The organism is Pedobacter sp. MC2016-05, assembly GCF_026239735.1.
GTDB lineage: Bacteria > Bacteroidota > Bacteroidia > Sphingobacteriales > Sphingobacteriaceae > Pedobacter.
Genome location: NZ_JAPIVT010000018.1, coordinates 1 through 57,671, shown reverse-complemented (window position 1 = coordinate 57,671; position 57,671 = coordinate 1). Strand labels below are relative to the sequence as shown.

47 protein-coding genes and 2 pseudogenes (1 of these 49 running past the window's edge) are annotated in these 57,671 nt (G+C 37.3%); 23 read left to right on the top strand and 26 right to left on the bottom strand.

What is annotated here, in order from left to right:
- A protein-coding gene (gene murI / locus OQZ33_RS19115) for a glutamate racemase (protein WP_265800916.1) crosses the window boundary here: on the top strand, window positions 1-371 show its 3' end. Its footprint begins 448 nt before the window's first position; the window shows 371 of its 819 coding nt (coding positions 449-819); its start codon lies off the left edge, out of view; the stop codon is at window positions 369-371.
- 226 nt (window positions 372-597) lie between these two features.
- On the opposite strand, the gene OQZ33_RS19110 is transcribed toward murI, so the two are convergent.
- From OQZ33_RS19110 to OQZ33_RS19095, 4 genes are all read right to left on the bottom strand, one after another.
- Window positions 598-1,737, bottom strand: coding sequence for a cytochrome-c peroxidase (locus tag OQZ33_RS19110; RefSeq protein WP_265800915.1), 1,140 nt, complete (start codon window positions 1,735-1,737; stop codon window positions 598-600).
- A 4-nt stretch (window positions 1,738-1,741) separates the two neighbouring features.
- Window positions 1,742-3,307: a DUF6850 family outer membrane beta-barrel protein gene (locus tag OQZ33_RS19105; RefSeq protein WP_265800914.1), complete on the bottom strand. Its 1,566-nt coding sequence runs from the start codon at window positions 3,305-3,307 to the stop codon at window positions 1,742-1,744.
- Window positions 3,308-3,369: 62 nt separating this feature from the next.
- Window positions 3,370-4,692, bottom strand: coding sequence for a DUF4876 domain-containing protein (locus OQZ33_RS19100; RefSeq protein WP_265800913.1), 1,323 nt, complete (start codon window positions 4,690-4,692; stop codon window positions 3,370-3,372).
- Between the two features lie 21 nt (window positions 4,693-4,713).
- Entirely contained in the window at window positions 4,714-7,494 is a 2,781-nt protein-coding gene (locus OQZ33_RS19095) for a TonB-dependent receptor (RefSeq protein WP_265800912.1), read from the bottom strand.
- A gap of 233 nt (window positions 7,495-7,727) precedes the next feature.
- Here OQZ33_RS19095 and OQZ33_RS19090 point away from each other — a divergent pair, with 233 nt between their 5' ends.
- The 4 genes and pseudogenes from OQZ33_RS19090 to OQZ33_RS19080 all read left to right on the top strand — a co-directional run bounded on the left by OQZ33_RS19090 (window position 7,728) and on the right by OQZ33_RS19080 (window position 11,163).
- Complete coding sequence (locus OQZ33_RS19090; RefSeq protein ID WP_056849393.1) at window positions 7,728-9,629, top strand: class II glutamine amidotransferase; 1,902 nt, start codon at window positions 7,728-7,730, stop codon at window positions 9,627-9,629.
- 148 nt (window positions 9,630-9,777) lie between these two features.
- Window positions 9,778-10,011, top strand: a pseudogene (locus OQZ33_RS19085) (IS5/IS1182 family transposase); the annotation flags it as partial.
- Window positions 10,003-10,218, top strand: a pseudogene (locus OQZ33_RS24575) (IS5/IS1182 family transposase); the annotation flags it as partial. The pseudogenes OQZ33_RS19085 and OQZ33_RS24575, both read left to right, overlap by 9 nt.
- Before the next feature lie 381 nt (window positions 10,219-10,599).
- Window positions 10,600-11,163: a hypothetical protein gene (locus tag OQZ33_RS19080; protein ID WP_265800911.1), complete on the top strand. Its 564-nt coding sequence runs from the start codon at window positions 10,600-10,602 to the stop codon at window positions 11,161-11,163.
- Between the two features lie 9 nt (window positions 11,164-11,172).
- On the opposite strand, the gene OQZ33_RS19075 is transcribed toward OQZ33_RS19080, so the two are convergent.
- Window positions 11,173-11,799, bottom strand: coding sequence for a LysE family translocator (locus tag OQZ33_RS19075; protein WP_056849395.1), 627 nt, complete (start codon window positions 11,797-11,799; stop codon window positions 11,173-11,175).
- A 144-nt stretch (window positions 11,800-11,943) separates the two neighbouring features.
- Here OQZ33_RS19075 and OQZ33_RS19070 point away from each other — a divergent pair, with 144 nt between their 5' ends.
- The 5 genes from OQZ33_RS19070 to OQZ33_RS19050 all read left to right on the top strand — a co-directional run bounded on the left by OQZ33_RS19070 (window position 11,944) and on the right by OQZ33_RS19050 (window position 18,094).
- Window positions 11,944-13,377, top strand: coding sequence for an MFS transporter (locus OQZ33_RS19070; RefSeq protein WP_056849396.1), 1,434 nt, complete (start codon window positions 11,944-11,946; stop codon window positions 13,375-13,377).
- Between the two features lie 63 nt (window positions 13,378-13,440).
- Window positions 13,441-13,899 (top strand): deoxycytidylate deaminase, encoded by a 459-nt coding sequence (locus OQZ33_RS19065; RefSeq protein ID WP_265800908.1) that lies wholly within the window; start codon window positions 13,441-13,443, stop codon window positions 13,897-13,899.
- Window positions 13,900-14,052: 153 nt separating this feature from the next.
- Window positions 14,053-15,582 (top strand): glutamine-hydrolyzing GMP synthase, encoded by a 1,530-nt coding sequence (guaA, locus tag OQZ33_RS19060; protein WP_265800907.1) that lies wholly within the window; start codon window positions 14,053-14,055, stop codon window positions 15,580-15,582.
- Between the two features lie 109 nt (window positions 15,583-15,691).
- The gene (locus OQZ33_RS19055) at window positions 15,692-16,906 is read left to right on the top strand and encodes an ABC transporter substrate-binding protein (RefSeq protein WP_265800906.1); all 1,215 of its coding nucleotides are present in this window, start codon (window positions 15,692-15,694) and stop codon (window positions 16,904-16,906) included.
- A 21-nt stretch (window positions 16,907-16,927) separates the two neighbouring features.
- On the top strand, window positions 16,928-18,094 hold the full coding sequence (locus OQZ33_RS19050) for an RsmB/NOP family class I SAM-dependent RNA methyltransferase (RefSeq protein WP_265800905.1): 1,167 nt from the start codon (window positions 16,928-16,930) through the stop codon (window positions 18,092-18,094).
- 423 nt (window positions 18,095-18,517) lie between these two features.
- Here the strand turns inward: OQZ33_RS19050 and OQZ33_RS19045 are convergent, their stop codons facing one another.
- The 4 genes from OQZ33_RS19045 to OQZ33_RS19030 form a co-directional block, all read right to left on the bottom strand.
- Complete coding sequence (locus OQZ33_RS19045) at window positions 18,518-19,099, bottom strand: MarC family protein (RefSeq protein WP_265800903.1); 582 nt, start codon at window positions 19,097-19,099, stop codon at window positions 18,518-18,520.
- Between the two features lie 58 nt (window positions 19,100-19,157).
- Window positions 19,158-20,495, bottom strand: coding sequence for a porin (locus tag OQZ33_RS19040; RefSeq protein WP_265800902.1), 1,338 nt, complete (start codon window positions 20,493-20,495; stop codon window positions 19,158-19,160).
- Between the two features lie 95 nt (window positions 20,496-20,590).
- On the bottom strand, window positions 20,591-22,048 hold the full coding sequence (locus tag OQZ33_RS19035) for an amino acid permease (protein WP_265800901.1): 1,458 nt from the start codon (window positions 22,046-22,048) through the stop codon (window positions 20,591-20,593).
- Between the two features lie 130 nt (window positions 22,049-22,178).
- The gene (locus OQZ33_RS19030; protein ID WP_265800899.1) at window positions 22,179-24,425 is read right to left on the bottom strand and encodes a sodium-translocating pyrophosphatase; all 2,247 of its coding nucleotides are present in this window, start codon (window positions 24,423-24,425) and stop codon (window positions 22,179-22,181) included.
- A gap of 306 nt (window positions 24,426-24,731) precedes the next feature.
- On the opposite strand from OQZ33_RS19030, the gene OQZ33_RS19025 reads away from it, so the two are divergent.
- The 5 genes from OQZ33_RS19025 (at window position 24,732) to OQZ33_RS19005 (ending at window position 31,006) form a co-directional block, all read left to right on the top strand.
- Window positions 24,732-26,177, top strand: a complete 1,446-nt coding sequence (locus tag OQZ33_RS19025; RefSeq protein ID WP_265800898.1) for an APC family permease — start codon at window positions 24,732-24,734, stop codon at window positions 26,175-26,177.
- 434 nt (window positions 26,178-26,611) lie between these two features.
- Window positions 26,612-27,559, top strand: coding sequence for a TIGR01212 family radical SAM protein (locus OQZ33_RS19020; protein ID WP_265800897.1), 948 nt, complete (start codon window positions 26,612-26,614; stop codon window positions 27,557-27,559).
- A gap of 346 nt (window positions 27,560-27,905) precedes the next feature.
- Window positions 27,906-29,294 (top strand): ammonium transporter, encoded by a 1,389-nt coding sequence (locus OQZ33_RS19015; RefSeq protein WP_265800895.1) that lies wholly within the window; start codon window positions 27,906-27,908, stop codon window positions 29,292-29,294.
- 37 nt (window positions 29,295-29,331) lie between these two features.
- Window positions 29,332-30,348 carry a porin gene (locus OQZ33_RS19010; RefSeq protein ID WP_265800893.1) on the top strand — a complete coding sequence of 339 codons (1,017 nt, stop codon included), beginning with the start codon at window positions 29,332-29,334 and terminating at the stop codon, window positions 30,346-30,348.
- An 82-nt stretch (window positions 30,349-30,430) separates the two neighbouring features.
- On the top strand, window positions 30,431-31,006 hold the full coding sequence (locus OQZ33_RS19005) for a DUF4468 domain-containing protein (RefSeq protein ID WP_265800892.1): 576 nt from the start codon (window positions 30,431-30,433) through the stop codon (window positions 31,004-31,006).
- A gap of 1 nt (window position 31,007) precedes the next feature.
- Here OQZ33_RS19005 and OQZ33_RS19000 read toward each other — a convergent pair whose 3' ends face one another.
- From OQZ33_RS19000 to OQZ33_RS18990, 3 genes are read right to left on the bottom strand one after another with little or no spacing between them, the layout of a single operon-like run.
- On the bottom strand, window positions 31,008-31,475 hold the full coding sequence (locus tag OQZ33_RS19000; protein ID WP_265800891.1) for an SRPBCC family protein: 468 nt from the start codon (window positions 31,473-31,475) through the stop codon (window positions 31,008-31,010).
- A 31-nt stretch (window positions 31,476-31,506) separates the two neighbouring features.
- On the bottom strand, window positions 31,507-32,034 hold the full coding sequence (locus OQZ33_RS18995) for a TlpA family protein disulfide reductase (protein WP_265800890.1): 528 nt from the start codon (window positions 32,032-32,034) through the stop codon (window positions 31,507-31,509).
- Window positions 32,035-32,082: 48 nt separating this feature from the next.
- Window positions 32,083-32,556 (bottom strand): ribonuclease H-like YkuK family protein, encoded by a 474-nt coding sequence (locus OQZ33_RS18990; RefSeq protein WP_265800889.1) that lies wholly within the window; start codon window positions 32,554-32,556, stop codon window positions 32,083-32,085.
- A 242-nt stretch (window positions 32,557-32,798) separates the two neighbouring features.
- Here OQZ33_RS18990 and OQZ33_RS18985 point away from each other — a divergent pair, with 242 nt between their 5' ends.
- From OQZ33_RS18985 to OQZ33_RS18960, 6 genes are all read left to right on the top strand, one after another.
- Window positions 32,799-33,017 carry a hypothetical protein gene (locus OQZ33_RS18985; protein WP_265800888.1) on the top strand — a complete coding sequence of 73 codons (219 nt, stop codon included), beginning with the start codon at window positions 32,799-32,801 and terminating at the stop codon, window positions 33,015-33,017.
- 43 nt (window positions 33,018-33,060) lie between these two features.
- Window positions 33,061-34,365 carry a DEAD/DEAH box helicase gene (locus tag OQZ33_RS18980; protein WP_265800886.1) on the top strand — a complete coding sequence of 435 codons (1,305 nt, stop codon included), beginning with the start codon at window positions 33,061-33,063 and terminating at the stop codon, window positions 34,363-34,365.
- 86 nt (window positions 34,366-34,451) lie between these two features.
- On the top strand, window positions 34,452-34,682 hold the full coding sequence (locus tag OQZ33_RS18975; RefSeq protein ID WP_047798500.1) for a DUF1456 family protein: 231 nt from the start codon (window positions 34,452-34,454) through the stop codon (window positions 34,680-34,682).
- Between the two features lie 24 nt (window positions 34,683-34,706).
- Window positions 34,707-35,429, top strand: a complete 723-nt coding sequence (locus tag OQZ33_RS18970; protein WP_265800885.1) for a GDSL-type esterase/lipase family protein — start codon at window positions 34,707-34,709, stop codon at window positions 35,427-35,429.
- A gap of 175 nt (window positions 35,430-35,604) precedes the next feature.
- Window positions 35,605-35,952, top strand: a complete 348-nt coding sequence (locus OQZ33_RS18965) for a hypothetical protein (RefSeq protein ID WP_265800884.1) — start codon at window positions 35,605-35,607, stop codon at window positions 35,950-35,952.
- An 18-nt stretch (window positions 35,953-35,970) separates the two neighbouring features.
- The gene (locus OQZ33_RS18960; RefSeq protein ID WP_265800883.1) at window positions 35,971-36,363 is read left to right on the top strand and encodes a hypothetical protein; all 393 of its coding nucleotides are present in this window, start codon (window positions 35,971-35,973) and stop codon (window positions 36,361-36,363) included.
- 43 nt (window positions 36,364-36,406) lie between these two features.
- On the opposite strand, the gene ettA is transcribed toward OQZ33_RS18960, so the two are convergent.
- From ettA to OQZ33_RS18945, 3 genes are all read right to left on the bottom strand, one after another.
- Window positions 36,407-38,086, bottom strand: coding sequence for an energy-dependent translational throttle protein EttA (ettA, locus tag OQZ33_RS18955; protein ID WP_265800881.1), 1,680 nt, complete (start codon window positions 38,084-38,086; stop codon window positions 36,407-36,409).
- 127 nt (window positions 38,087-38,213) lie between these two features.
- Window positions 38,214-39,737: a DUF4394 domain-containing protein gene (locus OQZ33_RS18950; RefSeq protein ID WP_265800879.1), complete on the bottom strand. Its 1,524-nt coding sequence runs from the start codon at window positions 39,735-39,737 to the stop codon at window positions 38,214-38,216.
- A 53-nt stretch (window positions 39,738-39,790) separates the two neighbouring features.
- Window positions 39,791-40,108: a hypothetical protein gene (locus OQZ33_RS18945; protein WP_265800878.1), complete on the bottom strand. Its 318-nt coding sequence runs from the start codon at window positions 40,106-40,108 to the stop codon at window positions 39,791-39,793.
- Window positions 40,109-40,825: 717 nt separating this feature from the next.
- Between OQZ33_RS18945 and OQZ33_RS18940 the strand changes: the two genes are divergently transcribed.
- Together OQZ33_RS18940 and OQZ33_RS18935 are read left to right on the top strand one after the other, a co-directional pair.
- Window positions 40,826-43,378 carry an ATP-dependent Clp protease ATP-binding subunit gene (locus OQZ33_RS18940; protein WP_265800877.1) on the top strand — a complete coding sequence of 851 codons (2,553 nt, stop codon included), beginning with the start codon at window positions 40,826-40,828 and terminating at the stop codon, window positions 43,376-43,378.
- Window positions 43,379-43,711: 333 nt separating this feature from the next.
- Window positions 43,712-43,900 carry a hypothetical protein gene (locus tag OQZ33_RS18935; protein WP_265800876.1) on the top strand — a complete coding sequence of 63 codons (189 nt, stop codon included), beginning with the start codon at window positions 43,712-43,714 and terminating at the stop codon, window positions 43,898-43,900.
- Window positions 43,901-44,143: 243 nt separating this feature from the next.
- Here OQZ33_RS18935 and OQZ33_RS18930 read toward each other — a convergent pair whose 3' ends face one another.
- From OQZ33_RS18930 to OQZ33_RS18880, 11 genes are all read right to left on the bottom strand, one after another.
- Window positions 44,144-45,025 carry an ATP-grasp domain-containing protein gene (locus tag OQZ33_RS18930; RefSeq protein ID WP_265800875.1) on the bottom strand — a complete coding sequence of 294 codons (882 nt, stop codon included), beginning with the start codon at window positions 45,023-45,025 and terminating at the stop codon, window positions 44,144-44,146.
- 36 nt (window positions 45,026-45,061) lie between these two features.
- The gene (locus tag OQZ33_RS18925) at window positions 45,062-46,123 is read right to left on the bottom strand and encodes a PA0069 family radical SAM protein (RefSeq protein ID WP_265800874.1); all 1,062 of its coding nucleotides are present in this window, start codon (window positions 46,121-46,123) and stop codon (window positions 45,062-45,064) included.
- Between the two features lie 52 nt (window positions 46,124-46,175).
- Window positions 46,176-47,426 carry a carboxypeptidase-like regulatory domain-containing protein gene (locus OQZ33_RS18920; protein ID WP_265800873.1) on the bottom strand — a complete coding sequence of 417 codons (1,251 nt, stop codon included), beginning with the start codon at window positions 47,424-47,426 and terminating at the stop codon, window positions 46,176-46,178.
- A 70-nt stretch (window positions 47,427-47,496) separates the two neighbouring features.
- Complete coding sequence (locus OQZ33_RS18915; protein ID WP_265800871.1) at window positions 47,497-48,732, bottom strand: carboxypeptidase-like regulatory domain-containing protein; 1,236 nt, start codon at window positions 48,730-48,732, stop codon at window positions 47,497-47,499.
- 127 nt (window positions 48,733-48,859) lie between these two features.
- Window positions 48,860-50,509, bottom strand: coding sequence for a DNA repair protein RecN (recN, locus tag OQZ33_RS18910; RefSeq protein WP_265800869.1), 1,650 nt, complete (start codon window positions 50,507-50,509; stop codon window positions 48,860-48,862).
- Between the two features lie 94 nt (window positions 50,510-50,603).
- Window positions 50,604-52,385: a M56 family metallopeptidase gene (locus OQZ33_RS18905; protein ID WP_265800868.1), complete on the bottom strand. Its 1,782-nt coding sequence runs from the start codon at window positions 52,383-52,385 to the stop codon at window positions 50,604-50,606.
- Window positions 52,386-52,468: 83 nt separating this feature from the next.
- Window positions 52,469-52,804, bottom strand: a complete 336-nt coding sequence (locus OQZ33_RS18900; RefSeq protein ID WP_265800866.1) for a BlaI/MecI/CopY family transcriptional regulator — start codon at window positions 52,802-52,804, stop codon at window positions 52,469-52,471.
- Window positions 52,805-53,089: 285 nt separating this feature from the next.
- Window positions 53,090-53,983, bottom strand: coding sequence for a DUF4835 family protein (locus tag OQZ33_RS18895; RefSeq protein WP_265800865.1), 894 nt, complete (start codon window positions 53,981-53,983; stop codon window positions 53,090-53,092).
- Window positions 53,980-55,176: a bifunctional phosphopantothenoylcysteine decarboxylase/phosphopantothenate--cysteine ligase CoaBC gene (gene coaBC, locus OQZ33_RS18890; RefSeq protein ID WP_265800864.1), complete on the bottom strand. Its 1,197-nt coding sequence runs from the start codon at window positions 55,174-55,176 to the stop codon at window positions 53,980-53,982. The genes OQZ33_RS18895 and coaBC overlap by 4 nt, the downstream gene beginning before the upstream one ends.
- 77 nt (window positions 55,177-55,253) lie before the next feature.
- On the bottom strand, window positions 55,254-55,580 hold the full coding sequence (locus OQZ33_RS18885; RefSeq protein ID WP_025145617.1) for a DNA-directed RNA polymerase subunit omega: 327 nt from the start codon (window positions 55,578-55,580) through the stop codon (window positions 55,254-55,256).
- A gap of 7 nt (window positions 55,581-55,587) precedes the next feature.
- Entirely contained in the window at window positions 55,588-56,532 is a 945-nt protein-coding gene (locus OQZ33_RS18880; RefSeq protein WP_265800860.1) for an outer membrane protein assembly factor BamD, read from the bottom strand.
- Window positions 56,533-57,671 lie beyond the last annotated feature (1,139 nt).

Genomic DNA, 57,671 nt, shown 5'->3' with positions numbered 1-57,671 from the left:
CTTGCCCGATGTGGGTGCCCTTAATAGAAAACAATGAGCATTTGCAATCTGGTGCTGACTTTTTTATCAACGAATATTGCAATCGGTTAATAGAGCAGTCTGCAGAAATAGATTGCGTTCTATTAGCCTGCACACATTATCCGTTACTTATGCCAAAGTTAAAAATGATTTTGCCTGACTATATTAATATTTTAACCCAGGGAGAAATTGTAGCTAAAAGTATGGTTGATTATTTAGGAAGACATCCTGAGATAGAAACGAAGTTGAGTAAAGACGGACTTAAGTCTTTTTACACCAGTGGCGATCCGCTGGCTTTTGATGCCCAGGCTTCGATTTTTTTTGGTGAGGAATTGAATTCAGGAAAGATGTAATGTTATCCTAAACTAGTGCATCATAATTAAATGATTTGATCATGCTATTGCGATAATAGATGTGCTTTCGGAAATCGATCCTCCTAATGTGTAGCCAAGGCGTCATTCCTACGCAGGTGGGAATCTTAACGGGCTCGCTGATTGTTGGTAAACTTTTTATATGACTAGATTTGTAACCAGTAACGGGTAACCGGCAACTGACTGACAACCGGTAACTGGCAACCGATTACTGCGGCAATTTCTCTACCCTAACCAAAATTGTAGGCGAGGAGAGGGCCTCTAGAAAGGAAACCACCGCATCCTTTTCTGCTTTACTCAACATTAAACCTTTTAACAACTTGTCGTTCTTAGGCAGTAGAGGGTTATTTATTTGTTCAGCCCTAACCCTCTGAACGGGCATGCCCACATTGTACATGTTCATCACACCATCCATATCAGGGAATAAACCATTATGGAACCAAGGCGCCGTTTTCATTACATTTCTTAATCCAGGCGTTTTAAATTTACCTACATCTTCAGGTTTCTTCGTTACGTTATATAAACCTAAGTCTTCATATTTACGTTTGAAATAAGTTAACCCATCGTTGTGGAACTCATTATCGGTAAATAACGGACCATTGTGGCAATTAATACAACGGGCTTTGGTGCGGAATAAATGTAAACCCACTAGCTGTTGATCGGTCAATGCATTCTTATCTCTAGCCAGGAAACGATCGAATGGGGTTCTCCTGCTTACAATGCTGCGTTGAAAAGTGGCCAGACTTTCGAATATTCTTTTATTGGTGATGGCCTTCGATCCAAATGCATCAACGAAGAATGGTTGATATCCTTTTATTTTGCTCAGCTTTTTGGGTAAAGCTTTCATATCCTGGTGCATCTCGTTATGTGCCGCCACAGGGCTTTCTGCTTGTTCTTCCAAACTCGCCGCTCGTCCATCCCAAAACAAACGTTTGTAAAACCAAACGTTTTCTAAAGAGGGTGCATTACGGATGTTCGTTAAGTGATCATGTCCAACAGAAACCTGACGACCATCAGACCAGTGTAAATCTGGTGCATGGCAGCTCGAGCAGGAAATTTGGTTTGATCCCGATAACCGAGGGTCAAAAAATAAAATTTTACCCAATTCAACTACCTTTTTAACGGAATCATTTTTTAAATCGACGGGAGAGGGTAGAAGTTCTCCTAATTCCTGAAAAATGGCTCCTTTATCTACGGTTGGCTTTGGCCATTGATCTGTAGGTTTCGAATAAACTTTGCGCAAGCTATCTATGCTCAGTTCCTCATCATCGTTGAAATTTGTTGATTGAAAAGATAACAGGGTTAATCCGGTAAAGATTAGGGCAAGCGTGAGGAAAACTTTATTCATAAGGCTAAAAATAGAGATTTAAGCTGATATTGGAAGAAAAGCGGTGTTTGCCGGGCTCAGAAATGATGGTTCTAGTTAGGTTTTGCTGCTCTAATTTCTTCATGTATGTAGCATTTATCTGAAGAGAAGCGATCATGTCTTTAAAAACAGAAAAGCCATACTCACCTGAAACTGCTCCGCCAATGTAAGAGGAAGTGTTGTAGAGGTAATCATGATAAATTACATACCTTGTGAAATATCCTTCATTCGCTTGTGCTACAGTAAAACGGTTACCCATTGGCATTTTGTAACTAGTAGAGATATTTGCTCCAAAAAAATTTTTATTTGATTGGTTTCTTTTTACCGATGATCCAATTTCCAAAAGCAAATTATTGTAAGAAACATCGTTTCCTCTTATGCCGTCAATCCGTTCCTGAGAAAACTGTAAAGCGTTAATATAATAATTGAATGAGTTTTTGTTAGCGGTTGTATTAAATAATATTTTGGCGTTAATTCGTTGACCAGCATAGATATAATTGTTAGCGCTAAATTCGAGATTTTGATCCCGGCCATCCAACTTTTCGTATACTAAATTTGCACCTACCCTAGTATTTTTGTTAAGTGATTTCAACCAACGCAAAGCTACATTCATTTTCTCGAGGTCGTAGTTTGAGAAATATTTGAAGCCTGTTCCGCTAGTTTGAAAATAACGCTGATTTTCTTTGATGTAACTTCCATATAAATTTATTTCGCCAAGGACATGGTTGCTGAAGTCAAGATATAAGTCAGCCCCTTGCCTTTTAAAATTATTAAAATATTTTCTGTCTGGACCAGCTAGCACTGGTCTACCTTCGCCATAACCGTTTATTAAGTGATTATAGTACATTGGGAATGACGAACTTTCATAATATCGTGGGTTTTTGTAAGCTACATTAATGTCCTCTCTTCCATAACCCGGACGATATCCCAATCCTATTTTAATTTCTCGAGATAACTGATATCCAACTGAGGCATTGATATCTAACTGATACTCATTCACTGCACCCCGTGGATCATTAGTAGAAAAGTGATTCGCTACATTATAATTACTTCCTAGCGCAAAAGTCAATCTGTTTTGTAGTATAGATTGACTTGCCATTGCGGTTATGTTATAAATACTTCGCTCATAGTGAACATAACCTGGTGATCCAAAATAATAAGGCGTTGTAAAATTATTTCTGGTTTGATGGGCAAAGCGGGTACTGTCCTCAAAGATTTTTCGGTATTGAAAGCTTCCAAATACTTTTACCGATTTCAGTTTTGTTGTTCCTTCAGTATATAATTGTCCTGATCTTATTTTTGTTGCACCCTGTGAAGGAATAAAGTTTCCTCTCTCAAAACTAAAGGCACCTCGAGCCATACTCATTTGATCAGGAAGTAAACTGAGATAATAAGCACTTTTCCTTGCAAATATTCTCCGCTGATTCTGAAGAGAATCCGTGTAAAAGTTAGCCGATAGAGAAGTCTGGCTTTCTCCAATCTTTTCTTGTCCACTCAATCCAAATGGGATAGAAGTTATTGCGAAAAGAATATAGCGTGTAATTTTTTTCATTAAGATTTAATGATTTAAGCAAGAAATCGGGCTTGATCAGTTCAAGCCCGATAAAAAGGATTTTATTTAAAACCTCTAGGGTTTGCAACCTCTAAAAAAGTAAAATCCTCAGTGCTATTGTTTGTGTCTTTTAAGATTATTCTGCCATTGATCGTTTTATCAGTTTTGCGAATAACAGATTGAGAAGTGTATTGTCCGGCTGGGTTGAATGCAAATCCAGCATCCAGATTAGCAGAGTATTTTTTAGGAACTCTTTTGTTTGCTTCTGTTGGCTGGACTTCTACAGCATCTAAAATATATTTTGCGGGGATTTGAAACACTTTTGAAGCAGTAGAACTTACAGTCAGTGTGGGTATCGCATATTGAGGAAAGTTTGCAGGGTTAACACCATCTGTAAATTTTAAAAGAGCGTAAGAGTATCTTCCATCTCCATCAAAAATCATATCATTTCCAAAATAATCAAAAACCTCAAGATTAGGAACCAAAGGATTGTCAACATCAGAAGCAAGTGGTCTAGTTACAAGAGAGCCATAGTGTGCCTCAAAATCCGCACCGCTTAAATCAACGGTAAGGGCGGGATTAAGTACCGAAATTGTCTTGCCGTCAAGGCCTGTGAAAGGACTTTTATGATTAATGGCGGACTGGGCGACAATAATGCTTTTGCCTGGTTGTACAGCGTACTGGCTTCCTGTACCAGGAATTTTTAAAAATGCTCTTACGTAGATGTAATCATTGTTAGCGTCTATTCCAGCAGGAATACCTTCTGCTTTATTCCAATCATATTGACCATTGGATAGCAGGTGGTGTCTTGGTGGAGTCGATACAGTGATAATCCCTGTAGTCTCAGTGAAACATAATCCATCTGCATACAATGTTTTATCACTATTGTTATAAAACTCAATAAAATTGTCGCGATAAGTTGCTCCATTCACCCTGTCAGAACCAGCATAGTAAATTTGTTTGATTACCCAATCGCTTATCGTTCCAGTAACTAGAGTTAGGTCTATGGTTTCAGTAAAACCAACACCAATAACTTTATTTTTTACTGAAGCATTGAAGGTTACATCATTAGGACTTTGAATCCCTGTAAGTGTGCTGTATCTCGCTGCTGTAATTGTGATGGTTGCATCAAGATCATAAGTTCCAGGGCTAAGCTGGGGTGCTACTAATTTTCCTTTGTCATTAGTAGTAAACTGCAAGGTGTTTTTGGTATCAACATTTGTCACTTTAACTTTTACCTCATTAAGAGGTAATTGGTAGCCACTGGTTTCAGTTCTATAAGAGACGTTCAAATTTAAGTCAACAGGTACAATCTCTGTTGTTTTTTCCTTCTTGCAAGAAGTGAGTGCAAAAACGCTGATTAATAAAAGTAGGTATTTTTTCATTATAAAATTAAGTTTAAAATATTAAAGTTTTATTGAGATTTCTGCCCCAAAATTTGGCGCAGTTCCAGTGAATACATAATTATTTGAGGCATTTATGTAGTAGGGCTGATAATTGAAAACATTAAAAACATTGAACGAGAATCGAAAACGTTTTTTAATGTCTTTGGCCACGCTTAAATGAAAATTAGGAATGATGCGTGGAATATCTTGGTCATTCAGTTCATTGGATGGAATAAAAAGGTGGCCATATTTTGGGTTGTTTGGATCAGGGTTTGTAAGCATAACTTCATTTCCATTTTGGCTAAAGTATCCTAATGGAATTCCCTGTGAAGCTTCGATATTTGTTTTTTGTAATAAAGAAAAATCAGCGGTAAAATTGATCATTAAGCCAATTTTAGGAATGTGTGTTGCTGAACTTATCCTTGCATTACTTAGATAGGAGATTCTCTTGGTTGCCTCATAAATACCAAGAATAGCATATTCCGGATCATTTGGGCGATCCTCAATCTCGGTGCCTAAACGGGGTTGATTGTTTTGGTAGTAAGTGCGGAAAAACCCCCCACTAATATTAAATGTAGTAGCCATTGGTTTAATTTGAGGGCTACTTAATATGAGTTCAATTCCCTGATTATCGGATTTTAAATCATTGCTGAAATTGTGATATACAAAATTTACTTCTCTTGTGCCTGTCTGGGTTATAAGCGGCTTCTGGCCCGGTATAGCTGTAGCAACGTAATTTGGAACAGTTAAAAATTTTCTGTTTGAAATCGTTGAAATTCCATCTTTTGAATTTTTGTGAAACAGCGACAGCGATAAATTGAAATCTTTGATTTTAGTGCTTGTGCTTAGCTCGAACGTTTGACCATATGAAGGTTTTATGTTTGCACTTTCAGGATCATATCGCTCTACGTAAACCAAGTAAGTGCTTTCTGCTGCATTTCCATTGAATGCATTTACAAGTGGTACCTCGAAATAAGTTGGCCCCGGATATAGCTGTGAAAGTGATGGCGATTTATATGATAGTCCATAAGCGAAACCTATTCTAAAGTCTTTATTAATCTCGTAATTCATATTCAAACGCGGAGAAAAAGAAGGTAAAGAATTTTGCATATCATACCTGATCCCAGCCCTAACATTAAGATTTTTTTCAAAAAGATTCACTTTAAACTGATCTTCCAAGTATAAACCCAGGTTTTGCTGGGCATTAACTAGGTTAAAGTCATAGTATCGCTCTGAGCGGTTGGACTGAAGTGATGTCGACGAAACGGCTGTAAATGCCCTCGGACGATTAGGATCAAAAACCTGGCCCAGCCCTTTATTTTTTCCGTAATCGTAATTTACTCCGAATCCTAAAAAGTGGGTTACATCACCAGTTTTGAAATCAGCATTAAAATCCAGCCTTGCTGTAGCGTTTACAGGTCTTCCATCAATTAGCGATGCGGCTGTATAAATCCCTGGAGCGTAAGTTCCTTCATGTATTCCTGAAGTTGTAGCTTCAGAAATGATTACATAAGGTTCGTTGCGATTGGTTTCGCGATAACTTTCTTGGTGCCCTTCAGAATACCTTAAATTTAAAGAGATATTTTTTAAAAAATTTGTGTTAAGCGCATAAGATGTTCTGTTCGAGATTGCTGCATTCCAACTGTCAAATCGTACAATTGTTTGAGTAATATCATCAGGATCACTTCGTAGTCCATCCAAATTTCGGCCATAATCAGCACTGAAAGTGTTTTTAATTCTTTTTTCAGCTCCGAAAGTGTTGGTGTACATTAAAGAGGTGTTGATTCGTTTGTATGCTTTTAGTTTATCTCGGTTATCTGCCAGTGAATTAACGTAATTTACACCTACATTCATTGCACCGCCTTTTGGAGAAAGTTTAAATCCTTGAGAATAGCCGTAAGATGTAGCGTCATTCCTAATCTGCATCCGTAAATATGCAGGGGCTTTGCCGGCCTGTCGATCTACAATAACAGCGCCGTCACTCAAATCACCATATTTTGCAGGTGCAACCCCGGCGATAACCTCAATGTTTTCAATGTTATCTGCCGGTATCTGTCTTAAATCTGTTCCTCCAAATGCAAAATCGCCTGAATAACCTGAATTTGTAGCACCGCTTAAGCCATACGTGCCCGTTGATATCTGGTATGAGTTGCTACCTCCAATACCTGTAATACCCGGATTGAAACTTTGCATATTCATATTATTGCTGATTGCATTTCCATCTAAAATAATTGCAATTCCAAAAGAATTATTCAAGTCATAAGTTCCCCTCGTGTTTGCTGTAGTTGTAGCAAATGTCGATCGCAAGTTGATGTTTTGAACACTTTGTAAAGACGGCGAAACTATTTTTCTGTTGGGTATTTGATTCAATAAATCACTTAAACTTAAAGCTGGTGTTTGCTCTATAATATCCCTGGAAATTATTAGTGAGGAATTTGATTGTCCTTCATAGTTACGTTTAGCATTTATAGCAATAGTTTCCAAGCTTAGGTTAAGTTCCTTTAAAACAACATTGCCTAAGTTTACTCCATCCCCAAAAATCAGTACTTTTTTAGTTAACTTTTGATAGCTTATAAATGTGAACTCAAGCGTTAGTGTACTATTTGATAAATTTTTTACCGGTAGTTTAAACAAACCGTCCGAAGCAGTTATTCCATATTGATTGGTTTCAATAATTTTGATGTTGGTTGATGGGATCGGCTTTTTTTGCTGATCAACTACCCTACCTTCGATAAACATTCCTTGCTGCGCTTGGGCTGATATCGCAATAAACAGTAAAACAACTAGGTATAATCTTTTCAAGCAATTGGTAATTATGGGTGCAGGAACTTAAACGTGAATCATTTTTTGCAAAGGTGTAAAAATTACACTTACCTTCCAATTTATTTAGACTAATTCTAGATAATTTAATATTTGCTATCTTAAATGTATCTAATTATGGCTTTTTCAAATTAACCTCATTGTGACAAAAGAAAATACTTTTGTTTAGGTTGTGATTATTTAAAAGGATAACTTTGCGGCTTCAAACCCACACAATGAGTGATCAGATAAAACACGAATGCGGAATCGCTTTTATTCGCCTGTTAAAACCACTTTCCTACTACCAGCAAAAGTACGGTACAGCACTTTACGGCCTTAACAAGTTATATCTTTTAATGGAAAAACAGCATAACCGGGGCCAGGATGGCGCAGGTATTGCCACCATTAAACTGGATATGAAACCTGGCAGTAGGTACATTAGCCGATACCGGAGCATGGCTTCGAATGCAGTAGCAGATATCTTCGAGTATGTTCAAAACAAATTCGTAGATATACAAGAAAACACACCTGAATTAATGCAGGATACAGAGTGGCTCAAAAACAATGTTAGCTTTATCGGCGAGGTGTTATTGGGCCATTTGCGTTATGGTACACATGGTAAAAATAGTATCGAAAACTGCCACCCTTTCTTAAGGCAAAACAACTGGATGACCCGTAACCTGGTTATTGCTGGTAACTTCAATATGACGAATGTTGATGAGTTATTGGAGCAACTATACGAGTTAGGTCAACATCCAAAAGAAAAAGCCGATACTGTTACTGTTTTAGAAAAAATTGGTCACTTTTTGGATGATGAAAATCAAGAACTTTTTGATCAATATAAAAAAGAAGGACACGATAACGTAGCCATCACGCACAAAATTTCTGATCATTTAGATATCGCAAATATTCTTCGCCGCTCGGCTAAAACCTGGGATGGTGGTTACTCTATCTGCGGTATGGTGGGTAATGGCGATTCATTCATCATGCGTGACCCAGCTGGTATTCGTCCGGCATATTACTATTATGATGATGAGATTGTGGTAGCCGCGTCTGAACGACCAGCACTACAAACTGCTTTCAACATCCAGTTTAAAGATGTTAAGGAGATCGATCCTGGTCATGCTTTAATTATCAAGAAAAATGGCGAGGTAAGCATGGAGCAATTCCGTGAGCCTACTGAAAGATTATCTTGTTCGTTCGAACGCATCTATTTCTCAAAAGGAAGTGATGTAGAAATTTACCGTGAACGCAAGCAATTAGGTCGTTTATTGAGCGATAAAATTCTTCAGGCCGTTAACTACGATTTAAAAAATACCGTTTTCTCTTTCATTCCGAACACTGCTGAAGTGGCTTTCTTCGGTATGGTTGACGGTGTGCAACAATATGTGCGCAGGCACCAAAAAGATATTCTTCTACATAAAAAAGAGGAGTTATCCGATGAGCAGCTGGAGGAATTGTTGTCTCTTGCACCCCGCGTTGAAAAGCTGGCTGTAAAAGATGTGAAACTGCGAACTTTTATTACGCAGGATGCGGATAGAAGTGAAATGGTGGCCCACGTTTATGATACCACTTATGGTATTATCAATAACCATCAGGATACTTTGGTAGCCTTGGACGATTCTATTGTTCGGGGTACTACCTTAAAGCAAAGTATTATCAAAATCGTGGATCGTTTACATCCTAAGAAAATTATCATTGTTTCATCGGCACCTCAAATCCGTTACCCGGATTGTTATGGTATTGATATGAGCAGAATGGGGCAGTTTGTTGCTTTCGATGCTGCAATTCAGTTATTAACTGAGCGTGGCATGTGGCAGGTGATCGAAGATGTTTATGCAAAATGTAAAGCTTCATTATTACTTCCGAAAGAAGAAATCGTGAATCATGTAAAAGAGATTTACAAACCCTTCACCCCGGAAGAAATTTCAGCTAAAATTGCACAAATTATTACTCCTAAAGGCACTGTGGCTGAGGTAGAAGTAATTTATCAAAGTTTGGAGAACTTGCATGAAGCTTGTCCGAAAAACAAAGGTGACTGGTATTTCTCTGGTAATTATCCAACTCCAGGTGGCAATAAAGTGGTGAACAAAGCTTTCATTAACTGGAAAGAAGGGAATAATCAAAGAGCTTATTAATCCTTTGATATTTTGAATAAAAATAGCCCAAAATTATGCGAGGGCACTGGAAAAGTCCCTTCAAGATTGGGTCAGAAAAAAGGAGTATAAATTAATAATTTCTGCTCCTTTTTTTGTATTTTAAAGGTGTACCAGAACGGCTTTTAAAATGCTTCTTCAACAACAAAAAATCCAGTTTAGCGAATTTTCCAGGCTCTACGATGTGATTGTCACCAAGGAGAATCTGCTTCGCAAAATCAACGAGCTTATAGATTTTGGTTTTATATATAACGAGCTTTTGGACAAATATTGTCAGGACAATGGGCGTGCGGCAGAGAGTCCTGTCCGCATGTTCAAATATCTGCTTTTGAAAACGATATTTACCGTTTCGGAGGTATCCATAAAATCAGGCCTGCACAAGGAGCAGATGATCTTTCAGGAGACTGAATATTACAGGGACAAAGCCCGGCACCGATACAAGATTGAAGCCAAAAACAGCGAGTTAAAAAACGTCCACGGATATGGACGGGGAATAGACGGCATGGAAATGCAGGGTGCACTTGCTATTTTCACTGTAAACCTGAAAGGAATCATCAAACTGGCTATCTAGAAGCCAAAATAGTGTCAAATAAAGACCCAAAACTTCATATTCCAATGTCAGCACACAAAAGCAAACTTACAGACTAGAAAATAAAACCCATTAAATAAAAAATCGATCAAGTGAAAACATGTTCACATGATCGATTCTCAAAGTTAACCCACTAAAGGAGGTAACTTTTTCAGTGCCCTCATTTATGCGGGCTATTTTTTTTGCCCTAAAAATGTAAATTCATTTGTGTTTGATATTATATAGAAAGTGACACTATTACCCCGTTATTAGAGATTTTAAGTCCCGTTTGGTAAACGTTTTATCATCCTTTTTTCTTGTAGATTGCATATCTTCTTTGACAGCGAAAAACATTTAGAAGGGTGTAAATGTTAATTTTCCATTATGAAAAACCTAATAAAATTTTTCCTGATATCTACCGTTTGTTTAGGCTTAAGCTGTTCTGAAAGTAATCAACAACAGGTTACAAACGCTATCGATAATACAAGCGATAGTATTTCAACTAAGCTTTCTGAATTGAATGATACCTTAAAAAATGTAAAAGAAGATATCAAGAGCCATATTCCTAAAGTAGAAATAAATGTGAGCAAACGCGTTCCGATAAGTTTACAATGGATCAGTTTCGAAAGTGAAAAGGGTTCGGCCGAAATCCTTAAAAAGGACAGTAAATGGTTTTCAATAAAGGGGGAGCAAACGAATACCGACAATGAATATCTTAAAATTGATGGTCGTTTGAAAAGATTGGATTCCAACAGAATTTCCTTCGAAGGAACGATAATCACGTATATTAAAGATAATAATGGCGGTGTTCCTTGTGAAAAAACTGATGCTCAGGTATTTTTTAAAAAAGGCAGCCGTTCCTATTATCGTTTGCAAAAAATGGAAAACTGCGCTGGTGGGAGGCTTTTGGATTATGTTGATATTTATAATCTCGATGACGTACTTTAGTGAGTGTTCTTATGCATAAAACTGAACATATGTTTTGTAAATAAGCCAGAAAGCAAATAGAATAATAATTACCCCTGCAATTTTATTAAGTGTTTTTAGGGCATCTTCCTTTATTTTGTATCTGAGTTTACTTGAATAGAAACTCTTTGCTCCATCTATGCTCAGTTGAGTAACCATCGCGATAAAAAAGCAAACCAATTTTTCGTTCAGCATGTTATTTAGCTTAACAGAAATAATTCCGCTTACAATAATCCAGAACATTAAGGTAGAAGGAGTGAGGATACACATCAAAAATCCTTTTAAAACATAACCTCTCTTACTGATCTTCTGGAGGGTTGCGGAATCGTAATTAACCTTCATTTTCGAAACCAGATAATATATTCCTACCGCGAGTAAGAAAATCCCGCCGATAGTACCGACATATTTGTCGAAGCTAGCTTTATAATCAAAAAACTGACTTCCAAAAAGGACTAATGCGATTAATATAACATCACTAATTATAACCCCAATAGCTAAAGAAAACCCTGCCATAAAGCCTCTTTCTATACTGGTTTTAATCATTGCAAAAAATACCGGACCTGTTAAAAACGACGAAATAATCCCTGCCCCAATACCTAATAATATGGCTTCAAACATGTATTGTATTGTTTATAATATGCGAATATGCAATTTTATACCTAAAGATGGTACATTTATTTTTGTTGCATAAGTTGCATAAAAGTTACTATTTTTTAATTTTTTTTTATCTAAGTTTAGCCCCACTAAAACTATATTTTAAACATGAGTTCAGAACAAACACAAACCAAGTGGGCCCAATTTATTCCCTTGGTAACCGTATTCTTTTTTTGGGGCTTCGTTGCCGCAAGTAATGATATTTTAATTCCGGTTTTCAAGAAGGCTTTTGATTTATCACAAGCTGAAAGTCAGTTGGTTTCACTGGCATTTTATATTGCATACACCGTGGGTGCGCTTATCTATAACGGAATTTCAGTGCTAATCGGGCAAGACATTGTAAATAAACTAGGCTATAAAAACTCGCTTGCGTTAGGTCTCGTGATTTCGGCATTAGGTACACTATTATTTTATCCGGCGGCAAATTTGGCATCGTTCCCGCTAATGTTATCCGGTTTATTTATTGTTGCATTAGGTTTTTCGCTACAGCAAACCGTTGCCAATCCCTTAGCAATTGCATTGGGTCCAATTAAAACGGGCTCACAGCGACTCACCCTTGCAGGCGGTATCAATAACTTCGGAACTACTATTGGACCGCTTATTGTAAGTTTTGCCATTTTCGGTTCGGCAGCAAATGCAAGTTCAGATATTAGTATAGAAAGTGTTAAGATTCCTTATCTAATTCTGGGGGTTGCCTTCATTGCTGTCGCGATATTCTTAAAATTATCTTCTTTACCAGATAGACCAGCGTTGGTTGAAGCGAAAATAGAAGAAAAAGGGGCAAAGGGATCTGCCTTGAAGTTCCCACAATTGGTTTTGGGGATGATTGCAATTTTTGTTTATGTTGGTGTTGAAGTATCAACGGCGAGTAATTTGCCAGCTTATATGGAGAAAGATTTAGGTTTCGCACTGCATGATATTGCACCTTATATTTCGCTATACTGGGCAAGTATGATGATTGGTAGATGGACCGGAGCTGTAGAAGCTTTCACCGATAACATCCAGACTCAAAAAATATTAAGATTTGTTGCGCCATATTTAGCTTTTGGAATTTTCTTAGCGGTTAATGCAATTGCCGATCACGATCTGGCTCCATTCTACGTTTACGGATTAATCATTTTAGTATTGATTATTGCTGATATGGCGAGTAAAGGAAATCCGGCAAGAATGCTATTAATATTTTCTGCAATTGGCATACTTGCTTTACTTATCGGAATGTTTACCACTGGAATGGTTAGTGTTTATGCCATCACAAGCGTAGGTTTATTTTGTAGCACATTGTGGCCATGTATTTTCACTTTAGCAGTAAGTGGTTTAGGAAAACACACCAGTCAGGGAAGTAGTTTCCTAATTATGATGATTATGGGCGGCGGAATTATCAGCTGGTTACAAGGTGCAGTATCGGAGTATACTGGTATTCAATATAGTTACATTGTTGGTATTCTGTGTTTCGCATATCTTGCTTTTTACGCCTGGAGAGTAAGTGGAATTTTAAGATCACAAGGAATTAATTTTGATCAGAAAATTTCTGGCGGACATTAATTTTTAATAAAGTATTTTTACAGCCACGAAGTTAAACTGCTTCGTGGCTTTTTTATTTTAAGCATGACTAATAAACCAAGTTTCGATACCATATTTATGAATCTCGCTACTGATTTAGCGGAACGTTCGCATTGCGTACGTGCCCATGTTGGTGCGGTTTTAACAAAAGATACCAGAATCATCTCTATTGGGTATAATGGGCCGCCGGCAGGAACACATAATTGTGACGAAGAATGGCCAGAACACGGTTGTGCAAGAGACAGCAAGGGAAGCTGTTCTTTGGCGCTTCATGCAGAAGAAAATGCTATTTTATACGCTTCCAAAAATGGCTCCAAGATTGAAGGATGCACACTCTATACCACCTTATCACCATGCATCGCCTGTGCCAGATTAATTTTATCATCAGGAATTAAACTGGTTTATTATTCAAAATCTTACGCAGCATACAAAGGTTTGCCGAGTGATGAAGGTGTTGATTTCTTGATGAAGTTTGGGGTAGAGGTAATGTTAATGGAAAGCTAAACTGTAAATTGATAATTGTTAGAATTAATGAAGTATGGAAGTGTCGAGCTGCTGATAACAACCGGTAACTGAAAACCAGTAACGAACAATAGATTTGATTATAAATAACGATAAAACAATTTAACAATTCCCTTTCTTTATCTATCTTTGCGGATGCAAGAAAAAATCATTATCGTCGATTTTGGTTCGCAATTTACACAACTCATCGCTCGTAGAGTTCGCGAACTAAATATTTACTGTGAAATATATCCATTCAACAATCTTCCTGAAATTACCGAGGATGTAAAAGGTGTTATCTTTTCAGGTAGCCCATATTCAGTTCGTCAGGATGATGCTCCACAAATTGATCTATCAAACTATCATACCAAATATCCATTATTGGCTGTATGTTATGGTGCCCAATATATTGCGCAACAAACTGGTGGTCAGGTTCGTGCTTCTTCAACACGCGAATATGGTCGTGCAAACTTAAGCTTTGTTAACCAGGAAAATAAACTTTTCAAGGGTATAAACATTGATTCTCAGGTTTGGATGAGCCATGGCGATACCATTACAGATTTGCCAGAAAATGCAGAATTAATTGCCAGCACAGAGAGCGTTAAGGTTGCCGCTTATCACATTAAAGATTCTAATACTTATGCGATACAATTTCACCCTGAAGTAACACACAGTATTGATGGAAAAGTTCTATTGGAGAACTTTCTGGTAGATATTTGTGGCTGTAGCCAGGATTGGACTTCAACAGCATTTATTGAAACCACCATTGCTGAACTGCAAGCTATACTAGGCAATGATAAAGTTGTTTTGGGCTTATCTGGCGGTGTTGATAGTAGTGTTGCTGCGGTTTTATTGCATAAAGCAATTGGTGCAAATTTACATTGCATCTTTGTTGATAATGGTTTGCTTCGTAAAGATGAATATGCTCAGGTATTAGAGCAATACAAACACATGGGTTTAAACATCAAAGGCATTGATGCTAAAGACCGATTTTTAAGTCAGCTAGCTGGTGTTACCGATCCTGAATTGAAACGTAAAGCCATTGGTCGTGTTTTCATTGAGGTTTTTGATGATGCTGCACACGAGGTAACTGGTGTAAACTGGTTAGGTCAGGGTACTATCTATCCTGATGTAATCGAGTCAATCTCTGTTAACGGTCCATCTGCTACTATAAAATCACATCATAATGTGGGTGGTTTGCCCGATTTTATGAAGTTAAAAGTTGTGGAGCCATTAAAAACATTGTTTAAAGATGAGGTAAGAAGAGTTGGTAAAGCTTTAGGTATTGATGATGTGATATTAGGTCGCCATCCTTTCCCTGGGCCAGGTTTAGGAATCCGTATTTTGGGAGAAGTTACAGCAGAGAAGGTTGCTATTTTACAAGATGCAGACGCGATTTATATCAACGAGCTTAAAGCTGCTGGCTTATACGATAAAGTTTGGCAGGCAGGTTCTATCTTTTTGCCGGTTCAATCGGTAGGGGTAATGGGCGATGAGCGTACTTACGAAAACGTAATTGCGCTTAGAGCTGTTGAATCAGTGGATGGCATGACAGCCGACTGGTGCCATTTGCCGTATCCATTATTGGCGAAGATTTCCAATGAAATTATCAATAAGGTTAAAGGAATTAATAGGGTGGTATACGATATCAGCTCGAAACCACCTGCAACTATTGAGTGGGAATAAGATTGGAGGATCCTGATTTTTAAATCTTAAAAATCATTTAAAACAAGTATTGGAGTATGCTAGCAAAGTGAATAAACTTTTGCTGGCATATTTTGTTAAAAAGATAGGTATGAATTTAAAAAACAGTTACTGGATATTACTTCTATTCACTTTGGTTTTGGGTGCTTGCTCACCGAAAATAAGAACACCCAAACCACCAACCAGCAAACCTGTTGAAAAGGAAAAACCTGAAGAAAAAAAGAAACCTGTAAACAAGTTTACTCAAGCTAGCATCTCATTATTAGCACCATTTAGACTTGATGAAATCAATTTAAAAACCGCTACCAAGGCAGATGTAGAAAAGTATGCAATGCCGATTGATTTTTATCAGGGATTTAAGCTTGGGATTGATTCAGCGGCTGCATCGGGACTAAACTTTAAATTGAATGTTTTTGACACACAGGATGATAATGCCCATATTTCGATGCTTTATAAAAATGAGCGTTTTAAACAAAGCAACTTAATTGTGGGGCCTGTTTTTCCTGATGGACAAAAATTTATTGCATCCTATTCCAAAGAAAATAATATCCCGGTAGTTTCGCCTTTAGCGGCTTCAAGTCCATTGGAATTCAATAATCCAAATCTGATTTCGATTGTTAATAATATCGATTTGCATGGCAAGAAAATAGCAAGCTACATCACCAGAAATTTCAACCCTGCTAATACGATTGTGGTTCTAATCAACCCTAGAAAAAGTGAGGATGAGCAGTTTGCTGCTCCTTTGAGAACATATTTGCAAAGTAATCCTAAATTTATTGTGCAGGAGTATGCATCGGCATATACCTTCGAAACCAAAATGATAAAAGGCAAACAATATGCAGTTATTGTTACTTCAGCGGATAGAGCCTTCGTTTTACCTACCGTAGAGAAACTGTATAAATTAAAAAATCTTCCTACAGGAGGTTATAATATAAACCTATTTGGTCATCCAAACTGGGTGAAACAAAATTATCCAACAGAAAAGGTACAGGCATTAAATACGATAGTGAGTTCATCCTATAAAATTGATTATAAAAGCACTGCTGTAACCTCATTTATAAAAAAATATCGGCGCCAATATGGCTTTGAGCCTGGAGAATATGCTTTTAAAGGTTTCGATATTGGGGTTTATTTCGGTAAACTGCTAGATCAGTACGGTGAAAATTATTTGGAGTACATGACCAAAGAAAAGTACAAAGGTTTACATAACAATTTTTCTTTTATTCATGATGAAAAATTAGGCTATATTAATACCAGTTTAATGCTTTTAAAGTATAAAAACTTTGCCCTAAATATTATCGAATAATATTATTACTTCCTGTTTTTTATGAGAGCTGATCATCAGTTACGTGCCTTCGAACAAATTTTAACCCATTACGATGGCAGTTTGCCACTGCATCGATTTTTACCTGGTTATTTTAAGCAAAATAAACAAATGGGTTCTTCCGATAGGCGATGGGCAACACGGCATGTTTACAGCTTTTTTAGATTGGGTAAAGCGCTTTTGCAATTGAATCAAGAGCAAAGGTTAAGCATTGCAGATTTTCTTTGCCATAACACGCTAAGTCCTATTGTAGAGAAGAACTTTCCAGAATTTATAGATCAAATACAACTTTCATTGCTGGAAAAGTTAGAAAAAGTCAAAGAGAAATTTCCAGCATTTGCATTAACAGATGTTTATCCTCACCACGAAAAGTTATCTGAAAGTTTAAATAAAGAAGATTTTTTCATATCATTCTTTACACAACCTGATTTATTCATCAGGGTTGCGGAAGGTCAGGCAGGACAGATTATTGATCAATTAAAAGGTAAAAATATTGATGTAAGACAGGTATCAAAAACCGCATTGGCTTTAGCCAACGGCACAAAGTTAGAAACCATTTTGAAAGAAGGATCTTATCAGGTTCAGGATTTATCTTCACAATATACTGGAGAATATTTTCTGCCTAACAAATGGGATAAATGGTGGGACTGTTGCGCGGCATCTGGTGGGAAAACCTTGCTTTTACACAGTCTGGAGCCCGTAATAGAGTTGTTAGTAAGTGATTTGCGAGAGTCTGTTCTATTGAATCTAGATGAGCGATTCCGTTTGGCAGGGATAAGGAAATACCATAAAAAAGAACTCGATCTTTTGAGAAATAATGATCAAATACTGCATCATTATCAATTCGACGGGATTATTTTAGACGCTCCATGCACAGGTTCGGGTACTTGGGGAAGAACGCCAGAAATGCTTACTTTTTTTGAAGAACGGAAGATAGATCAATTCGCCACGATACAAAAGGCTATTGCCACTAATGTGATTAAATATCTTAAGCCTGGAAAGCCTTTGGTTTACATTACCTGCTCCGCTTTTGCTGCCGAAAATGAAGATGTTGTTAATCACCTCCTGGAAACTTTACCCTTGACTTTAGAAAAAATGGAGCTTATTAAAGGTTATCAGAACAATGCTGATACGATGTTTGTGGCAAGATTGATTAAGCGCCAGGATTAATTAAGACTACTGGATTATTTTCAGATAATTTTTTGAACTTGTTTTAATGCACAGGTTATACATGCTCAAACCATGAATTGAAATTCTTTTTGACGTACTTCACTGCTTCGATTAAAACAGCAATCGCCCCAATTATTAATGTATATTCCTCAAAGCTGTTCATTTTCGTTAGCTTTATGTTTAGATCAATATACGAAATTATTGTTACAGATTCATTTTAGGATTGTCATTTAATACAATGATCGTCATTGCGAGGCACGAAGCAATCCTACAACTATAGCAGGTAGCGGTCACATTAAGATTGCTTCGTCGTTTCTTTTGGCAACGACGACTTGGCGTGTAATGAAAAAACCAAGCTTCCTCATCTGTTTTGCGGTATTGAACCTTGAGATAAATGGAGGTGACGAATCTTAAAAATAATCCCTAAAGCCCCGTATTATTCCTGAACAACTTAATTGCAATGGCTAACAAGATTACCCCAAACGCTTTGCGAAGGATATTTAATCCTGTTTTTCCAAATAATTTTTCCAATCTCTCCGTATTTTTCAAAACGAAGTAAACAAAAAGCATATTCAAAATAATGCCCACTAAAATGTTTTGCGTTTGATATTCAGTCTTTAGGGAGAGTAATGTTGTCATCGTTCCTGCACCTGCAATTAACGGGAAAGCCAGTGGTACGATCGAAACCGTTTCAGGAGCTTCTTCTTTAAAAATGGTCAAACCTAAAACCATTTCCATTGCAATAAAGAAAATTACAAATGAGCCCGCAATAGCAAATGATTCTACATCAAGCCCTATTACCCTAAGAAGCGATTCTCCTAAGAAAAGAAATAAAATCATCAGGGCTGTAGCTACGATAGAAGCTTTTTCTGATTCGATATGACCTGCTTTTTTGCGTAGTTCTATCACTACCGGAATTGAACCTAAAATATCGATAATGGCAAAAATAACCATTGTGGTGGTTAAAATTTGGTTGAAGTCGAATTTTAAAAAATCGAATTTCATAGGGTGCAATTTTAATAAAGGTAAGTCAATTTGTATTAAATCATTATCAACAAATTCTTTAGAAATAGAACTGGGTTCTTAAAGTAAACACATTGTCTTTTCTATCGTCTGTATAATCTGGTATTTGGGTCGATTCATTTTTAATGATATCGTAGTATAAAACCGCTTTAAAGTGTGGATTAAAATGGTGCAAAAAGCCGAAGCCAAAGGTATCAAAGCGAACGTCAGCAGCAGTTAAGCCTCTTTTTGCCGAGATATCCATCCCTTTAACTTTCGAATTGGGATCGTACCAGTCATATTTAAAAATAAGTTGATTATCGGTGCTATTTAAGGTTTGCACAAAAGTGAAATAAGCGCCATTAAAGTTTCTGGTATAATAAGGCAATGGGACTGATTTATTATCGACAGGGTAAGAGCCCGGCGTAGTAGAAGTTGTGGCCGTTGCAGATTGAAGCCCGGAAATCACCTCTGCTCTTAATTCCGATTTCCAGCTTTTAATTGATGTTGCAAGCTGGATGTCCACTCCATAATACTTCCTCGGAGCAACCTTGTTCATAGTTGAAGCAGAAGAATCTTTAACCATACTCAAAATGCCATTTTGATTATCTATCTTATAACTCACAGGCAAGCGATGGTTTAGCCCGCCTTGTAAGGTACTTATTCCGCCAGCAATGGATAAACCCACGCTTTTTATTTTATATGGCTTATGGCTTAGTCTTGCAATTACGTCTTTACTGTTATCAAATTCTCCGGGACCAGCCAAGCCTTGACCATTGTAAACGCCTAAATCGAGTACGAAATTTTTGAGCGTAGCGTCTTTCCATCTTGGATTAAAGGTAAAAGTAACGCCTAAATCACGTTCGGTCTTCATTAAAATCTGCGACATCCGCCCACGTTCTGGGGCTTCCCTTACTGAAGAGGAGAGTTGTAGTTCATTACCAAAAGGACGGCCGGAAAGACCCAATGTGATATAGAGCAATTTCCACTTGTTTTCGTAATAACGTCCCCAAAAATCCCTGATATTAACGCCCTGCTCAGTTCCATCGAATTGCAAAACAAAATAGGTAGATGGACTTTGGTCATCATTCAATATCATATAATCGGCCCTTAGCCTGCCTCTTCTTAAACGAAAACGATTATTGGTGAACTCGCCAAAATTGCCACCCTGATATTCTGCCTGTGTACCGTTCGTTTGAGCCACCTGAAACTGAGGTTGCATGTAACCGCTAAATGATAATGAACCATATTTCTTGGAGATGATTAACAGGTGATTCACCGTTGTAGAATCCATGATATCATTTATAGTGCGTTGTGCTAAAGCACTTGAAGAAATAACGAACAAAAATAAAATACCAATAATGTATTTACCAAATGCCGATAAAAATGGTTGGTTCATGTAGCTGATTTTCTGCAAAGGTATATCAATAAAATCTTTACCAAAATAAATGGCACAAAAAAGCCCCGATTTCTCGAGGCTTTAAATATTTATTTCTATAATTCAGGTTTTGGAGGATCAACTGGAGTAACCACTTTTCCTTTATTTCTGAGTACTGAATTTCCTTTTCCGTAGAAGAAGTAAATCGCTACACCTAAAGCCATCCAGATTGCTAAACGAATCCATGCTTCTAATGGTAATGACGACATTAAATAAACACAAACAATTACGCCCATAATTGGAACAAATGGCACCAACGGCGTTCTAAATGGTCTTGCTCTATCTGGATCAGTTTTACGTAACAACATTACACCGATACAAACCAATGAGAAAGCGAACAAAGTTCCTATTGATACCATGTGGCCTAAATCGGTTACCGGAACAAAACCAGCGAATATGCTCACAAAGAACATAAAGAAGATGTTGGTTTTAAATGGCGTTCTGAACTTAGAGTGAATGCTACTGAAGAATTTAGGCAATAAACCATCTTTAGACATGGTATAAAATACCCTTGATTGTCCCATTAACATTACCAGAATTACCGAAGTGTAACCTGCTAAAATGGCAATGATTAATCCCATCTGCAGCCAACTATATCCTGTTACTTTAAATGCAGTAGCTGCAGGCGATGCATCACCTTTAAAGATAGAATAAGGAACTAATCCCGTCATTACGTGTGCAAACAATACATAAAGTATAGTACAAACTACTAGTGAACCTAAAATACCTATTGGCATTCCTTTTTGAGGGTTTTTAGCTTCCTGAGCCGCTGTTGAAACAGCATCGAAACCAATAAAGGCGAAGAATACTAGAGCGGCACCAGCTGCGATGCCAGAGATACCAAATTCACCTTTAACACCTGTATTTTCGGGAATATATGGCGTGTGGTTAGCAGGATTGATAAATTTCCATCCAAGCGCAATAAATACAATTACAACAGTAACTTTTACAATTACCAAAATATTGTTAAGACTAGCTGATTCTTTAGTACCACGGATTAACATGAGTGATAATAATGAAACTATAACAACAGCAGGAAGGTTAATTCCGCCGCCATCAACTTCAGCAAAAGATTTTGTTAAATAGAGCGGCATTTCCATTCCGAACTCGTGGAGGAGTTTATTGAAATAGCCAGACCAGGATACACCAACTGTGGCCGCTCCAAGTGCATATTCCAATACCAAATCCCATCCAATTACCCAGGCCATAAATTCGCCCATGGTGGCGTAAGAGTAAGTATAAGCACTACCCGCAACCGGAATCATAGATGCAAATTCTGCATAACATAATCCAGCGAAAGCGCAGCCTACCGCAGCCAATACAAATGATAAGGTCACAGCCGGACCAGCGTGGTCTGCAGCAGCGATACCAGTTAAAGAGAATAAACCTGCCCCAATAATAGCTCCAATACCCAATGCAACAAGGCTCGTACTGCTTAGCGTACGTTTGAGTGTGCCCTCTCCACTTTCAGCAGATTCTGCTATAAGCACATCAATAGGCTTTTTTAGATTCATAATTCGTTTAGTCTTTTATGTTTGTTGATTTTATGATAATAAGCGGTAAACCTAAATAAAAATTGCGAAAAACAAAAAGGGATTTTGCTAAAAACCCCTTTTAAGTCCTAATCTCTCTATGATTTTACAGTTAGTGTGTTAAAGTATCGGTACTATTGATCAAAGTATCGTTAATTATATTGCCAGATGCATCGATTTTCTGCTGAATCTTAATTTCTTTCCTAACTTCCTGCTGATGATTGCTAGGGATTGCCTTAACTGCGATGTATGGAGCAATAACTAATGAAACAATCGACATCAATTTGATTAAAATGTTCATTGATGGTCCAGAAGTATCTTTGAAAGGATCGCCAACGGTATCGCCGGTCACCGAAGCTTTATGTGGTTCTGACTTTTTATAAAACATTTCGCCATTGATCATTACACCTTGCTCAAAAGATTTTTTGGCATTGTCCCAGGCACCACCAGCGTTACTCTGAAAAATTCCCATCAATACGCCCGTTACTGTAACCCCAGCCAACAAACCACCCAAAACTTCCGGCCCGAAAGCAAATCCAATAATAATAGGTGTAATCAGTGCGATTGCACCCGGAAGCATCATTTCTCTGATTGAAGCCTTTGTTGAAATGGCTACGCACTTTTCATATTCAGGCTTTGCTTTATACTCCATAATTCCTGGAATTTCACGAAACTGCCTGCGAACTTCTTGAACCATATCCATCGCAGCCTTTCCAACCGCCTGAATACACAATGCTGAGAAAATAAAAGGGATCATCCCGCCCACAAATAAGCCTGCCAGAACTGGTGCTTTGTAAATATCGATAGCGCTAATACCAGCAATTCCAACAAATGCAGCAAACAAAGCCAATGAAGTTAAAGCTGCAGAGGCGATAGCAAATCCTTTTCCAGTCGCTGCAGTAGTATTTCCAACTGCATCTAAATTATCTGTTCTTTCTCTAACTTCGGGAGGAAGCTGGCTCATTTCTGCAATACCACCTGCATTATCTGCAATCGGACCAAAAGCATCAATGGCCAGTTGCATGGCGGTAGTTGCCATCATTCCAGCAGCAGCAATAGCTACTCCGTATAGCCCGGCAAAGTAATAAGACGACATGATCCCACCAGCTAATACCAAAATAGGAATAACCGTCGATTTCATTCCGACAGATAAACCAGCAATGATATTTGTAGCATGACCAGTAGAAGACTGTTGGATAATTGAGTTTACGGGACCTTTACCCATAGCGGTGTAGTACTCGGTAACAATACTCATTATGGTGCCCACTACAAGGCCGACCATGATCGCATAGAAAACGTTTATACTAGAAAACTCGTATCCACGTAAATTCAAGGTTTCAGGCAACATCCATTTTACGATGAAGAATGAAGCAACTGCAGTGATGATAATCGAAGACCAGTTTCCCAGATTCAGCGCATTTTGAACATTTGATTTTTCATCTTTAATGGTAACAAACCAGGTTCCTATAATAGAAAAGATAATGCCTAACCCACAAATCACCATCGGCAAAAGGATAGGGGACATTCCGCCAAAATTATCTTTCACATCTATTTCCTGCCCTAAAACCATTGTTGCTAAAATGGTTGCTACATATGAGCCAAATAAATCGGCGCCCATTCCGGCAACGTCACCCACATTATCACCCACATTATCGGCAATTGTTGCCGGGTTACGTACATCATCCTCAGGAATGCCCGCTTCCACTTTACCCACTAAATCGGCACCTACATCGGCAGCTTTTGTGTAAATGCCACCACCTACACGGGCAAATAAAGCAATTGATTCAGCTCCTAACGAAAATCCCGTCAATACTTCGATAGCGGTTTTCATCTCTACGCTGTTAACCGAGACTACATTAAAATATTTTAAAAAGACGATGAATAGTCCACCTAGTCCCAACACTGCTAAGCCAGCCACACCTAATCCCATCACTGTTCCGCCGGTAAACGAAACTTTTAGCGCCTGTTTTAAGCTAGTCCTTGCAGCTTGCGTAGTTCTTACGTTAGCTTTAGTGGCCGATTTCATTCCGATATAACCAGCACTTGCAGAAAAGAATGCACCAATTAAAAATGAAATCGAGATAATCCAGCTAGAATGCATAGGAACACCATTGATTTCGGTAATGGTTCCTGAATAAGCAAGCAAAGCCGCTGTAAATACAGCAAAAATGCTCAAAACTTTCCATTCAGCTTTTAAGAAGGCCATTGCACCATCAGCGATATAGCCAGCAAGTTCCTGCATGTTTTTATCCCCTGCATCTTGCTTGTTTACCCAGGCGCTTTTAATCATCATCACAATTATTCCAACTAGGCCCAACGCCGGAATAGTGTAAATTAAGTTGTCTTGTAAAAAATTCATAGTTAATATTTGGTTATTGGTTTGTTGATATCAAGTTCATAAAATCACCCTCATCAGTAAAGAACATTGATTTTAGCATTTTGGTTATTAGTTAGCAATATAATAATTTTATTTCCTTGTGGTTAAATAAAATAATAGAGAATGAAGGAATGACTGAAGTGCGGAATTTTCAACACATTCTTAATGCTAAATGTCATTCAGGCATTTCATCTTCATCAAAATAATACAAAGCAAGAAGTTGCTTTATGTATTTTTATAAATAAATTAGCCGCTAACTACAACTAAAAACCAAACTAAAAATTTAAAATGGAAAATCTTCAGGAAAAGGGATCTACGAAAAGGAAATTAGGTCTTTTTGATGCTGCGATGTTGGTAATGGGATCAATGATTGGTAGCGGAATCTTCATTGTCAGTGCCGATATCATGAGAAACCTCGGCTCTGGCTATTGGTTAATTGTGGTTTGGGTAATTACCGGGGTAATGACGGTTGCTGCTGCAATTAGTTATGGGGAGTTATCGGCAATGTTTCCAAAAGCAGGAGGTCAATACACTTATCTCAAAGAAATTTTTGGTAAAATGATGGGCTTCCTTTACGGCTGGGGACTTTTTACAGTAATCCAAACGGGTACCATTGCAGCTGTTGCGGTAGCCTTCGGAAAATTTACCGCCTATTTAATACCCGCTTTAAATGATGCCGCTCCGATTTTTCAAAGTGGTGGATATAAAATTACCTGGATACAGATTTTAGCCATTGGTGTGATTTTATTGCTTACTTATATCAATACAAAAGGTGTAGAAAGCGGCAAAATATTGCAAAACATCTTTACAGGATCTAAAATAGTGGCTTTAATCGGCTTAATTATCTTAGGCTTTCTGTTGGTGAAGAGCAACTTCTGGTCTGAAAACATGAGCTTCGGTTGGGATGCTTTTAATAATCTTAAAACAGATTCGGCTGGCAATTTGACCAAATCGGGCTGGGAATCTATTTCCGGAATGACTATTATGGGTGGCATCGCCGCTGCAATGGTGGGCTCTGTATTTTCAAGTGTAGCATGGGAAAACGTAACCTTCGTTTCGGGAGAAATTGAAAATCCAAAGAAAAATGTAGTCCGATCAATGGTTTTGGGCACTTCGGCAGTAATGATTCTTTATCTATTGGTTAACTTTATTTATCTGAATACCTTAGGTAGAGATAGTATTGCATTTGCTGCTAATGATCGGGTTGCTGTTGCTGCATCCGAACAAATTTTCGGAAGTGGGATCGGAACAATTGTAATGGCTGTTCTGGTAATGGTTTCTACATTCGGCTGTGTAAATGGTATCGTGCTGGCAGGAGCAAGGGTTTTTCAAACCATGGCACAAGACGGAATGTTTTTTAAAGCTGCTCTTGAAAACAATAAAAACGGAGTGCCTGAAAAATCACTTTGGATGCAAGGAATATGGGCCTCGGTTTTATGTTTGAGCGGCCAATACGGCAACTTATTAGATATGATTTCTTTTGTTATCGTGCTATTTTATATGATCACCGTTTTTGGCGTTATATATTTAAGATTGAAGCAACCCCATTTAGAAAGGCCATATAAAACTTGGTTATATCCAATAACGCCAATTGTTTACTTATTAATTGGTGCTGCATTTTGCATCTTGCTTTTGATATATAAACAACAATATACCTGGCCTGGGCTTATCATTGTTTTACTTGGTGTTCCGGTATATTTCTTTATCAATAGAACAAAAGAAGGTTCAGTTTAAAGTTGATATTAAAAAGTTAACATTGTAAGGGAGCAGATTTATTTGCTCCTTTTTGTAGAATAATGTCTGTAAGCTATTTTTTTATTCGAAAGCAGGTTTCTGTGTCCATCGGTTTCCGAGGTCCCGCCTTCACTCCAATCTTTTTATTTAAACCTTATAGGTTTTCAAACGGCTACGCCGAAACCTATAAGGTTTATAAAAAGGATTTCCGCAACAGTCGGGTTTAATCAATTTCAACAATTGCATGAAACTAAATCCGTGAACCAGACGGCATAAAAATCCATTTTACTTTTAATGATTGCTTGCCACGGTAGCCAGACGGGAAATCCCCCATTCAAATGGAATACTGTTTTGATTTTTAATATTTATGATCGATATGTAAACTTAAAAGCTAAAAACTTATACTATAAATCTATTTGTGTATTTTTGCGACGATGGGAACACAGGTTGATTTAGGTATAAAAGGATATAAAAATTATGGCACACATCTACGTGAAAAATATAACGGCCAGCGTGTATTTAAAGTAATCGTAGATGGTGGTTTTACCTGCCCTAACAGAGATGGTAGTAAAGGTTTTGGTGGCTGTACTTATTGCAATGTAGATTCTTTTACGCCCGAGCCGTCACGCAAGATGCCTACCATTAGGGAGCAATTGGAGGAGGGAATTAAGCGTGCTAGAACCAGTTACAAAGCCGATAAGTTTATCGTTTACTTCCAGCCGAACACCAATACCTATGCGCCAACACATTATTTAAAGATGATGTATGATGAAGCACTTTCAGTAAATACAGAAGATATTGTTGGTTTTTCGGTAGGCACTCGTCCCGATTGTATTGACGCAGAAAAAGTGGCTTTGCTGGAAAGTTACGCCGATCGTTTCGACGTTGATTTGGAAATGGGAATGGAATCCATTTATGATGAAACTTTAGAACAGATTAACAGAGGCTGCAGTCATGGAGAATTTGTAGCCGCAGTTAAGCTCCTGGAAAATAGTAAACTTGAGCTTTGTGTGCACACCATCTTTGGTTTCCCCTGGGAAACTAAGGAAATGATGCATGGCTATATTCATGAAATCAATCGTTTCCCTCAAATTAAGTTTGTTAAATTTCACCACCTTCATATTGTGGAGGGTTCTATAATGGGTGCGAAATATAAAAAAGAACCCTTTAAGCTTTTTACCCTAGAAGAATATACAGATTTGCTCTGCGAACTTATTCCGATGCTACGGCCAGATATTGTAATTCAGCGTTTATTTGGAATTTCCGATTGGGATTTGCTAATTGCGCCAAATTGGGGGTTAAATAAATCGGCAATTCAAACATATATAGATAAAGCGCTAGAAAAAAGAGAGGTTGTTCAGGGTTCTCTTTATTTAGGTTAATTATTTACCTTTTATTAGCTTTTTTATTAAATCCTGCGAATTATCGTAGGATTTTTTTTGTTTTTACGGCTTTAATGTGATAATATTCTTCAAAAAATTGATAAAAACTTGTTATTCTTTCAAAATATCCGATTTTGTTTTTGTTAAAATGCGCCTATAAAAGGTATCGTTTTTTGTTATCGTTTCATTTTTAGCGTTGTTTTTTGCTGTGTTTTATAAAAATTTGTTGTTTTTGTTATAATTATTTAATTAAATGATGTAAAAATTACAATATGTCGTATTTTTATAGAAATAATTATTGAATTATTAAGAGATTTATTAAAACAAACAAATTAAACTAAAAAACATGAGTAAATTTTCCCTCAAACAGTATGCGCCCTTCGCAGTCTTAATGATTGTGGCAATTGCGGCACTATTTATTCCTTTACTTCCAAATTTTGACGATGGAAAATACAGTGCACCTGATATTGCCTTCGTTTTAATTTCGGCAGCTTTGGTGTTTTTAATGACTCCTGGTCTTGCATTTTTCTATGGTGGTATGGTTCACCGTAAAAATGTACTATCAACTATGATTAAAAGTGTAGTTGCTGCGGGGGTTATTACTGTTCTTTGGACAGTTGTAGGTTTCAGTCTAGCGTTTGGAGAATCAATAGGTGGATTTATTGGAAATCCTTCAACTTATTTGTTCTTTCAAGGTGTAAACTCTGGACCAGCTTGGGGTACTATTCCTTTATCGCTTTTCGCTGTGTTCCAACTTATGTTCGCCATCATCACTCCAGGTTTGGTTGTTGGTGCTGTAGCTGAACGTATCAAATTTACCTCTTACATTTTGTTTATTGTATTGTTTGCCATTTTCGTTTACTCGCCATTGGCACACTGGACATGGTCGCCAGAAGGATTCTTATTAAAAATGGGTGTTCTCGATTTTGCCGGTGGTACAGTTGTTCACATTTCAGCTGGTATGGCAGCTTTAGCGGGGGCATTGGTATTAAAACGTAGAAAATCTCACTTAGAGCATAAAGAAGTTCCGCCTGCAAATATTCCTTACGTATTAATTGGTACAGGTTTACTTTGGTTCGGTTGGTTCGGCTTTAACGCAGGTTCGGCTTTAGGAGCAAACTCTTTAGCAGTTTCAGCTTTCTTAACCACAAATACTGCGGCAGGTGCGGCAGGTTTATCATGGATGTTCTTTGATGTAGCGAGAGGCAAAAAACCATCCGTTCTAGGTTTCTGTATTGGCGCAGTAGTTGGTTTAGTAGCCATTACTCCAGGTGCTGGTTTTGTAAGTATTCCTTCAAGTATCTTTATTGGTGTTATCGCGTCAGTAATCTCTAACCTGGTTGTTTCATGGAAACAAAAAACAAGCTTAGATGATACTTTGGATGTATTTCCTTGCCACGGTGTTGGTGGTATTGTTGGGATGATTTTAACAGGTGTTTTCGCAACAAAAACGGTAAACAGCATTGGTGCTGATGGTTTATTGTATGGCGGTACTGAGTTTTTCTTTACTCAGATTAAAGGTGCTGTAATCGTAATCATCTTCAGTTTTGTGGTGTCTTTCATCATCTTTAAATTTATCAACTTAATCCAACCAATTCGTGTATCAGAAGAGGAAGAAGAAATGGGACTTGATGAATCGCAACATAATGAAAAGTATTCTCAAGGTACATTGTTAGTGGAAGAGAGAGCTATCTACATTGAAAAAAATAGCCCTTTAACAGAACCAATAGCCTAACCTTCTATTAATATCTAAACCCAAATAAAGCTCAAACATGAAGAAATTTTTAACTGCTATTTTCGCAATGGCCAGCGCTAGCTGCGCCCTCGCTCAAGAAACGCCAACATCTCCACTCGAAATTTCGGGCTCGGTTGATACCTATTTTAAGTACGATTTTGCTAAACAAACCAATATCGGAACTTCATTTGCATCAGATCATAATTCAGTATCATTAGGGATGATTGATTTGGTTTTGAAGAAAAAAACCGGAAAAGCATCATTCGTAGGTGAACTTTCATTCGGACCAAGAGGCCAAACCCAATCAATTTTAGATGCTTCTGATGATGGATCATCTTTCCATATCCAAAACTTATACGTAAACTACGATTTTACAGATCAGTTTTCTATGACGGCAGGTTACATGGGAACATTTATTGGTTATGAAGTAATATCTCCGGTAGGAAATTTTAACTATTCTACTTCGTACTTATTCACCAATGGCCCTTTCCAAAATGCGGGAATTAAAGCAACCTATAAATTCTCTGATAAAGTAAGTTTAATGGCTGGTTTATTCAACGATTGGAATGTTTATACGGCAACTCGTGGCGTATCAAGTATTGGTGGTCAGTTAATGGTTTCGCCTGTTGAGGGCTGGACTGCATATTTGAACGTATTATCTGGTGCTGGTGGTGGTGGTTATGGAACAATTGCTGATTTAACTACTGCTTATCAAATTACAGATAAGTTCAAGTTGGGTTTAAACGCAGCCAACTATGATATCAATGATGATGCTGGCGGCTATGCTGGTGCAGCACTATATCCTCAATATGCATTTACAGATGCAGTTGCATTGGGTTTAAGAGGTGAGTATTTTAAATACAAAAATGTAAGTGGTATTGAGGGTGACAAGTATACTTCAGTTACGCTAACAGCCAACATAAAATCTGGAGGCTTAACTTTCATTCCCGAGGTTAGATTAGATCATAGCGGAACTAAACCATTTGCAAAGGAAAATGGAATGGCTGCTCCAAATGCCGGGCAGTTTTCATTAGCAGCAGTTTACGCTTTCTAAAGGCAATCAATATTTACCAAGCCGCCAGTCCATCTAAACTGGCGGCTTTTTTTTACCTTAAGTTCCGATTAACACCATTAATATGAAATATACACTCGCAATTTTTCTCTTACTTTTAACAATTGAGCTCTCGGCTCAGGAAAAGCAATTTCCTAAAGATGAAAATGGTAAGTTTAATTATTATAAAGTTGTTGATTCTCAAAACCTTGATAAGGCAGTGTTGATAGATCGGGCAACAGATTTTTTTTCTGCTAACAAAAATTCATTAAAAATAACAGAGCGCACAGATACTTCTATTTTAGCTACAGGAAAATTAATAATCGATAAAACTGTTTTAGTTGTTGGTCATCCTAGCGGCGAACTAAATTATAATTTTTCTTTCCAGGTTAAGGAAGGGAAGTATCGCTATTGGTTAACTGATTTTACCTACATTCCTTATCAAAGAGATCGCTATGGTAATTTCGTAGCCAAAACAAACGTTGCTACGCCACTCGAAAAGCAAGCGGATAAATTAAACGCAGGGTCTTGGAGAGATGTTCAAGCCGGAGCCTATGCAAAAGTTGCAAAATTAAGTGAGGCGTTTAAAAAGTATTTGGCTACAGATAAAAAAGCACCAGTACCTGCAAAAGAAAAAACCATCTCTACCAAGAAGTGGTAGGTTATGGTTTACCAAAAAGTGCTTCTGCCTTTTGGTAACGAAAATCAAATATACCCTTGATTTTGTTCTTCACCACAAGTGCATTTGCTACATTACCGATTGGCCCCCAACCTACGCTGTAATGCAAAATATCATGCATTAAAACACCGCTATCTATTGGTTTAAAATGGTGCTGATGATGCCAGAAGGCAAATGGCCCAAAGCGCTGCTCGTCTATAAAATATTCCTGGTCTTTTACGTGGGTAATCTCCGTAACCCAGTCGAGCTTTATTCCCAAAAGCGGCGATACCTTGTAAGTGATAATCAAACCTGGATACATCTTTGTGTTCTCCATATTAGGCGAAGTAACATCGAAAGTCATATCAGCTGGAGTAATTTCTGCCAGATTTAACGGCGAAGAGAAAAAATCCCAGGCTTTTTCTATGGTAATGGGAAGTTTTTGAGTGAATTCTGTCCTATGTAATTTCAAATCAGATTTTTATACATAAACACATTCAGCGTTATTTTGTGTTAGCTGCAGCATTCAATTTATCGTCGATCAATTTTACCAGGCTCTGAAATTCTTTTTCTTCGTAGCCAATAGATTGATAAATGATCTTCCCATTTTGATCAATCAAAATGTTTCGAGGGATAGATTGTTTTGCGAATTTGCTGAAAATACTTCTGTCTACATCAGGAAGAATAGGAAATGTGAAACCTCGTTTCGTTTTATAGGGTATCAATTTGTCCCATCCTTCCTCTCTTCCAAATACAAAAAATTGAAAGTTTTTGTCGTTTTTATGCTTATCCCAAATTTGTTTTTGCACCAGTGGCAACTCGGTATTGCAGGGTGGGCACCAGGTGGCAAAAAGGTTAATTAAAATTAATTTACCCTTAAAATCGGCTAAATCTACAATTTTGCCTTTTTCGATTTCGAATGTAAAAGTAGGCGCTGTATCGCCAACTTTTGTGTACGAGCCTTCATCGCTTGTCTGCGCAAATGTGTTAATCGAAAAAGCCAGAGATAATAAAAGGAATATCTTCTTCATACAAAATGATTTATGTTAAAGATACTCTTATAAATTTTCTTTGCAAAACTAGTGTACCATTTTATCTGCGCAGGTGGAGCTGGCAAATGCTTCAGGTTTGGCTTTGAAAATAAAGCCCATACTTAAAATATATCCCATGGCATCGTTTAGTGCCTTGTTCGATTTGAAAGAAGGATTGGTGTTAATATCTGCATGAACTTCCAGAGCAACATCATAAATATCCAGCAAATCGCAAATAGAATAAGCGGTTTCGATTGATTTTTGAACCTCCATCAACATTCTTTCTTTTATACCCACTTGTTGAGTGCTGTTTTCCTGATGGATGTACATGAAGCCTCCATGATGCTCTCTTAGCAGTACGATAACCGTTGCAAAATCGGTTGTTAGTCCCTTAACTTGCGAATCGGTTCCGATACAGACTTTCAGTTTGTAGCCATTTTCTGTTTCTCGGATAATGGCTTGCTCTACTTCTTCAAGGATAGAAGATTGGATGATTTCTCCACTAAATTTTTTCCAGGTCATACACTAAGTTGTTTTTTAAGGTTAATTCCAAAGGAATCCCTTTGGCACAAATGGTACTTTGGTTTATATAAAAATAGGAGCTAGAAATTAAATTGATGTTAAGCTAGGTTGTTTATTTGTTAACAAAAACTTAGTTTTCAACAAGTTAAGTGTTTTAATTGTGATTAATATCAATTGATTCATATTAATTACAACTTAACGAACGTTTTATTTGTTACATGTCATATTAAAAACCAATGATTATGAGAGCAGAATTAATTCAAGAACCTCAGCTTTTGCAAAACAGCAGAGCCAATAAATTTGCGGATGATTTAACTGATAGATTAAAATCATCTGTTGATCTTGTAACAGAAAAAGTTAATTCATCAATGGCCAAACGTGGTAGGATGTTAATGTTATTGGAAAAACGCTTCAGCTTTTCTGCTATTAGAAAACTTAAATCAAGGCTGTTTAAGTTCTAATTGAATTTTATCAGGGCCAATCGAAATGCTTATCTTTGGCGAAATGATAGAGGACGCCTTAAAAAGATTAAATATTACCAAGCTTAATGAGATGCAGGAGGCTGCTTTAAAGGCAGTAAAATCCGGCAACGATGTATTGCTGATTGCGCCAACCGGATCTGGCAAGACCTTGGCATTTCTATTGCCCTTGCTGCAAAAATTAAAACCCGAAGTTAAAGGCGTTCAAGCCATGATTTTGGTGCCTTCAAGAGAACTTGCTTTGCAAATTGAGCAGGTTTTTAAACAAATGGGAAGTCCATTTAAGGTTAATTGTTGCTATGGAGGACATGCCGTTCGAGTAGAAAAGAATAACCTGACTCATCCACCGGCTGTATTAATCGGTACGCCAGGTCGGATTGCTTATCATTTAGAACACCAGAATTTTGATGAATCTTTCGTCGAAAATTTAATTCTGGATGAGTTTGATAAATCTTTGGAGTTTGGTTTCGAATCGGATATGTCTTACATCATCGGTAAGCTTTTATCTTTGAAGCAACGAATTCTTACTTCGGCTACAAAAATGGAAGAGATTCCTGCTTTTGTTAAATTGAAGAATCCTGTGGATATTGATTTTTCTACAAACTTAAAAGCCAAGCCAGATTTAATATTGAAAAAGGTAACGGCACCAGCAGCAGATAAATTGGAAATCGTATTTAGGTTATTAAGTAAGATAGGGAACAAAAATACGCTGGTGTTCTGTAATCACCGTGAAACGGTAGATCGAATTAGTGATATTTTGTTTGAGCATGGTTTAGGACATGATGTTTTTCATGGCGGAATGGAGCAGATTGATAGGGAGAAAGCACTATTGAAATTCAGAAACGGCAGTCACAAAATTTTAATTACAACTGATTTGGCCGCCCGTGGGCTCGATATCCCTGAAATTGAACACATCGTTCACTATCAGCTGCCCTATACTGAAGATGCCTATATTCATCGAAATGGACGTACAGCCAGGATGCATGCAAAGGGAACTGCCTATGCTGTAATTACCCCTGAAGAAAATTATAAGTATCTTCCAGAAAATATAGAAGAGGAAGAGCTTAAAGACAATTATGCTATTCCGGAAGCCAGTGATTGGGTAACATTGTATTTGGCACACGGAAAAAAAGATAAAATTAATAAAATAGATATAGTAGGTTTATTCTTGCAAAAAGGTGGACTTGCCAAAGAGGAATTGGGATTAATAGAAGTGAAAGATACCACAAGCTATGTAGCTGTAAAGCGAGCGAAAGCTGATCTATTGCTGCGCACATTGGCTGGCGAGAAAATTAAAGGAAAGAAATTAAAACTGGAGATAGCGAGTTAGCTGAAGGTTGAAGGTTAAATAGAATTGGGCAGTAAAGTTAGGTGTATAATTCAATCATTCACTCATTCAATAATTAAAAACAAAACATGAGCAATAACGATATTTTAAAAAAATTGAGAGTCGCACTGTCATTAAAAACGGAAGATATTATTACCATTTGCGATTTAGTTGGATTTAAAGTTACAAAAGCTGAATTGGGCGATATTTTTAGAAATGAAGACCATGAAAATTTCAAGCCCTGTGGAGATCAGATTTTGCGTAATTTCTTAAATGGTTTGGTAATCTATAAAAGAGGCCCTAGAGAAGAGAAAAAGTAAATCGATTAACAACATTCCATGTTAATGAAAATTAAGATATTAATATTCCTATTTGCCTTAAGCTCTGTAACCTTATTTGCCCAACAATCCGATCCAAATAAAAAGGAGGATTTTTCCGACGATTGGGCGGCGCTTTCCAAATATAAGCGAGAAAACGAATTGTTGGCCCCGACAGCAAAAGGCGAGAAAAGAGTGGTGTTTTTAGGTAGTTCAATATTCGAATTCTGGAAACAGAAAGATCCCGAATATTTTAAGCGCAACCCCTATATAGATAGAGGAATAAGCGGACAAATCTCTCCCCAATTATTGATTAGGTTTAGGCAGGATGTTATTAACCTGAAACCGAAGGCAGTTATTATTTTAGCAGGTAGCAATGATTTGGCTGGAAACAAGGGACACGTAAGCAATGAAACGGTTTTAAACAACATCAAATCAATGGCCGAATTGGCGAAGAAAAATCATATTAAGGTTATTCTCTGCAAATATTTGCCCATTTACGAGTACCCTTGGAATAAAAATTTAAAAGGTGTGGCAGATCAGATTATTTCGCTTAATGATGAAATTGTTGCCTATGCAAAAGCCAATCATTTTACTATTTTGGATTATTGGACACCATTGGTAGACGAAAGAAATGGACAAAAAGCCGAATATACTGAAGATGGAGTACATCCGAATTTCGCTGGTTACAAGGTGATGGAAACCGTAACAGAACAAGCAATAGATAAAATCTTAAGAAGAAGAAAATAAAATAAACCCATGGCTAACCGTCATGGGTTTATTTTTTTATTTAAACTTTCAATAATATTTGAAAATACAGGAAATAGTATTTATATTTACTTCATCAAAATGAAAGTATGTGGATTTATTGCTACTGAATTTTGATTGGATAGCATGGGGTTGATAATCATTAAAAGCTGGTAAAATGAATTACAATTTATTAGGTTACGGCATCTTCATTTCAGTAATTGTTTTTATCATCGTTATAGTGGGAAAAATTTGCTATCGATACGGTAATATTTTTGTCGCTGCACTGATTCCTGATCATTTGGAATTGTGCCAACAAATTAACAAATCACTTTTGGTTTCTTACTATTTGGTTAATATCGGCTATTGCGCTATGACGCTCATAAGCTGGGAAACCATTAACAACCCTCTGCAACTCGCAGAAGTTTTGGCTAGCAAAGTGGCCACAATCATCTGCATACTTTCAATATTACATTATTCGAATATTTTTTTGCTTACCAATACCATTCATAAATTAATTAAATAACAATCTAAAAATTTAGTCATGGAAACTACCAAAATTTTAATCGGTTATGCTGTCTATTTACCAGTAGCACTTTTCTTAACTTTTTATGTTTCAAAAACATTATTTAAAAATAGTAAGATTTACATGCTCGATATTTTTAAAGGAAGAGAGGAGATTGCAAATGCAACAAATAAACTTTTCGAAACAGGATTTTATTTATTGAATGTTGGTTTTGCGCTTTTAATCATGAAAATAACCATCTACTCCAATAGCTATCAGGACTTAGTTGAAGCTTTAAGCTCTAAAATCGGTGGATTTTCTATTTACCTAGGAATTATGCTGTTTCTTAATCTTTATTTCTTTTTTAGAGGAAAGAGAAAAGCTAAGGAAAGTCAGCAACCGAATGTTCCGTTTATTACAAGTTCACATTAAATTGATAAAAAAAAAGTCCCGATTTTACTCGGGACTTTTTGTACTAGTTTAACTTTTTATATCTAATTCGTTTCGGAGCTACATCTCCCAGGCGTTTCTTTCTATTTTCCTCGTAATCAGAATAATTTCCTTCGAAGAAATAAACTTCAGAATTGCCTTCAAAAGCTAAAATGTGTGTACAAATCCTGTCTAAAAACCACCTATCGTGACTGATGACTACAGCACAACCACCAAAGTTTTCTAAAGCTTCTTCTAATGCGCGTAAAGTGTTTACATCAATATCATTCGTCGGCTCATCGAGCAAAAGTACGTTTGCACCCTTCTTTAAAGTAATGGCCAGGTGAACTCGATTACGTTCTCCACCCGATAAAATACCTACTTTTTTCTGTTGATCGCCCCCGTTGAAATTGAATTTTGAAACATAAGCTCGGCCGTTAACGGCTTTGGTTCCCAATTGAATGTTATCCAAACCATCGGTAATGTTTTCGTAAACGGTTTTATCTGCATCCAAATCATTGTGCATTTGATCTACATAACCCAGCTCAACAGTTTCACCCACACGGAAGGTTCCATTATCAGGTTCTTCCTGTCCGGTAATTAAGCGGAATAAAGTAGTTTTACCTGCACCATTTGGACCGATAATGCCGACAATACCAGCCGGTGGCAACGAAAAGTTTAAGTTATCAAACAAAACTTTATCGCCATAAGCTTTAGTTACATTCGTTGCTTCGATTACCACGTTCCCCAAGCGAGGACCCGCAGGGATGAAAAGCTCCAGTTTATCTTCTCTTTCTTTTCCATCCTCAGATGCCAGCTTGTCATAATTTGCTAAACGAGCCTTAGATTTTGCATGACGTGCTTTTGGTGCCATACGTACCCATTCCAACTCACGCTCTAAAGCTTTTTGACGTTTACTTTCTGTTTTATCTTCTTGTGCCAAACGTTTGGCCTTCTGATCTAGCCATGATGAATAATTGCCTTTCCAAGGAATACCTTCACCGCGATCCAACTCCAAAATCCATCCGGCTACGTTGTCTAGGAAATACCTATCGTGGGTTACGGCGATAACGGTTCCTTCGTAGTTTTGTAAGAATTGCTCTAACCAATAGATACTTTCTGCATCCAAGTGGTTGGTTGGCTCATCCAATAATAAAACATCAGGCTTTTGAAGCAATAAGCGACACATGGCCACACGGCGACGTTCACCACCTGAAAGTACGCCGATTTTCGTTTCCGGATCAGGGCAGCGCAAAGCATCCATTGCTCTTTCTAATCTCGAATCGATTTCCCAGGCACCTAAAGCATCGATTTTATCTTGTAGTTCGCCTTGACGAGCCATTAATTTATCCATCTTATCGGCGTCAGAATAATTTTCTTCCAAGCCGAAAGCTTCATTTACTTCTTCGTATTCTTTTAAAATAGCAGTCACTTCTGCAACACCTTCTTCAACCACTTCCCGTACTGTTTTCTCAGGATCAAGAATTGGTTCCTGCGCAAGATAACCTACAGAGTAACCTGGCGAAAAAACAACTTCGCCCTGTATCGATTTATCTAAGCCAGCAATAATTTTAAGTAAAGATGATTTACCAGAACCGTTTAAACCGACAACGCCAATTTTAGCACCGTAGAAAAATGATAAGTAAATATTTTTTAAAACCTGTTTTTGTGGTGGATAGATTTTACTCACTCCAGCCATTGAAAAGATTATTTTTTCGTCAGACATAATGGAATTTTATTTCTGCAAAGATGCTTATTTTGAAACAAAAATCTAAGCGATAGCTAGAATTAGTATACCAAAAAAAATGGCCGCAGTAATTATACTGCAGCCATTCATCAATAAAATATAGTGATTAAAAACCTAATCCTAAAGCAAAACCTCTAGACGCATTTGTTATAGTTGCACCAGCAGTAGCTGCTCCAGTAGTTAAGTTTACGCTATAAACTCTTTGGGTTGTACCCACGGTAAATAAGCCGTAAGCTAAGCCACTAGTACCTCCTATATCAAAGCCGTTGCTTGCCTCAACATTAACACCTAAAGCACCCACGTCAACCAACAATCCACCGTTTGGATTATCTTGTTTTACCAACTTATCGCTAATTGAATCGATATCAAATAAAACTGTTGTAGTTGCGCCAAAAAAGTTGTTGGTGTAAGCAGCACCAGTAATTCCTGTAGTTGCAGGATTTAATGTTCCATCTGCAATTACACTCCCATCCAATGGATTGAACCTTAAATTCTGACCAGCATTACTTACAATCCTGATGCGATCGACAGTTGGATTGAAATCGAAGCCGAATTGTGTGCCACTCAACAAAGTGCTAAATGGAGCAATACCTACAGCCGTAGCTGCCCCAGAAGATGTATTAATGGTATAGATTCTGCTGCTGCTGCCTAAAGCATACAGTTGGCCGTTTAGTGGACGGAAATCTATCCCTAAAATTTGTTCGCCAGTTTGAATACCAGCAATCATTTTAACCGCAATTGTTGGTGTTGCAGCCATTGGATTGAAAATTAATAACTCATTATTATTCGAAACTGCATAAGCAACTGGCTCAGTTGGGATAGCTAACCCTGTAATATTTGCAGGAAGGTTTCCAATTTTTGATGCTTTACCAGTATTGGTATCAATAGTGAAAAGAGATGAAGTTCCTGCAACCGATAATGCTGCAATAGCCGCAGTTCCATCAGAATTGATATCGAAACCGCCAGCTTCTTCAACATCGAAGCCTAAGCTTCCAACTTCAACCAGTTTCCCATCATTCGGTGGATCTTGTTTATAAAGTTTATCCGTAGCAGCATCAATATCAAAAAGAACGGTTGCTGTAGCACCGGCTTTGTTTTGTGTATAAGCTACCGAAGTAACTTTTGCATTTGAAACACCGTTGATGGCGCCATCTACAATCATTACTGTGCCCGTTTCTGGGTTTAAACGTAGGTTTTGACCATTATTAGTCACCACGCGAATACGATCTACCGTTGGATTGAAATCGAAACCTACAGCTGTACCAGATAATAATGTAGTAAAAGGAGCGGCAGAAATGGATCTTGCTGCACCTGTTTTTTGATCGATCACATATAAACGGCTAGTGCTGCCTAGGCCATAAAGCTGTCCTGTAGCAGGGCGGAAATCTATTCCTAAAAGCATTTCGCCTTGTTGTAAGCCAGAAATGTTTACTGTCGACGTTGCAGAAGAAGGGTTTTTAGCATTGATCATCAACAATTTGCTGTCGGATGTTAATGCGTAAAAATTTAAATCCGGGCCCGGAACAAGTGTTTCCATCAGGTTTTTTCTGTCCTTTTTGCAGGCAGAAAATAAAATTGGGGTCATAAGGGCAAAAAGTGCCATTATGAAGAAATGTCTAGATTTCATCATGATTGTAGTTTTAGTAATTATTTTAATTGAAAAAATAGGAGCTAGGTAGGCTACTATTTCGGGGGTTGTTCAGGTACCTGAAGATGGCAATAAGCTAAAATGAAATTGCGGGAGAATGAAAGCTGATTGGCGGTGTTTAAATCGGAAAATACAAAATTTAAAACCTGGTTCAAATCAAGATCTGTTAGTTTCACTTTTTCTTCCAGTTGGTTTTGTTTGTCTGAAGCTGACTTATCAGTTTCGTCAGTCGAATTTTTCTTGATGACTTCTTTGGCTGTTTCTGTAACGGGATTTGCATATACCACTATTCTGCCGGCAAAAGCAAGCAGCAAAAAAAGTATAATAAAAAACCGTTGGTAGAGAGTTTCCATATTGTTTGTCAAAATCAGTTACATATACGTTAGTTATTTGGGGTTAGATTTTCTTGGAATAAATTATTCTTGACTACTGATGCGATGTCTTTTCAAACCGTAAAAGATTAGTTCCGCAGCTTGAGCAATCTGCGTTAATAGATGTAATATACTTGTTAATTAAACCCGATATTAACGAAAAGCCCGGGTTGTGTTTTTCTACACAAACGGACTTGTCGTGTTAGCGGGGCTTGCCTAAATAGTTGTCGGTGGACAGCCTTTTTCAGAAAACAAAAGCATTTATAAAAAGGTTAATTCATTAGTAATTAAGCAGATTTTTTATTTGGCCACGATTAAGTTTGTAGTTTATTCGAGAAACGATGTCAATATCTTTTTATTTACTGTCAAAATTTGTAAATTGCTGATGTAAAAGGTTACAATTTGTCAGTATGAGTTGGTGTAAATTTCCTTACAAAAAACCGACAATATTTAAAGCGGCATTAAGGTGAGCACTAAAAATCTGCCTCAAAACTTATAAAACACTTATTACGTAGATATATATAAAGTGATTTAATATTATCTTAACGAATTTCTTACGTTGATTTCTGGAAGATTAGGGTTACGAAAGCCTGTTTCTCCACCTTGATGGCGCAATTGTTGATAAAATAAAGAAAACAGCAGGTACTCTTTTTATAATATATTTTATAGTTTAGGGACGTAGCTGTTAAGAAAGGTATTATGGAAGCAAAATTTTCACCACAGGTTAAAGATGTAATCTCTTTTAGTAGGGAGGAAGCGCTCCGTTTAGGGCATGATTACATTGGAACCGAGCATTTATTATTAGGCCTGATTCGCGAAGGCGATGGCATGGCCATAAAAATTTTACGATCGTTAGGAGTTGATACCGGTAAATTGCGCCGCTCAATTGAAGATGCTGTTCGCGGTACTTCGAGTGTTACAGTTAACTTGGGTAACATTCCGTTAACTAAACAGGCAGAAAAAGTTTTAAAAATTACTTACTTAGAAGCTAAAATATTTAAAAGCGATTTAATTGGCACTGAACATTTATTGTTGTCGGTTTTAAGGGATGATGATAACATCGCCTCGCAAATTCTACTACAATATGGTGTAACTTATGATGTTTTTAAACAGGAGGTTGAAGTGAATAAAAATGGTTTTAGAGACGATATTTCAAATAGCGCATCAACAGGTGGCGATGATGATTATCGGGAAGAAGAGAGCTTTAGTACACCTAAAAAGGTTTCGGATATTAAATCAAAAACTCCGGTTTTAGATAACTTCGGTCGTGATTTAACAAAGGCTGCGGAAGAAGGTCGTTTAGATCCGATTGTTGGCCGTGAGAAAGAAATCGAGCGTGTGTCGCAGATTTTATCTCGTAGAAAAAAGAACAATCCAATTTTGATTGGAGAGCCTGGAGTAGGTAAATCGGCAATTGCAGAAGGTTTAGCCTTACGCATTGTTCAACGCAAAGTTTCGCGTGTCCTGTTTGGCAAGCGTGTAGTTACATTGGATTTAGCATCATTGGTGGCCGGTACAAAATACCGCGGTCAGTTTGAGGAGCGTATGAAAGCCGTAATGAACGAGCTTGAAAAATCTACTGATGTAATTTTATTTATTGATGAAATTCACACCATTGTTGGGGCAGGTGGCGCATCGGGTTCTCTTGATGCTTCGAACATGTTTAAACCAGCTTTAGCAAGGGGAGAAATTCAATGTATTGGTGCAACCACTTTAGACGAATACCGTCAGTACATTGAAAAAGACGGTGCTTTGGATCGTCGTTTCCAAAAAGTGATGGTTGAGCCTGCTACGCCAGATGAAACTGTTGAAATTTTAACCCGAATTAAAGATAAGTACGAAGAGCACCATGGTGTAACTTACACTGATGAAGCGATTCAGGCTTGTGTAACTTTAACTTCTCGTTATATTTCTGATCGTTTCTTGCCAGATAAGGCGATTGATGCTTTAGATGAAGCAGGTTCGAGAGTTCACTTAACTAACATTCATGTTCCTCAAAACATTATTGATATCGAGGCTAAAATCGAAGATATCAAGTTAGAGAAAAACAAAGTTGTTCGCAGTCAGAAATATGAAGAAGCTGCTAAACTTCGCGATACAGAGAAAAATTTAATTGAAGAATTAGATAAAGCCAAAGCGGAGTGGGAAGCTGAGACCAAAACTAAACGTTACGAAGTATCGGAAGATAACGTAGCGGAAGTGGTTGCAATGATGACTGGTATTCCGGTACAACGTGTAGGGCAAACTGATAGCCAGAAGCTATTGAACATGTACGATAAAGTGGCCGAAAAAATTATTGGTCAGGATGATGCGATTAAGAAATTAACAAAAGCCATCCAACGTACAAGAGCTGGATTGAAAGATCCTAAAAAGCCAATCGGTTCATTTATTTTTTTAGGCCCTACAGGCGTTGGTAAAACAGAATTAGCAAAAGAGTTAGCTCGTTTCATGTTTGATAGTGATGATTCACTAATTCAAATTGATATGAGTGAATACATGGAGAAATTTGCCGTATCACGTTTAGTGGGAGCGCCTCCAGGATACGTAGGTTACGAAGAAGGTGGCCAGTTAACTGAAAAAGTTAGAAGAAAACCTTATGCTGTAATTTTATTGGATGAGATTGAAAAAGCGCATCCAGATGTATTCAATATCTTATTACAAGTTTTAGATGAAGGACAATTAACAGATAGTTTAGGTAGAAAAGTTGATTTTAGAAATACAATCATCATTATGACCTCAAACATTGGTGCCCGTCAGTTAAAAGATTTTGGTCAGGGTGTTGGTTTTTCTACCTCTGCAAAAACCAATCAGGCCGATTCTCACAGCCGCGGTGTAATTGAAAGTGCATTGAAACGTGCTTTCGCTCCTGAGTTTTTAAATCGTGTTGATGATGTAGTGGTATTCAATAGCCTAGGTAAAGACGAAATTTTCAGAATTATCGATATTGAATTAAAAGCTTTGTTCGGTCGTGTACATACTTTAGGTTACGAAATTGCGCTAACTGAAAACGCGAAGGATTATATTGCAGATAAAGGTTTCGACAGTAACTTTGGTGCCCGTCCGTTAAAACGTGCCATTCAGAAGTATTTGGAAGATCCAATTGCAGAAGAGATTCTTAAAGGTGAATTAACTGAAGGCGATGTTTTAGAAATCGATTACGATAAGGAAACAGAATTGATTTCAGTCAATCACAGAAAAGGTGAAGCGAAAAAAGAAGAGCCTAAAAAAGAAGAAGATTCTTCAAGTAAATAAAACAAAAAACTCCCAATTTTCATTGGGAGTTTTTTGTTTTACAAAGTTTTTTCCGTACTGTATCTGTAGGATTACAAATTGCATAAATAATGCTTTAAATAGGTTGAATGGCAATAAAACATTGAAAATTTAAATTTTTTGTTGTTTGATTTCGCTGTATTTTTCCCTCAGAAATCAATCCTATCTAACGAAATCATTTGTCCCGATGATGTGTTTAGCAATGATCTGCCTGGCCACATCCTGTAAGAAAACATCAATACTGCTAATGATGAAAGTCTGCCGCCTCAAGCGAAAACGGAGAGTACTGCCCAGACTAACTTAAACAACGATTTAATGTTAAAATTAGTAAATGATACGCGATTAACAGGATGTAACTGTGGAAATACTGTTATGCCTCCTGTAGCGCCTGTGGGCCGGAATGCTAATTTGACGCTGACTGCGATTGCGCAAAGCAAATACATGCTGTCTATCAATAAATGCGGCATGAATCTGAAGATGGAACTAGCGCTGGCAATCGGATAACGGCCACAGGTTATACTGGAAAGCCGTTGGAGAAAATATCGCCTCAGGACAAACTACCGAGCTACAGGGTTTAACGACTGGCTCAAAAGTGAGGGGCATTGCAAGAACATGATGAATGCAAATTTCAAATAGATGGGAGCGGCCAAGTCGGGAACTTTCTGGACGCAGGTTTTTAGGGGCAAAAATGTAACTAGCTAAAAACGTATCTATTTCTTGAATATTGATTCGAAGATATTTATTCCATTATAAATCTTCTATTAGTTCAGTTAACGCTTTATAATAACGCTCATAATTTTGTTGATCGGTATTTAAAAAAAGAAACGGCTCAATTAGTTCCAGTTCCATAAGTAAAAAATCACCATTTACGAAAACACCATCCACTCTTGCGTAAAGACAATTCTTTGCAAATTGGCGAACATATCTGGCTGCAGTTTCAATCAATTTTTGATCGGGCTTTTGCGGATGGACTGAACCGCCATGTGCAGGCTGAACCCTAAAATCTCCAGTTTTGGCTTGTTTAATTAGAGCGTGACTGTAGAAGCCGTTAAAAAAAACGAAAGACCATTCTCCGCTTTCTAAAATTTCTGGCAGAAATGGCTGAATAATAAAGTCTTCCATTTTGATCAATTCTGCTAACTTCTCCTTGATTTCTTTTGCATTTGTTGGAGTAACTTTAAAGGTATTTTTGGCGCCGCCGCTTACACAGGGTTTTACAATTAGCTTTTTTGTTTCGAAATTTTCGAAAAACACATTGAAGTCAACATTTTCATCTTTTTCAAGAAAAATGCTTGGTGTAATCTTTAAGCCAGCTTGCTGAATTTCCTTTAGGTAGTGTTTATGGGTATTCCATCTTACCACATCAATTGGATTGAGCAGTTTTACCTTTTTATCTTCGAGCAAGCTGAGCCACTGATGAAACTGCTCGATTAAATCAAAATAATCCCACGGCGATTTTAAAATGGCAAGCTGATAATTTTCCCAGTTGGTATTTGGATCATTCCATATTACTTTTTGAATGTTTAATCCTTTTGCCTGCAGAAAGTCTAAGAGTCTATCATCTTCGCTTTCAACGGTATCTGAATCATATTTCCCTTGATCTAAATAAGTCACTAATGCAATATTCATGGTTTAAAAGTATGTTTTGTCATTTAAACAGACAAATTAAAAGAGTGAAGTTTGATTGTTAGGCACTTTAAAAAGTGAATGGTTTACGATGATTTCCTTTTTATTCAAGCCGTTCAGTCTGGCATGCAATTTAAAGTTATCGCTGATCATCTTTGCTATATTTCCCTCTCCACGCATTCTATCCTCAAAACGACTATCGTTTACCGCTCCGCCATGGCAACTTTGAATCATGTGCCAAACTTTGTCAAACCGGTCTGGGAAATTTTTCCTTAACCAATCTTCAAAAATTTGGCCAATAGCCCCATTTAGCCGTACTATGGTATATCCTGATTTTATGGCCCCAGCATTTGCAACTGCTTTTAATATTGTAGGGATTTCGTGGTCGCTCAAACCCGGCACAAGCGGAGCCACCATTACGCCCATTGGTATTCCAGCTTTGCTCAAGTCTTCTACAATTTTTAGTCGTTGTTTTGCAGTGGTTGTTCTAGGCTCCATCACTTGGCGCAAATCTTCGTTCAGGCTGTTGATGGATACATAGACCATGCATAAATTAAGTTTTGCCATTTCTTGCAAAATGTCACGATCACGAAGAATTAGCGAATTTTTGGTAATCATCCCGATAGGTTGTTTATATTCTAAAGCAATTTCTAGCAATTGCCTGGTTAGTTTAAACTTCCTTTCTGCGGGCTGATAGCAATCGGTATTTCCTGATAAGGAAATGGTAGCAGCATCCCATCCTTTTTTCTCCAGAAACTTTTTGAAAAGTAAGGGAGCATCCTTTTTTACAATAATCTTCCGTTCGAACTCCAGCCCAGCGCTGTAGCCCCAATATTGATGTGAATTGCGGGCATAACAATAGGTGCAACCATGTTCACATCCCTGATATGGATTTAAGGAATAAGCCATTCCAACATCCGGACTATCTACTTTGTTGACAATAGACTTTGAATTTTCAAAAATAAAGGATGTTTTTCGATCGGATTCTTCCCAATCATCAATGCCTTCATCGTGTTCCTTAACATAAACATCTTTTAAAAATTTATTATGAGGATTGACCTGTGCACCTCGTCCTTTAAAATATTTATTTTCATCCTTCATAATCTGAAGATGAAATTACTAAAAAAATTAGTAATAGTAGTATTGATTAAAATTATTTTGAAGTAGCTTCTTTCTTTTGAAGTGGTATATAGTCCATCGGAACCATATCTGCGACCTTTTCGTAAGCCCAAAATCCCTCATATAAAAGTGCTCTGGAATCATGAATACCACCATTCTCATAAAATCGTACACCGGGGCCTGTTAAATTGGCAACCGATATTTCATTTTCTGGAACATCTAATGGTCTGAAAATCCAAAAACCGGTATTGGAATAAGCCAGCGATTCTTTTTCTTTCGTATACTGAATGATTAGTGCATCGGTATAACTAAGGTATTTCATGTTTTCATTAAAATCATGCACCAAAGTATCGGGCAAAACATCGCCTCTCGAAAACTTATCAATGGTTCGGGGCGTTGCCTGTTGCTTTGTCCAGAAGTTAAGCAAGGCAGTATCAATTTTGCCAGCAGTTTTTCTTATGCCTGTTTTCTCGGGAAGGGTTTTTATCTTCTCAAGTGTACTATTAATGACGTAGTCTGGATACCGATTTGGGTTGGGGATTTTTACCATTTTGTTAATAATGAAACCTTCTTCCTTACTTTTTCCTGTATACAGCGATCTGAAAAAATGTTGAGAGGAGCCATAATATGCAGTTTCACGAGCTGCGATGTATTTGTTCTTTTTTGCTGCCGAAGCTTTTAGTTCTTCGAAAAATGGATGGCCAGAATAATAAATAATGTGCGTTCTGGAGTTATACTCAAAATGATCAAGCATATACTTCAGTCGATAGCCGAGCGCCTTGTTTTCAACTATAAGAAACTCAGTTGTCGTTACTGTTAAAGTACTTTTAGTAATGTCAAAATCCACATTAAGTACCTGGGGGTTTAGTATTTTGCACTGAAGCGCATTTGGCGATTTGCCAATAAAAAACTCTTTAAACTGATTGATATATTTTTGACGATTTGGATCTGCCCGAACAACCACTTCGTCTAACTGTGCTACATTCTCTTTTAAAACCAGATCAACAACCACTGATTTATCAGAAATAATGACGCTTTTGGAGTAGGGGAGATAACCCACAATCTGAACAAGCAGATCATAACTGCCGGGCTTCAAGCTTGGGAGTTTAAATTTCCCGTCATTATCGGCTACAGTTGCAATTCTATAACCACTTAAATAAATACTTGCGCCAGGCAATCCATCTTTATTATCTCTAACAATTCCGCTAATGGTAAATGTATTTTGAGCAATGGCACATGTACCAATAAAAATGAAAAATAACGATGCCAACAGGCTTTTAATCATGAGAGCGAATGTAACCAAAAGCCGTAATATTACGAATTCAGAAAATTATTTTAACAATTTTAACATTAGTTTATCGCTTATTCGTTGGGATATAATCCATCGGAACACTATCAGCAATTTTTTCCCAGGCCCAATAACCAGAGTACAACATCGATCGAGGGTTGTAAACTCCTCCATTCTCATAAAAATAAACAGGCGCAACCTGTAAATCAATGGTCGAAATCTGATAGTTTGGCATATCTAAGGGCCTGGAAATAGATTGCCCAAGGCGATTTGTAAAAAGCGGGCTCTCGGTATCTTTTGTATAAATGACATAAAGCTTATCGGTGAAATTGATGGACTTGATATTCGCATTAAAGGTTTTAACAAGTGTGTCTTGTAAAATCGGGATCCGATTTAAAATTGAAATTCCTTTATTCAAGTTTTTTTTCTTTATCCAATAGCTCAAGGAATCATCTTTAACAACACCAATAACAATTTTGCCTGTAAGGCTCATTTGCATTTTGGTTAAACGTTTCAAATTGGCGTTGATTAAACTATCCGAAGGTCGGTCTGCATTCGTTTTAGTAATTATTTTGTTGATAATGAATCCTTCCTCCGTTGCTTTATTTTGGTAAAGAGATCTGAAGAAATGCTGCGGTGAACCCAAATAAGCAGCCAAACGTTTCTTTGCCCAAATTTTTTGTTTTCTTTCTGAACCTTTCAAATCTTCGTAATATGGAAAGCCTTCGTAGTAGATCACCCTTGTATTACTATCCCATTCAAATTGTTTAATTAAATACTTAATGTTATAGCCTAGAGCCTGGTTCTCTATAATCAAAAATTCATTTGTTTTTACGCTAAGCCTATTGAACTCCTTATCGAAATCAATAAGCAACACATTCGGATTCATTAGTTTACAATCAGCCGCGTTTTCTGTTGTGCCGATAAAAAAATCACGAAACATGCCTATATAGTAGGTTCGGTTTGGATCTGGTTTAATCGTTACCTCTGATAATTGGGTGATGCTTTCTTCTAGAAGGACATCCAACTTAATAGGCTTATCTGATATGATAACATTTTTACTTACGGCTTTATAACCAATTAACTGAAATAAAATATCATAGTTTCCCGGTTGAAGTGGTAACTGATATGCCCCATCATTATCAGCAACCGTAGCGATCTTGTAGCCGCTCACAAAAATTCCGGTACCAGGTAAAGCTTCTCCACGCTGATCTTTTATGGAGCCAGACAGGGTAAAGCTTTGCTGAGCGAAAGAGAACTGAAATGCAAAAAATAAAATGAACAGGAATATAAAAGATCTCATTATGCCAAAAATATCAACTAAGTTAATAGTTAATTTGGATTAATGCGAATTTTGCGATGCAACCACTAAAATTTTATCTGCTAGTTTTGGAAGTAATCTTTATATGGCAATTTAAGGAGAGATGAATCTATCCCAAAAGTTCCTTGGCATTCTCAATTGCCGATGCCCCTGGGTTTTTACCACTCAACATTTCTGCTATAACTGCTACTCTTTCTTCTTGTTTTAGTTTACGAATGCCAGTGGTGGTTTTTCCTCCCGCTTCATTTTTATGCACAAAATAGTGAGATTTACCTTTGGCCGCAATTTGCGGTAGGTGAGTAATGGAAATTACCTGCATGTTTCCTCCAAGTGCGGATATTACTTCGCCCACCTTTAGTGCCGTTTCCCCGGAAATTCCCGTATCAATTTCGTCAAAAATTATTGTCGGTAGGGAAGTGTGTTGAGCAAGCAAAGCTTTAATGGCCAACATCAACCGTGATAATTCTCCTCCAGAGGCTACCTTATTTACCGGAGCAGGGGCTTGACCAGCATTTGCAGAAAATAGTAAGTTGATCTCGTCGCGCCCATCTTTGCCTAATTCTGCTTGTTGTTGTGTTAAAGCCAATTTGGCACTTGGCATACCCACTTTTTTTAAAGTATCGCTGGTTTGATTTTCAACTGTTTTGATGGCTTTTTTTCTGTTTAAACTCAGTTGAGTTGCCTGCTTCGTAAGATCAATTTTAAGTTGTTCAATTTCCTTTTGAAGTTTTTCAATGTTTTCATCAGAACTTAACAACTGATTTAAATTATTTTCCAATTGGCTTTGAATAGCCAATAGCTCATTATTGTTACTTACGCGATGTTTTTGTTGTAAGGAATAAAATAGGTCCAGTCGGTGATTGATTATGTCTAAACGATCAGCGCTGTGTACAGTATTTTCTTCCAAGCTCGAAACTTCATCTGCAATGTCTTTAATTTCGATTATCGATGATTTTAAACGCTCAAAAAGTATATTGATAGCGGGATCGAACTTCTCTATTCCTTGTAATTGCAGCTGAGCTTCCTTTAATATTTGCATTGCCGAAGGTTCACTTTCATTTAGCAAGGCACCGGAATTAAGTAAAGCCCTTTTTATCGTTTCGGCATGAGTAAGTTTCTCCAGCTCAAGTTCTAAATCTTCTTGCTCGCCTTCTTTTAAGTTAGCTTGTTCTAACTCGTTAAACAAAAACTGTTCATAATCTTGTTTGCTTCGGGCCTCGTCAGCATCACTAATTAATTTTTTTAAACGGCTGCTGTCTTGCTTTAATTTTTTAAAACCGTTTCGGTATTCAAATAATAGAGCTTTATGATTAGCCAAAGAATCTACAATAAGCAATTGAAAATCGGTATCATTAATCTCTTGCGTGGCATGTTGTGAATGGATATCGATTAACTTTTCGCCAATTTGCTTCAGAATGGATAGGTTAACCGGCGTATCGTTTATAAACGATCTTGTTTTTCCATCAATCGAAATCTCTCTTCTTAAAATGCTCTCGTTTGAAAAGTCTAAGTCGTTTTCTTCAAAAATTTCTCTTAAATGTTCATCAGCCAATGCAAAAACACCTTCAATAACGCATTTTTTATCTTGGTTAAAAAAGTATTTGCTCTCTGCCCGCTGACCCAGTATCAATGACAGCGCACCTAGAATGATCGATTTACCAGCACCTGTTTCACCAGTGATAATATTTAAACCTTTATCAAATTCGATATCCAAACTATCGATTAATGCGTAATTACGAATAGAAAGTTTTTGTAGCATACAGAGTACGAAATTAAAAAAAGTTATTTAACAAATGCCTAAAAACAAAAACGGCGAAGAATAATCTTCGCCGTTTAATATTTCCATGTTTGGTTTAGTTCTCTTTTCTTTCCTTACGCTCCGCTTTTTCCATTTTTTCTTTAAGCTCTTTCACTTCATTGTCGAATTTTTGCTTCAACCTTTTATACTCTTTTGTTTGTCTGACCTTATTAGTATTATTATTTGAGTTTTGATTCATATAAATGGATGTTCCATCCATTCCAAATGCAATATTGTCATTCATATTGGTAAACAATGAGTCAGAATTAATTCTTGCTAGCTCAGCTAATTTAGTATGATCAATCCCTTTTAAGCTTCTAATCCGAGCATGATCAAGTTGTGCCCTGAACTCAGGATTGTCCATTTTATCAATCATATCTTCACTTAGCTTTCTCCATTTAGCTTGTGCTTCTGGAGAATTATATTCTTTCGCGATATCTTCGCCGAATTTCTTCCATTTTGCCTGAGCCTCTGGCGAGTTGTACTGTTTTGCTACATCTTCACCAAATTTTTTCCATTTCGCTTGTGCCTCTGGCGAATTGAATTTTTTATAAATTTTAGCTTGGAACAATGAATCTTTAAACCCAAGTCCAGAATCAATGTTCATTCTAAAAACCGTATTTCTTGAGAAAACTTCATCCTTATAAAAATCTCTCCTTAAACTGTCCGGCATTTCTTTTACGGAGTTATATTCCGTTTTTTTACCATTGGCATCTATTATAACTATTTTAATCTTGCGCTTTTTAGTCGTATCAAGGCAAACAATAGTTTTTAAATTTTCTTGATTATGAGTGATAGCAACCATTTGTTTTCTAATCATGGTTTTATTTACCTTTTTCGTTGTTGCAGGATTAATCCATGCGATAGAAAATAAGCATGCAATTCCCAAAGTTAGCGCTGCCATCTGCTGTTTAACATCTAAATAATTCGTTTTCATATTCGTGATTCGTTTTATACGTTGATATAAATTTTGCGTCTTTCCCGTTGCTGCTAAAGCATATGCCGGACTGCTTTTATCCTTTAAAAGCTCTAACTTAAGTAGCGCGTGAGCATAATTTAGAGGCTTGCCAGTTAATTTCAGAACAAGGTCATCGCAGGCATGTTCGCGTTCAATGTGGATAAATCTCCCCGCCATCCACACAAAGGGATTGTAAAACAGCAACGTTTCAATTCCAGTTTTAATTAGGTTAAGTAAGTAGTCATTTCTTCTGATATGGGATAATTCATGGATAAGAATAGCCTCAACCTGATCATTATCCAACTGATTCACCAATGCCACCGGAAATAAAACTACCGGCTTTAAATAGCCGATTACTAACGGAACATTCACAATTGACGACAACTGGAATCTGACAGCTTTATTAATTTGAAGTTTCAGGATAACTTCGTCAAATATTATTTTCCAACTTACAGGGATAGCACTTAAGCTATCTTTCTTAAATTTAGCAAGCTGATGATAACCTTTGCTAATTACAAAAAGTTGTAAAAAGATTCCGATAATGTAGAAAGCTGCAACCATAGGGAAGTATTGCTCTGCCTTGCTACTAACGCTGGGAGGGAGATTATTGAAATATTGGTAAAGCTGAACTGTTTCAACATTACTACTGATTGCTTCTTTTGGAGTATTAAATGTGATTTTGCTCAAGAAATTGTACACAAAGCCGATGAACATTAATACGATAGAACCGAAAGCCAAATTGTGTTTATATCTTGCAGCCATTTTTGGCATACTTACTAGGATGATAAATAACACTCCGTAAATAAGAGCGCTTTGCCAGAGTGAATTTAAAATGCTCCAACCAAATGCTTTGATAAATTGTTGTAATAAAGTTTCCATAATGGTGGTTTTATTTCTTGTTGATCTTTTCGCTGATAAATTTTAGGGATCTAAACCCTACATCGTCCCCCTTCAACTTTGCCTTACTTAAGGCCATCTAAATATTTTTTAATTTCATCAATCTCATCGGAACTAGCACTGTGTTTACCTAAGGCCTGCATGACTAACCGAGCTGCCGAACCATTAAATACATTATCAATCATCTTGCTCACCATTTGTTTCTCAGTTTTATCTTTACTGACAATAGCTTTGTAGATGTGTGTCTTTTGATTAGTATCCCTTTCTACCAGGCCTTTCTCATGCATAATTTGCATTAATTTCAAAGTGGTGGTATAACCAGAATCTTTTTTATTCAAAGCTTCATGCACCTCTCTTACTGTAGCCAATCCTTTTTGCCAAAGTACTTGTAAAATTTCCATTTCGCCTTCTGTGGGTTTGATGTTGCTATGCGCCATATGTTACCGTTCTACGAATTATTTCGTAATCAAATGTACGAAGATATTCGTATATTCAAAATATTTTACGAATTTTATTTTTCAAATCGGGGAATAACCGGAAAGCTAGAAGCCTCACTTGGACCTAAGACGCAGGAAAGTTTAAAGTGTTGCATCTTTAGTTAGAATTCAATCAAAAACACAACACTGATATGCACCAAAGCGTGGGCAAGTATTACTCAACTAAAGATTTGGGAAGATGAAACAGTATTAATTTTTTTTCAAGCCTTCGTATTTACCAATATTTGCTGGATCTATTTCAGCAAGCATGTTATAAGCCTTCATACGTTCTTGAGTATTCAGCTTTGATAATACATTGGTTACTTCTTCAGCCTTGGAAGCAAAATAAACGTTTGGAAAGATAGATCCCAACTTCTGTTTGTCCATTTGTTGTAAAGCAGGTAGTGCAGAGACAATTTGTGTTAGGCCTTTATCGTTGTCTGTAAGTTGATCTAAACCATTTAAGTGATAGGCATAAATAAAAGCTCTCAATTCGCTGAAAACTGGATTAAGTACGTTTTCATTAAACCAAAAACGGTTACGCAAACCATCTGCCGCCTTCCATCCTGTATTACCAGAGGCTTGAGCAAGGTTGATAATATTTTGTGCTTTTTTGAAGTAATTATTACCGCCCAATTTTGAAAAGCTGTCTTTATCTAATCCGATAATGGTATAGGCATAATAGGATAGAAGTGCACTAATGTTGGAAATATAATTCTGATCCGAAAAATCAATCGTAGAACCATCATTGTAACTGAAATCAAAATTCTTGTCACTCATGTTCAATAAAGTGCTGTTATACGAGCTGTTGAAAACCGGTCTGCTGCTTTGAATTTGTGCCTCGGCTATGTATCCAGACCCACCGTCCCAAGAGTTAATTGTGATTACGAAGCTACAATCAATTCGTTCCTGCGGTTTGTAACTTTCGCTACTAAATTTATTATTGTTTAAAAAATCACGAATTGTTCTTTGCAATGCTTCCAGCGTGGGCTTACTCATATTTGAAACCTGAGGAGCCAAAACTGTTACTCTCGCATTTAGTTCTTGTGCCTGCACTTTCCCCAAACCCATCAATAGCAATATCCAAACAATTTTTTTTATCATGTTGAAATTTTCAGAATAGCAGCACAAATGTCTTTAGCTACAGCTGTTTTCGATTTCATTTCGTAAACAGATCGCGCTAATGCTTTGTTAAAAATAGTAATTTTATTCGTATCCGATTTAAATCCTGCACCTTTATCGTTTAGTGAATTCAAAACTACCAAGTCCAGATTTTTCTTTTCCAACTTACCTTTAGCATAGTTTTCTTCATCATTGGTTTCCAATGCAAATCCAACTAAAATCTGATTGTCTTTTTTATTATTTCCTAAAGTCGCCAAAATATCAACCGTCTTTTCCAGTTCTAAATTCAAGTCAGATTCTCGCTTTTTAATCTTTTGGCTAGCAACCATTTTTGGACGATAATCAGCAACAGCTGCACACATTACTATGATATCCATAGCTGGAGAAATTGACATACAGGCGTTCAGCATTTCTTCTGCACTTACTACATCCACTCTTTTTAAATCTTTTGATGATTCTTGTGCGGTTGGTCCGGCAACTAGTGTCACCTCGGCACCAAGGTTTGCCAACTCATCAGCCAAAGCAAAACCCATTTTACCCGACGAATGGTTTCCGATAAATCTAACGGGGTCAATAGCTTCATAAGTTGGGCCGGCGGTAACCATTACTCTTTTACCATATAAAGGCTGAAAAGCTTTAATCGATTCATCAAGAAAAGAAATAATCTCCTCCGGTTCCGCCATTCTTCCCTCACCGTAAAGTCCACTGGCTAATTCACCACTACCAGGAGAAATAACTGTATTGCCAAAGCTAGAAATTTTTGAAATGTTGGTTTGTGTACTTTCATGTTTCCACATATCTAAATCCATTGCAGGTGCAACGTAAACATCACATTTTGCAGAAAGATACACGGCAGTTAGCAAATTATCACAAATGCCCGAAGCAAGTTTTGCCAACGTATTCGCACTAATAGGTGCAATAATAATTAGATCAGCCCACAAGCCAAGTTCAACATGATTGCTCCAAACACCAGTTTCCTCTTCGAAGTATCGGGTATAAACAGGGTTTTTAGAAAGCGTAGCAAGGGTAAGTGGCGTAATGAAATTTGCGCCATCGGGGGTGAGAATAACCTTAACGTTTGCACCAGCTTTAACCAGTAATCGAACCAGAATGGCCGACTTATAAGCTGCAATGCTACCGCAAACGCCAAGGATAATATTTTTATTTTTTAGCATGAACTGTTTGGCATAAAGCTTAGACTTAGAGCACTAAACATGCTTAAGAAAGCGCTATGCTCCTTGCTCTTCGCTAATTATTTTTGTTCTTTAGCAGGATTTCTGTGATAAATTTTTTCGTTTAAAAATTCATCAATTGCAACCAAAACAGGCTTTGGCATACGCTCATAGTGCTTGCTGATTTCAATTTGCTCACGGTTTTCAAAAATCTCTTCTAAGTTATCGTTGCTCGATGCAAATTCTGCCAATTTACCGTGAAGCTCTTCTTTAACGTTGTTAGAAATCTGATTTGCTCTTTTGGCAATTACCACTAAAGATTCATATAAGTTATCTGTAGTTTTATCTAAATCGTGAACGTTTCTAGTCACTGTAGTGTTCGGTACAGCAGGTTTGTTAGTATTCATGTATTAATTAATTTTTAATATTCGTGTTATCCGCAGTAGTTGGTTTTAAAGAAACGGTATCTTTTAATCTACCAGTTCTAATCAACATTTGCTTATATTTTTCTTGGTCAGCCGCATATAAAGCCAGCTCTTGTTTGCTAGTAGCAATGCCATCCTCAACATCTTGTTTAAGTTGCTTCGCTTCTTTAGTAAATTTGCTTTCGGGATGGTTCTCAGTGAATTCTGTATATAGTTCTATGGCTTCATTATAACGATCTTCCTGGCGAATAATGTAGCTGTTTTTTGCGTACAGATACTGAGCTTTTATCATGAGAAAATCCATCTCTTCTGCATACTTAATATCTGGATAATCTCGCTGCGCATTTTTTAAAGCGATAACAGCAGCTCTGTAATTATCAACATTACTTGGACCAGTAGTCAGATACATTTTGGCGTTCTCAAAAGCCTTATCTTCCAATTTTCCACGCAATGTCGCAATGTATTTACCTGCAGCAGCGGCACGATCACTCGTTGGGTACAAATTGATAAATAATTGCAATGCATCAATCGCTTTATAAGTGTTTTCTTGATCTAATGAAAAAGCAGGGGATTCCAAGTAGTAGCAATAAGCACCCATATAGCGGGCCTCTTCAGCATTTTTACTAGCGGGATAAGTATCTGCAAAACTTTTAAACTGATATCTGGCAGTTGTATAATCGCTTAATCTATATAAAGTATAAGCATAATAATAGTTTAGATCTTCTGCTTCTGCACGCCCACGATATTTCTGCGAAAGATCTTCAAAAAGTACCAATGCTTTACTATAATCTCTCTTATTATATAAACGAAGTGCCTCCTGATATTTTTTAGCAACGTCGTTACTCGCCCTCAATTTCTCAAACCGACTTTTACAACCCGCAATACCCAATGCGGCAACAAATACTAAAATAATTAAGTGTTTAACTTTAAACATTCTGCAAAGATAAATAATAATACGATAACATCAATAAAAACAATTCGCCGCTAAGCTATGCAATACAACCCACTACATATATATAGTTAACAATTTTTAACATACGCATTAGTTCTATTCCTATAATATATCCTTTACATATTCATTTTTGAAAGCACTGTTCCCAATTGCCTGGAACTTTAATCCTTTTCTCTATTTAAAACGATTTCTTTGGAAATTCGTGCTTTCCTTGCCTGCTGCAATGAGGGCTTTTCTACTTTGATCGGCTTTACCTGGCGCAACGTTTGCAAGAAGTCACCATATTTCATCCATCAAACCAAAAATCACGATACCACTCCGGCCTAGTTGCTAACCAGCAAAGCGCCATCCAGTCTATATGTCCTATATATCTCTATGGTTCCTGAAACTAAGAACTCATGGACTAAAGTCAGAACACAATGACTGCCATAAGGCCTGTAACACCTTATATCCCTTAAAAAAACCTGTATTTTCTCTATTTCTATGGTTCAAAAAAAAATAAACAGTGCAAACGGTTATCGAATTTAGCAAAGTATTTCCACTAGTCTATAGTTTATCAAGTGTCCTATAGGTGTGCTTCTCGGGGGTGTACACCCGATCGCCCTTTTTGTTTTGGCGTTCCCTAAAAATTTTCGGCTTGAAAAACAGGCGTTTACAGTAAAGGATGGAAAAAAGGGGATTGAATATTTGCCAGGAGCGGATTTTTTTCTACTTTTGCATCCCGCTTCGGAGGAAACGGTTGCATTGAAAAGCCGGTTGGTTGATAGATGAGAGTGGAAAAGGCCAAAAATTTACTTTAAAATAAATTTGCGGAAAAGAAAAAGATCGCTACCTTTGCAGCCCGGTTCGGAAGAAACGGGAAGCCGCCTGAAAGAGCGGAGAATTGAAAAGCAGAAAGAAAACGGGGAACGAAAAAATAAAAATTATTTTATTTGCAGGTTCAGAAAAGTTTTCTACCTTTGCACTCCCAACCGAAAGGAAGGGTTAGAAAAAGTCGAGCGGCGGATGTCGCGGAAGACGGGAAACAAAAAGATTGAGACGAGCGGAAACAGGGAAGAGACGATCAAGACTCACGCCCAACTGAAGCGAGACGATATATAAAGACAGGCCGTGAGGCGATG

Bases quoted from the DNA above. Each gene is read 5' to 3' on its own strand.
- OQZ33_RS19110 (WP_265800915.1), bottom strand. From the start codon at position 1,737: ATGAATAAAGTTTTCCTCACGCTTGCCCTAATCTTTACCGGATTAACC.
- OQZ33_RS19105 (WP_265800914.1), bottom strand. From the start codon at position 3,307: ATGAAAAAAATTACACGCTATATTCTTTTCGCAATAACTTCTATCCCA.
- OQZ33_RS19100 (WP_265800913.1), bottom strand. From the start codon at position 4,692: ATGAAAAAATACCTACTTTTATTAATCAGCGTTTTTGCACTCACTTCT.
- OQZ33_RS19090 (WP_056849393.1), top strand. From the start codon at position 7,728: ATGAGTGATCAGATAAAACACGAATGCGGAATCGCTTTTATTCGCCTG.
- OQZ33_RS19080 (WP_265800911.1), top strand. From the start codon at position 10,600: ATGAAAAACCTAATAAAATTTTTCCTGATATCTACCGTTTGTTTAGGC.
- OQZ33_RS19075 (WP_056849395.1), bottom strand. From the start codon at position 11,799: ATGTTTGAAGCCATATTATTAGGTATTGGGGCAGGGATTATTTCGTCG.
- OQZ33_RS19070 (WP_056849396.1), top strand. From the start codon at position 11,944: ATGAGTTCAGAACAAACACAAACCAAGTGGGCCCAATTTATTCCCTTG.
- OQZ33_RS19065 (WP_265800908.1), top strand. From the start codon at position 13,441: ATGACTAATAAACCAAGTTTCGATACCATATTTATGAATCTCGCTACT.
- guaA (WP_265800907.1), top strand. From the start codon at position 14,053: ATGCAAGAAAAAATCATTATCGTCGATTTTGGTTCGCAATTTACACAA.
- OQZ33_RS19055 (WP_265800906.1), top strand. From the start codon at position 15,692: ATGAATTTAAAAAACAGTTACTGGATATTACTTCTATTCACTTTGGTT.
- OQZ33_RS19050 (WP_265800905.1), top strand. From the start codon at position 16,928: ATGAGAGCTGATCATCAGTTACGTGCCTTCGAACAAATTTTAACCCAT.
- OQZ33_RS19045 (WP_265800903.1), bottom strand. From the start codon at position 19,099: ATGAAATTCGATTTTTTAAAATTCGACTTCAACCAAATTTTAACCACC.
- OQZ33_RS19040 (WP_265800902.1), bottom strand. From the start codon at position 20,495: ATGAACCAACCATTTTTATCGGCATTTGGTAAATACATTATTGGTATT.
- OQZ33_RS19035 (WP_265800901.1), bottom strand. From the start codon at position 22,048: ATGAATCTAAAAAAGCCTATTGATGTGCTTATAGCAGAATCTGCTGAA.
- OQZ33_RS19030 (WP_265800899.1), bottom strand. From the start codon at position 24,425: ATGAATTTTTTACAAGACAACTTAATTTACACTATTCCGGCGTTGGGC.
- OQZ33_RS19025 (WP_265800898.1), top strand. From the start codon at position 24,732: ATGGAAAATCTTCAGGAAAAGGGATCTACGAAAAGGAAATTAGGTCTT.
- OQZ33_RS19020 (WP_265800897.1), top strand. From the start codon at position 26,612: ATGGGAACACAGGTTGATTTAGGTATAAAAGGATATAAAAATTATGGC.
- OQZ33_RS19015 (WP_265800895.1), top strand. From the start codon at position 27,906: ATGAGTAAATTTTCCCTCAAACAGTATGCGCCCTTCGCAGTCTTAATG.
- OQZ33_RS19010 (WP_265800893.1), top strand. From the start codon at position 29,332: ATGAAGAAATTTTTAACTGCTATTTTCGCAATGGCCAGCGCTAGCTGC.
- OQZ33_RS19005 (WP_265800892.1), top strand. From the start codon at position 30,431: ATGAAATATACACTCGCAATTTTTCTCTTACTTTTAACAATTGAGCTC.
- OQZ33_RS18995 (WP_265800890.1), bottom strand. From the start codon at position 32,034: ATGAAGAAGATATTCCTTTTATTATCTCTGGCTTTTTCGATTAACACA.
- OQZ33_RS18990 (WP_265800889.1), bottom strand. From the start codon at position 32,556: ATGACCTGGAAAAAATTTAGTGGAGAAATCATCCAATCTTCTATCCTT.
- OQZ33_RS18985 (WP_265800888.1), top strand. From the start codon at position 32,799: ATGAGAGCAGAATTAATTCAAGAACCTCAGCTTTTGCAAAACAGCAGA.
- OQZ33_RS18980 (WP_265800886.1), top strand. From the start codon at position 33,061: ATGATAGAGGACGCCTTAAAAAGATTAAATATTACCAAGCTTAATGAG.
- OQZ33_RS18975 (WP_047798500.1), top strand. From the start codon at position 34,452: ATGAGCAATAACGATATTTTAAAAAAATTGAGAGTCGCACTGTCATTA.
- OQZ33_RS18970 (WP_265800885.1), top strand. From the start codon at position 34,707: ATGAAAATTAAGATATTAATATTCCTATTTGCCTTAAGCTCTGTAACC.
- OQZ33_RS18965 (WP_265800884.1), top strand. From the start codon at position 35,605: ATGAATTACAATTTATTAGGTTACGGCATCTTCATTTCAGTAATTGTT.
- OQZ33_RS18960 (WP_265800883.1), top strand. From the start codon at position 35,971: ATGGAAACTACCAAAATTTTAATCGGTTATGCTGTCTATTTACCAGTA.
- ettA (WP_265800881.1), bottom strand. From the start codon at position 38,086: ATGTCTGACGAAAAAATAATCTTTTCAATGGCTGGAGTGAGTAAAATC.
- OQZ33_RS18950 (WP_265800879.1), bottom strand. From the start codon at position 39,737: ATGATGAAATCTAGACATTTCTTCATAATGGCACTTTTTGCCCTTATG.
- OQZ33_RS18945 (WP_265800878.1), bottom strand. From the start codon at position 40,108: ATGGAAACTCTCTACCAACGGTTTTTTATTATACTTTTTTTGCTGCTT.
- OQZ33_RS18940 (WP_265800877.1), top strand. From the start codon at position 40,826: ATGGAAGCAAAATTTTCACCACAGGTTAAAGATGTAATCTCTTTTAGT.
- OQZ33_RS18935 (WP_265800876.1), top strand. From the start codon at position 43,712: ATGTTAAAATTAGTAAATGATACGCGATTAACAGGATGTAACTGTGGA.
- OQZ33_RS18930 (WP_265800875.1), bottom strand. From the start codon at position 45,025: ATGAATATTGCATTAGTGACTTATTTAGATCAAGGGAAATATGATTCA.
- OQZ33_RS18925 (WP_265800874.1), bottom strand. From the start codon at position 46,123: ATGAAGGATGAAAATAAATATTTTAAAGGACGAGGTGCACAGGTCAAT.
- OQZ33_RS18920 (WP_265800873.1), bottom strand. From the start codon at position 47,426: ATGATTAAAAGCCTGTTGGCATCGTTATTTTTCATTTTTATTGGTACA.
- OQZ33_RS18915 (WP_265800871.1), bottom strand. From the start codon at position 48,732: ATGAGATCTTTTATATTCCTGTTCATTTTATTTTTTGCATTTCAGTTC.
- recN (WP_265800869.1), bottom strand. From the start codon at position 50,509: ATGCTACAAAAACTTTCTATTCGTAATTACGCATTAATCGATAGTTTG.
- OQZ33_RS18905 (WP_265800868.1), bottom strand. From the start codon at position 52,385: ATGGAAACTTTATTACAACAATTTATCAAAGCATTTGGTTGGAGCATT.
- OQZ33_RS18900 (WP_265800866.1), bottom strand. From the start codon at position 52,804: ATGGAAATTTTACAAGTACTTTGGCAAAAAGGATTGGCTACAGTAAGA.
- OQZ33_RS18895 (WP_265800865.1), bottom strand. From the start codon at position 53,983: ATGATAAAAAAAATTGTTTGGATATTGCTATTGATGGGTTTGGGGAAA.
- coaBC (WP_265800864.1), bottom strand. From the start codon at position 55,176: ATGCTAAAAAATAAAAATATTATCCTTGGCGTTTGCGGTAGCATTGCA.
- OQZ33_RS18885 (WP_025145617.1), bottom strand. From the start codon at position 55,580: ATGAATACTAACAAACCTGCTGTACCGAACACTACAGTGACTAGAAAC.
- OQZ33_RS18880 (WP_265800860.1), bottom strand. From the start codon at position 56,532: ATGTTTAAAGTTAAACACTTAATTATTTTAGTATTTGTTGCCGCATTG.